At 44.5% G+C, this 57671-nt stretch carries 57 protein-coding genes (1 of these 57 running past the window's edge); 28 read left to right on the forward strand and 29 right to left on the reverse strand.

Annotated elements, in window-relative coordinates:
- Positions 1 to 410 precede the first annotated feature (410 nt).
- From ABIX36_RS07890 to ABIX36_RS07905, 4 genes are all read right to left on the reverse strand, one after another.
- Entirely contained in the window at positions 411 to 1643 is a 1233-nt protein-coding gene (locus ABIX36_RS07890) for an IPT/TIG domain-containing protein (RefSeq protein ID WP_348081621.1), read from the reverse strand.
- 92 nt (positions 1644 to 1735) lie between these two features.
- Positions 1736 to 3631, reverse strand: coding sequence for an ATP-dependent DNA helicase RecQ (locus ABIX36_RS07895; protein ID WP_348081622.1), 1896 nt, complete (start codon positions 3629 to 3631; stop codon positions 1736 to 1738).
- 4 nt (positions 3632 to 3635) lie between these two features.
- Positions 3636 to 4283, reverse strand: coding sequence for a hypothetical protein (locus ABIX36_RS07900; RefSeq protein ID WP_348081623.1), 648 nt, complete (start codon positions 4281 to 4283; stop codon positions 3636 to 3638).
- 64 nt (positions 4284 to 4347) lie between these two features.
- Complete coding sequence (locus ABIX36_RS07905; protein WP_348081624.1) at positions 4348 to 5634, reverse strand: citrate synthase; 1287 nt, start codon at positions 5632 to 5634, stop codon at positions 4348 to 4350.
- Between the two features lie 144 nt (positions 5635 to 5778).
- Between ABIX36_RS07905 and ABIX36_RS07910 the strand changes: the two genes are divergently transcribed.
- On the forward strand, positions 5779 to 9045 hold the full coding sequence (locus tag ABIX36_RS07910; protein WP_348081625.1) for a PAS domain S-box protein: 3267 nt from the start codon (positions 5779 to 5781) through the stop codon (positions 9043 to 9045).
- A gap of 6 nt (positions 9046 to 9051) precedes the next feature.
- Here ABIX36_RS07910 and ABIX36_RS07915 read toward each other — a convergent pair whose 3' ends face one another.
- Positions 9052 to 10299, reverse strand: coding sequence for an ABC transporter permease (locus ABIX36_RS07915; RefSeq protein ID WP_348081626.1), 1248 nt, complete (start codon positions 10297 to 10299; stop codon positions 9052 to 9054).
- Between the two features lie 206 nt (positions 10300 to 10505).
- Between ABIX36_RS07915 and queA the strand changes: the two genes are divergently transcribed.
- Complete coding sequence (gene queA / locus ABIX36_RS07920) at positions 10506 to 11555, forward strand: tRNA preQ1(34) S-adenosylmethionine ribosyltransferase-isomerase QueA (protein ID WP_348081627.1); 1050 nt, start codon at positions 10506 to 10508, stop codon at positions 11553 to 11555.
- Between the two features lie 196 nt (positions 11556 to 11751).
- Positions 11752 to 12474: a 2-C-methyl-D-erythritol 4-phosphate cytidylyltransferase gene (locus ABIX36_RS07925; RefSeq protein WP_348081628.1), complete on the forward strand. Its 723-nt coding sequence runs from the start codon at positions 11752 to 11754 to the stop codon at positions 12472 to 12474.
- Between the two features lie 32 nt (positions 12475 to 12506).
- Here ABIX36_RS07925 and ABIX36_RS07930 read toward each other — a convergent pair whose 3' ends face one another.
- From ABIX36_RS07930 to ABIX36_RS07950, 5 genes are all read right to left on the reverse strand, one after another.
- A complete protein-coding gene (locus ABIX36_RS07930) occupies positions 12507 to 12656 on the reverse strand; it encodes a lmo0937 family membrane protein (protein ID WP_348081629.1) in 150 nt (49 codons plus the stop codon).
- 145 nt (positions 12657 to 12801) lie between these two features.
- A complete protein-coding gene (locus ABIX36_RS07935; RefSeq protein WP_348081630.1) occupies positions 12802 to 12948 on the reverse strand; it encodes a lmo0937 family membrane protein in 147 nt (48 codons plus the stop codon).
- Positions 12949 to 13104: 156 nt separating this feature from the next.
- Positions 13105 to 13251: a lmo0937 family membrane protein gene (locus ABIX36_RS07940; protein WP_348081631.1), complete on the reverse strand. Its 147-nt coding sequence runs from the start codon at positions 13249 to 13251 to the stop codon at positions 13105 to 13107.
- A gap of 211 nt (positions 13252 to 13462) precedes the next feature.
- On the reverse strand, positions 13463 to 13684 hold the full coding sequence (locus ABIX36_RS07945) for a DUF2795 domain-containing protein (RefSeq protein WP_002996718.1): 222 nt from the start codon (positions 13682 to 13684) through the stop codon (positions 13463 to 13465).
- A gap of 83 nt (positions 13685 to 13767) precedes the next feature.
- Positions 13768 to 14316: a cob(I)yrinic acid a,c-diamide adenosyltransferase gene (locus tag ABIX36_RS07950; protein ID WP_348081632.1), complete on the reverse strand. Its 549-nt coding sequence runs from the start codon at positions 14314 to 14316 to the stop codon at positions 13768 to 13770.
- 149 nt (positions 14317 to 14465) lie between these two features.
- Here ABIX36_RS07950 and ABIX36_RS07955 point away from each other — a divergent pair, with 149 nt between their 5' ends.
- The 4 genes from ABIX36_RS07955 to ABIX36_RS07970 all read left to right on the forward strand — a co-directional run bounded on the left by ABIX36_RS07955 (position 14466) and on the right by ABIX36_RS07970 (position 18514).
- A complete protein-coding gene (locus tag ABIX36_RS07955) occupies positions 14466 to 15467 on the forward strand; it encodes a chitinase (protein WP_348081633.1) in 1002 nt (333 codons plus the stop codon).
- A 141-nt stretch (positions 15468 to 15608) separates the two neighbouring features.
- On the forward strand, positions 15609 to 16616 hold the full coding sequence (locus tag ABIX36_RS07960; protein WP_348081634.1) for a hypothetical protein: 1008 nt from the start codon (positions 15609 to 15611) through the stop codon (positions 16614 to 16616).
- Between the two features lie 41 nt (positions 16617 to 16657).
- Positions 16658 to 17698: a cyanophycinase gene (locus ABIX36_RS07965; protein WP_348081635.1), complete on the forward strand. Its 1041-nt coding sequence runs from the start codon at positions 16658 to 16660 to the stop codon at positions 17696 to 17698.
- A 33-nt stretch (positions 17699 to 17731) separates the two neighbouring features.
- Positions 17732 to 18514 (forward strand): hypothetical protein, encoded by a 783-nt coding sequence (locus ABIX36_RS07970; RefSeq protein WP_348081636.1) that lies wholly within the window; start codon positions 17732 to 17734, stop codon positions 18512 to 18514.
- 36 nt (positions 18515 to 18550) lie between these two features.
- Here the strand turns inward: ABIX36_RS07970 and ABIX36_RS07975 are convergent, their stop codons facing one another.
- Complete coding sequence (locus ABIX36_RS07975) at positions 18551 to 19762, reverse strand: ABC transporter substrate-binding protein (protein WP_348081637.1); 1212 nt, start codon at positions 19760 to 19762, stop codon at positions 18551 to 18553.
- An 89-nt stretch (positions 19763 to 19851) separates the two neighbouring features.
- Positions 19852 to 20223 (reverse strand): chorismate mutase, encoded by a 372-nt coding sequence (locus ABIX36_RS07980; RefSeq protein WP_348081638.1) that lies wholly within the window; start codon positions 20221 to 20223, stop codon positions 19852 to 19854.
- An 84-nt stretch (positions 20224 to 20307) separates the two neighbouring features.
- On the opposite strand from ABIX36_RS07980, the gene ABIX36_RS07985 reads away from it, so the two are divergent.
- Positions 20308 to 20925 (forward strand): hypothetical protein, encoded by a 618-nt coding sequence (locus ABIX36_RS07985; protein ID WP_348081639.1) that lies wholly within the window; start codon positions 20308 to 20310, stop codon positions 20923 to 20925.
- A gap of 258 nt (positions 20926 to 21183) precedes the next feature.
- Here the strand turns inward: ABIX36_RS07985 and ABIX36_RS07990 are convergent, their stop codons facing one another.
- The 7 genes from ABIX36_RS07990 to ABIX36_RS08020 all read right to left on the reverse strand — a co-directional run bounded on the left by ABIX36_RS07990 (position 21184) and on the right by ABIX36_RS08020 (position 26329).
- Complete coding sequence (locus tag ABIX36_RS07990) at positions 21184 to 22839, reverse strand: serine hydrolase (protein ID WP_348081640.1); 1656 nt, start codon at positions 22837 to 22839, stop codon at positions 21184 to 21186.
- Positions 22840 to 22903: 64 nt separating this feature from the next.
- Positions 22904 to 23719 (reverse strand): AraC family transcriptional regulator, encoded by an 816-nt coding sequence (locus tag ABIX36_RS07995; protein WP_348081641.1) that lies wholly within the window; start codon positions 23717 to 23719, stop codon positions 22904 to 22906.
- Between the two features lie 20 nt (positions 23720 to 23739).
- A complete protein-coding gene (locus ABIX36_RS08000) occupies positions 23740 to 24528 on the reverse strand; it encodes an ABC transporter ATP-binding protein (protein ID WP_348081642.1) in 789 nt (262 codons plus the stop codon).
- A gap of 157 nt (positions 24529 to 24685) precedes the next feature.
- The gene (locus tag ABIX36_RS08005) at positions 24686 to 25018 is read right to left on the reverse strand and encodes a type II toxin-antitoxin system RelE/ParE family toxin (protein WP_348081643.1); all 333 of its coding nucleotides are present in this window, start codon (positions 25016 to 25018) and stop codon (positions 24686 to 24688) included.
- Entirely contained in the window at positions 25008 to 25241 is a 234-nt protein-coding gene (locus ABIX36_RS08010; RefSeq protein WP_348081644.1) for a hypothetical protein, read from the reverse strand. Before ABIX36_RS08010 ends, ABIX36_RS08005 begins: the two co-directional genes overlap by 11 nt.
- A gap of 70 nt (positions 25242 to 25311) precedes the next feature.
- Complete coding sequence (gene gatC / locus ABIX36_RS08015; protein WP_348081645.1) at positions 25312 to 25599, reverse strand: Asp-tRNA(Asn)/Glu-tRNA(Gln) amidotransferase subunit GatC; 288 nt, start codon at positions 25597 to 25599, stop codon at positions 25312 to 25314.
- On the reverse strand, positions 25586 to 26329 hold the full coding sequence (locus ABIX36_RS08020; RefSeq protein WP_348081646.1) for a lysophospholipid acyltransferase family protein: 744 nt from the start codon (positions 26327 to 26329) through the stop codon (positions 25586 to 25588). Before ABIX36_RS08020 ends, gatC begins: the two co-directional genes overlap by 14 nt.
- A 41-nt stretch (positions 26330 to 26370) precedes the next feature.
- On the opposite strand from ABIX36_RS08020, the gene trpS reads away from it, so the two are divergent.
- The 4 genes from trpS (at position 26371) to ABIX36_RS08040 (ending at position 28938) form a co-directional block, all read left to right on the forward strand.
- On the forward strand, positions 26371 to 27366 hold the full coding sequence (gene trpS / locus ABIX36_RS08025) for a tryptophan--tRNA ligase (RefSeq protein ID WP_348081647.1): 996 nt from the start codon (positions 26371 to 26373) through the stop codon (positions 27364 to 27366).
- 122 nt (positions 27367 to 27488) lie between these two features.
- Positions 27489 to 28103: a deoxynucleoside kinase gene (locus tag ABIX36_RS08030; RefSeq protein WP_348081648.1), complete on the forward strand. Its 615-nt coding sequence runs from the start codon at positions 27489 to 27491 to the stop codon at positions 28101 to 28103.
- A gap of 143 nt (positions 28104 to 28246) precedes the next feature.
- The gene (locus ABIX36_RS08035; RefSeq protein WP_348081649.1) at positions 28247 to 28549 is read left to right on the forward strand and encodes a hypothetical protein; all 303 of its coding nucleotides are present in this window, start codon (positions 28247 to 28249) and stop codon (positions 28547 to 28549) included.
- Positions 28546 to 28938 (forward strand): hypothetical protein, encoded by a 393-nt coding sequence (locus ABIX36_RS08040; protein WP_348081650.1) that lies wholly within the window; start codon positions 28546 to 28548, stop codon positions 28936 to 28938. Before ABIX36_RS08035 ends, ABIX36_RS08040 begins: the two co-directional genes overlap by 4 nt.
- A gap of 38 nt (positions 28939 to 28976) precedes the next feature.
- On the opposite strand, the gene ABIX36_RS08045 is transcribed toward ABIX36_RS08040, so the two are convergent.
- Complete coding sequence (locus tag ABIX36_RS08045) at positions 28977 to 31415, reverse strand: outer membrane beta-barrel protein (RefSeq protein ID WP_348081651.1); 2439 nt, start codon at positions 31413 to 31415, stop codon at positions 28977 to 28979.
- Between the two features lie 481 nt (positions 31416 to 31896).
- On the opposite strand from ABIX36_RS08045, the gene ABIX36_RS08050 reads away from it, so the two are divergent.
- The 7 genes from ABIX36_RS08050 (at position 31897) to ABIX36_RS08080 (ending at position 39931) form a co-directional block, all read left to right on the forward strand.
- Entirely contained in the window at positions 31897 to 33507 is a 1611-nt protein-coding gene (locus ABIX36_RS08050; protein ID WP_348081652.1) for a CTP synthase, read from the forward strand.
- A 75-nt stretch (positions 33508 to 33582) separates the two neighbouring features.
- The gene (gene yidC, locus ABIX36_RS08055; RefSeq protein ID WP_348081653.1) at positions 33583 to 35403 is read left to right on the forward strand and encodes a membrane protein insertase YidC; all 1821 of its coding nucleotides are present in this window, start codon (positions 33583 to 33585) and stop codon (positions 35401 to 35403) included.
- Positions 35404 to 35788: 385 nt separating this feature from the next.
- Positions 35789 to 36304, forward strand: a complete 516-nt coding sequence (locus tag ABIX36_RS08060) for a hypothetical protein (protein ID WP_348081654.1) — start codon at positions 35789 to 35791, stop codon at positions 36302 to 36304.
- A 55-nt stretch (positions 36305 to 36359) separates the two neighbouring features.
- Complete coding sequence (locus tag ABIX36_RS08065) at positions 36360 to 36725, forward strand: helix-turn-helix transcriptional regulator (protein ID WP_348081655.1); 366 nt, start codon at positions 36360 to 36362, stop codon at positions 36723 to 36725.
- Complete coding sequence (locus ABIX36_RS08070) at positions 36712 to 37347, forward strand: hypothetical protein (RefSeq protein ID WP_348081656.1); 636 nt, start codon at positions 36712 to 36714, stop codon at positions 37345 to 37347. The genes ABIX36_RS08065 and ABIX36_RS08070 overlap by 14 nt, the downstream gene beginning before the upstream one ends.
- A 391-nt stretch (positions 37348 to 37738) precedes the next feature.
- Positions 37739 to 39106 (forward strand): exonuclease domain-containing protein, encoded by a 1368-nt coding sequence (locus ABIX36_RS08075; protein WP_348081657.1) that lies wholly within the window; start codon positions 37739 to 37741, stop codon positions 39104 to 39106.
- A 291-nt stretch (positions 39107 to 39397) separates the two neighbouring features.
- Positions 39398 to 39931: a pyridoxamine 5'-phosphate oxidase family protein gene (locus tag ABIX36_RS08080; protein ID WP_348081658.1), complete on the forward strand. Its 534-nt coding sequence runs from the start codon at positions 39398 to 39400 to the stop codon at positions 39929 to 39931.
- A 70-nt stretch (positions 39932 to 40001) separates the two neighbouring features.
- Here the strand turns inward: ABIX36_RS08080 and ABIX36_RS08085 are convergent, their stop codons facing one another.
- The 5 genes from ABIX36_RS08085 to pyrF form a co-directional block, all read right to left on the reverse strand.
- Positions 40002 to 40784 (reverse strand): MBOAT family protein, encoded by a 783-nt coding sequence (locus tag ABIX36_RS08085; protein WP_348081659.1) that lies wholly within the window; start codon positions 40782 to 40784, stop codon positions 40002 to 40004.
- 5 nt (positions 40785 to 40789) lie between these two features.
- Positions 40790 to 41209 carry a hypothetical protein gene (locus tag ABIX36_RS08090; RefSeq protein WP_348081660.1) on the reverse strand — a complete coding sequence of 140 codons (420 nt, stop codon included), beginning with the start codon at positions 41207 to 41209 and terminating at the stop codon, positions 40790 to 40792.
- A gap of 332 nt (positions 41210 to 41541) precedes the next feature.
- Positions 41542 to 43518: a S9 family peptidase gene (locus ABIX36_RS08095; protein ID WP_348081661.1), complete on the reverse strand. Its 1977-nt coding sequence runs from the start codon at positions 43516 to 43518 to the stop codon at positions 41542 to 41544.
- A gap of 180 nt (positions 43519 to 43698) precedes the next feature.
- Positions 43699 to 44139: a hypothetical protein gene (locus tag ABIX36_RS08100; protein WP_348081662.1), complete on the reverse strand. Its 441-nt coding sequence runs from the start codon at positions 44137 to 44139 to the stop codon at positions 43699 to 43701.
- Positions 44140 to 44219: 80 nt separating this feature from the next.
- Positions 44220 to 45050 (reverse strand): orotidine-5'-phosphate decarboxylase, encoded by an 831-nt coding sequence (gene pyrF / locus ABIX36_RS08105; protein ID WP_348081806.1) that lies wholly within the window; start codon positions 45048 to 45050, stop codon positions 44220 to 44222.
- A 251-nt stretch (positions 45051 to 45301) separates the two neighbouring features.
- Between pyrF and rho the strand changes: the two genes are divergently transcribed.
- From rho to purS, 3 genes are all read left to right on the forward strand, one after another.
- Positions 45302 to 46936, forward strand: coding sequence for a transcription termination factor Rho (gene rho, locus ABIX36_RS08110; protein ID WP_348081663.1), 1635 nt, complete (start codon positions 45302 to 45304; stop codon positions 46934 to 46936).
- A gap of 91 nt (positions 46937 to 47027) precedes the next feature.
- Positions 47028 to 47768, forward strand: a complete 741-nt coding sequence (gene pssA / locus ABIX36_RS08115) for a CDP-diacylglycerol--serine O-phosphatidyltransferase (RefSeq protein ID WP_348081664.1) — start codon at positions 47028 to 47030, stop codon at positions 47766 to 47768.
- Between the two features lie 31 nt (positions 47769 to 47799).
- Positions 47800 to 48057, forward strand: coding sequence for a phosphoribosylformylglycinamidine synthase subunit PurS (gene purS / locus ABIX36_RS08120; RefSeq protein WP_348081665.1), 258 nt, complete (start codon positions 47800 to 47802; stop codon positions 48055 to 48057).
- 160 nt (positions 48058 to 48217) lie between these two features.
- Here the strand turns inward: purS and ABIX36_RS08125 are convergent, their stop codons facing one another.
- Together ABIX36_RS08125 and folK are read right to left on the reverse strand one after the other, a co-directional pair.
- Positions 48218 to 48595, reverse strand: coding sequence for an Hpt domain-containing protein (locus ABIX36_RS08125; RefSeq protein ID WP_348081666.1), 378 nt, complete (start codon positions 48593 to 48595; stop codon positions 48218 to 48220).
- Positions 48596 to 48611: 16 nt separating this feature from the next.
- Positions 48612 to 49097 (reverse strand): 2-amino-4-hydroxy-6-hydroxymethyldihydropteridine diphosphokinase, encoded by a 486-nt coding sequence (gene folK, locus ABIX36_RS08130; RefSeq protein WP_348081667.1) that lies wholly within the window; start codon positions 49095 to 49097, stop codon positions 48612 to 48614.
- A gap of 90 nt (positions 49098 to 49187) precedes the next feature.
- On the opposite strand from folK, the gene sppA reads away from it, so the two are divergent.
- Positions 49188 to 50984 (forward strand): signal peptide peptidase SppA, encoded by a 1797-nt coding sequence (gene sppA, locus ABIX36_RS08135; RefSeq protein ID WP_348081668.1) that lies wholly within the window; start codon positions 49188 to 49190, stop codon positions 50982 to 50984.
- Positions 50985 to 51451: 467 nt separating this feature from the next.
- Here sppA and ABIX36_RS08140 read toward each other — a convergent pair whose 3' ends face one another.
- Positions 51452 to 52159 carry a hypothetical protein gene (locus ABIX36_RS08140; protein WP_348081669.1) on the reverse strand — a complete coding sequence of 236 codons (708 nt, stop codon included), beginning with the start codon at positions 52157 to 52159 and terminating at the stop codon, positions 51452 to 51454.
- Between the two features lie 181 nt (positions 52160 to 52340).
- Here ABIX36_RS08140 and ABIX36_RS08145 point away from each other — a divergent pair, with 181 nt between their 5' ends.
- From ABIX36_RS08145 to ABIX36_RS08165, 5 genes are all read left to right on the forward strand, one after another.
- The gene (locus ABIX36_RS08145) at positions 52341 to 54017 is read left to right on the forward strand and encodes a helix-hairpin-helix domain-containing protein (protein WP_348081670.1); all 1677 of its coding nucleotides are present in this window, start codon (positions 52341 to 52343) and stop codon (positions 54015 to 54017) included.
- A 332-nt stretch (positions 54018 to 54349) separates the two neighbouring features.
- Positions 54350 to 54853, forward strand: coding sequence for a D-glycero-beta-D-manno-heptose 1-phosphate adenylyltransferase (rfaE2, locus tag ABIX36_RS08150; RefSeq protein WP_348081671.1), 504 nt, complete (start codon positions 54350 to 54352; stop codon positions 54851 to 54853).
- A 17-nt stretch (positions 54854 to 54870) separates the two neighbouring features.
- Positions 54871 to 55836, forward strand: coding sequence for a glycosyltransferase family 9 protein (locus ABIX36_RS08155; protein WP_348081672.1), 966 nt, complete (start codon positions 54871 to 54873; stop codon positions 55834 to 55836).
- A gap of 66 nt (positions 55837 to 55902) precedes the next feature.
- Positions 55903 to 56520 (forward strand): porin family protein, encoded by a 618-nt coding sequence (locus ABIX36_RS08160; protein WP_348081673.1) that lies wholly within the window; start codon positions 55903 to 55905, stop codon positions 56518 to 56520.
- A 69-nt stretch (positions 56521 to 56589) separates the two neighbouring features.
- Complete coding sequence (locus ABIX36_RS08165; RefSeq protein ID WP_348081674.1) at positions 56590 to 57066, forward strand: histidine phosphatase family protein; 477 nt, start codon at positions 56590 to 56592, stop codon at positions 57064 to 57066.
- On the opposite strand, the gene dprA is transcribed toward ABIX36_RS08165, so the two are convergent.
- Positions 57063 to 57671: the 3' portion of a DNA-processing protein DprA gene (gene dprA / locus ABIX36_RS08170; RefSeq protein WP_348081675.1), read on the reverse strand. Its footprint extends 492 nt past the window's final position; only the last 609 of its 1101 coding nucleotides appear in the window; the start codon falls outside the window, past its right edge; it ends in the stop codon at positions 57063 to 57065. The genes ABIX36_RS08165 and dprA overlap by 4 nt on opposite strands.

Consider the following 57671-nt stretch of genomic DNA (forward strand, 5'->3'; position numbering starts at 1 on the left):
GTTACAGTACCTATGGCTAAAGTGAAGATGGTTGCTATGGTTAAAAATGTTGTTTTCATGATTCCTAATATTTTGATTGTGAGTGCTATTTGTGTTTTTCGTTTTATTAAATACACCCATATGACGCCCCGGTGAGGAAACGTTACAGCAAAATATGGCCAAATAGACGTACGGCGGGATTACATCGGTGAACGGTTGAAATAGGTCGGCGAAAAGGGATAAAGGCAGATATGCAAATAAGATCCGGATTGGGGGAACAACCTTAGTGGCATATTTATAATCAAAATGTACCGGCAATGGCCGGCAGCTACAGAAAGAGCAGGTTTCGGGATTTCCAGGCCAAGGCACATAAGAACGAGCCGTGTATAGCTAAGCTACATGCATTGTCCGCTGCGAACAAAATAAATGCGCTACTCCAGAGAGATCTTCCTGATCCGGCCGTTATTAGGCTCACTAACGTACACAATTCCTGATGGGTCTACAGTAATTCCATGCAGCGAATAAAATGTGGCAATATCTACCGATCCATCAACTGTAGGAAAGCTGCCGGTTAGTTTACCGGCAAGGGTTGTAACAACCCCTGAAGGGTTAATGCTTCGTATCAGACCATTATAATTATCTACTACAAGCAAGTTTCCGGCTCTATCGAATGCCAGTGAGGTAGTGAAACCAAAACTTGCTAAAGTTCCTTGTCCATCATCCACGCCCCGTATCCCGGTACCAGCCAAACGGGTTTTTACTCCTGATGCGGTAATTTTATCGATGGTATAATTTTGGCCGTTGCAGGTGTAAAAATTACCTTCTTTATCTATTGTTAAACCATATGCAAAACCATCGACGGCAAATGGAAAAGTTGTAACTACCCCTCCTGGCGTAATTTTCCTTATTCCGCCATCTAATACATATAAGTTTCCCGAAGCGTCAATGGTTATGCCATTGGGTACATCGAAAGTGGCGGCACTGCCCGTCCCATCATGAGCGGGGCCAACAAAACCACTTCCCGCTAAAGTAGTCACAACACCCGCAGGTGTAACTTTTCTGATCTGCGCGCTGCCATGATCAATAGCAAAGACATTTCCGTCCCCGTCAGCAACTATTCCATAAATGGAATTAAACGAGGCCGCCTCTCCGGTACCATTTGCAGAACCGGCTTTGCCACTTCCCGCCAGGGTTGTAACCACCCCAGCAGATGTAATTTTACGAATTACATTATCTACCCCATCAGCAACATAAACATTTCCATTTTTATCGGCAGTGATATAGGACGGAGAAGAAAATGACGCCGCAGTTCCTGTGCCGTTCACCAACGCGAATGTTCCGTTGCCCGCAAACGTAGATACTGTAGCGGTATATAGGTAATTAAATATGGGGCCGGCTGCCGATTTGCCGTTTACCATTATCGAAACCACCCCTGTTCCGGCACCTTTTGGAACGACAGCCGTTATTTCGGTAGTACTTGCTGCCGAAACAATTGCAGGTTTGCCATTAAACGATACCTGATCTTCGGACGCCGTTTTGCTGAAACCAGTACCTCTTATAATTATTGATGCATTAAAACGGCCGGAAAGAGAACTTAATCCGGCTATGGTTAAAGGTGTGTTAGAACTGTCCCCAGAGCCGCCTTTCTTGCAAGCAACAAGCACTAAACAGCAAATTATAAAGGATAACAGAGATTTGTGACTGAACATAGGTCTTCGGTTAGTTACCAAAAATAGTAATATTTGGATACATATCGCTACAAGTAATACTTCTCCCCATCCGTTTTTATTTTGCCAGCATCCAGCAGCATACGGATGGTTTCTATCTTTTCCTTTTCGGCACCGATTTTAAGGGTGGTTACCAACTCGCCGATATTATAATTATCGATGCTAAGCAGCTGCACTATCTCGTTAGTGATGTTCTCAAAAATTTCGGCAGCGTTCTTTTGCCGTTTTTCGGCAAGGCACACATCGCATACCCCGCATTTGGTGGCGTTTGGCTCGTCGAAATATGCCAGCAGCATTTGGCTGCGGCAGCGTTTATGCTCGGCATAGGCAAAAACGGCTTCCATTTTACGGCGATAGGTGGCTTTCCGGGTCTCTATATCAGCCTTATTGATATAAACGTTATTCGCTTGCTGCCTTGCCTTTATCCAGGTTATCTGGGGCTTATCGGTTTGCGGAAGGTAGCTCAGCACCCCAAAACTTTGTAATTTGGTTAAGCCTTCGGCCACCTGCTGCACGCTCATATTGGTGCGCCGCGCCAGGTCGAACTCCTTTAAACGCACATAGTTTTCAAACGCGCCGCCGTAGGAGCGCAGTAATGTTTTAACGAAAGGGTCCCAACCAGGGTTTTGGATCTGGAAGTTATACAGTTCCTCATTTAAAACCTCAAACCTAAACCGCGATGGCAAAAACACACTCTCGCTGAAGGCGATATATTCGTTCTGCTCTAAAAACTTTAGGGCATTAATAGTTTTAATACTATCCAATTTGTAACGGCTACAAAAATCGCCCAGGTCAAGGTCAAAATTGGCACCTTCGCCAGTATCATAAGCTACCTGGCAATAATTGCCCAAATAGTGATAGATCTGTTTTATCTCCGCTATCGAAGGAAAATTCTGCAAAAACATCTGTTCCTTCCGCAACCGGTCGGCGAGGTTGTATAATAATATGCCATAAGCTTTTTGCTCATCGCGGCCTGCCCTCCCGGCCTCCTGGTAATAGGCCTCCAGGCTGTCCGGCATTTCCAGGTGCACCACAAAGCGCACATCCGCCTTATCTATTCCCATCCCGAAGGCGTTGGTAGCCACAATAATGCGGTTACGATTATTTTTCCAGGCCTCCTGCTTTTCAGCGCGTTCATCGGCGCTTAAGCCAGCGTGGTAATAATCGGCTTTTATCCCGTTATCATTAAAAAATTTGGCCACCTCGGCAGTACCCTTGCGGCTGCGCACATACACAATACCGCTGCCTTTTATGTTATTGGCAATATCCAGCAGGTTACGGCTTTTATTTTCGGTATCGCGCACTACATAGCTGATGTTTTTGCGGGCGAAGCTTTGTTGATAAACAATGCTACCGGGTTTAAAAAGTAGTTTATCCTGGATATCTTCCCGCACATCTGCTGTGGCTGTAGCGGTAAGGGCGAGCACGGGCACATTGGGGTGTAACTCGCGCAAGTCGGCGATGTGGAGGTAAGGCGGGCGGAAATCATAGCCCCATTGCGAGATACAGTGCGCCTCGTCTACCGCAAACAAGTTTACCTTCATGTATTTGATGCGTTCGCGCACCAGGTCGGATAGTAAGCGCTCCGGCGAGAGGTACAGGAATTTGGTATAGCCGTAAATACAATTATCCAAAGCAATATCCACCTCTCGGCGGCTCATACCCGATACGATGGAGACGGCATCAATACCTTTGGCTTTCAGGTTCTCCACCTGGTCCTTCATTAGCGCGATAAGCGGCGAAACTACAATACAAATACCGTCCTTAGCCAATGCCGGGATCTGAAAACATACTGATTTACCGCCACCTGTTGGCAGCAGGGCCAGCGTATCGTGCCCCTGCAATACCGACGCGATGATCTCTTCCTGCATCGGCCGGAAGTTATCGTGCCCCCAATATTGTTTTAGTATTTCGCGTGTGGTCATCGGATCAACGTTGTGATTTTTTTTTAGGAAAGCACTGTGAGCCAATAGCCCCACCGGCATATTCCAATACAAGATTTGGAGTTGCTAAAATATAAGTGCAGCTATCGTTGTACCTGGCTTTTAAGCTGTCTGCAATTGGTGCGTCAAAAACATTAAAGAAATATATACCCATCCCACTTCTCTTAAAACCAATCTTTGCAGGCTTACTGTTAACTATGGAGATACAATTGGCATCCTCCAGGTGTTGTTTAAGGGAATCTAAGGTATACTTAGTCCAACCTAAAACAGCCAGCAATGAATCGGCCCTTTTAGATTTAACCGGGATATTCCAATCCTCAAAATCAAGCGAAGACTCTGTCTTTCTACCTGCCCCAATAGAAATTATTTTGAATCGAGCAATTTCACCGCCATCCAATTCAATCTCAACAAGCTTACCGTTAGGAACAATAGCGTTGTAGTACAACTTTAACTCATATATCTCGGTTTTCTTTTTATTAAATTCTTCTACCAATTGGTTTGTAGTGTATTTCTCATCAAAATCTCCGAAAGCAATAAATAACCTTACAATATAAATGATCACGCATAATATTGCTACCCCTAAACTTACTAAAAACGTAATTTGAAATGCTTTTAACCAGTTAATTTCAGGCATCGCTTTAAGGTTATAAAAAAAGCCCGGCAAATAGCGGGCTTTTCAATAAATTATAGGGTGATTATTATCTCGTTTTAATATCGGTATACTCCCTGTCGGTAGCGCCAACGTAGATCTGGCGAGGGCGGCCGATAGGCTCTTTATTGGCCTTCATTTCTTTCCACTGGGCAATCCATCCCGGCAAACGGCCAAGGGCAAACAATACGGTAAACATATCGGTAGGGAAACCTAAAGCGGTGTAAATAATACCGGAGTAAAAATCTACGTTAGGATAAAGCTTGCGTTCTACAAAGTATGGGTCGCTCAGGGCAACTTCTTCCAGCTTTTTGGCTATTTCCAGCGTTTCGTCCTGTATGTGCAGCTTCTCTAAAATATCGTCGCAGGCTTTTTTGATGATCTTGGCCCTTGGGTCGAAGTTTTTGTAAACGCGGTGGCCAAAACCCATCAATCGGAACGGGTCATTCTTGTCTTTTGCTTTTTTGATCCATTTATCGGTATCGCCGCCATCTTCCTTAATTTTATTCAGCATTTCTATCACGGCCTGGTTTGCACCGCCATGCAGAGGGCCCCAAAGCGCAGAGATCCCTGCGGATATAGATGCGTATAAGTTAGCATCAGACGACCCTACAATACGCACGGTCGACGTAGAGCAGTTTTGTTCGTGGTCGGCGTGTAGTATCAGCAGCTTGTTCATGGCGCTTACTACAACCGGGTCTATCTCCACATCTTCTGTACGCTGCCCAAACGTCATGTGCATAAAATTGGTTACGTAATCCAACTTATTCTGCGGATACATCATCGGGTGACCCAATGATTTTTTGTAGATCCAGGATACGATGGTGCTCATTTTAGCGATCAGCTTAATGATCTCCAGGTTCACTTCCTCAGCAGTTAAGCCTTGTTTAAGCGATGCCGGGTTAAATGCCGCCAAAGCGCCAATTAACGATGACAACTGCCCCATTGGATGCGAACCTGAAGGGAAGCCATCAAAAAACTTCTTCATATCCTCGTGCACCAGGGTATGGCGGCTTATCTCCAGCTCAAAACTTTTCAGTTGTTCTGTAGTAGGCAGTTCTCCATATATCAGCAAATAAGAAACTTCGGTAAAAGTTGAGTTTTCTGCAAGCTGCTCTATCGGATAGCCACGGTATTTCAAGATTCCTACCTCGCCATCTAAAAATGTGATAGCGCTTTTTGTAGCGCCGGTATTTTTATAACCCACATCAAGGGTTACATAACCGGTAAGGTCGCGCAGCTTAGATATATCGATAGCTTTTTCACCTTCAGTACCCTCAATCACCGGCAGATCGTACGTTTTATCACCAATTTTTAGTTGTGCAGTATCAGACATAGAAAATATAGTATTTGCAACAAATGTAAATAAATATGCGTATTAAACAGCTTCAAGTTAAATTTACCGTTTGTAAAATTCTTAACGTAAGTTGGCAGCTTTTTACCGTATATTGTTTCGTGCAAATTAAAAACAACTTAATAGATGTCGTTTAGAGAACGAACCCTCCAGTTAATTGAAAATGACAATACCATTCACAGGCTACTTTTATTAGGGCTGCTTATCGCAGGTCCTTCGCTGCATTACCTGTGTTTCTACAACTCTTACGACCCCATTTGGTTGCGCGCCATCAATTCATTACTGAGTGCCGCAGCGCTCACATTGTCATTCACTCCGTACAAAACGGCCTACAGCTGGCTGGTTTATACCACCATATTAGCTTATCTAATTATTAATAATGGCATTTTGCTTGGCGCAAACGGTTTTGAGCATGTGTACCTTTTCAGTTCTATCACCATATTCATTTCGTTAACGTTTTTTTGCAACCGGCGCTGGGAATTTGTTACCGTTAGCGTGCTCAATCTTATTGCCATCCTTGGGGCCTATTACTATTCGCCAAAACTGTTTATATCGGGCGGTGTGCTTGTTATTTTGCTGGTTGTTTTTACGCTCATCGCCTATGTATCGTTTTTTGTGATGATAAGCTACCAGGCGCAGTTTAAGAAAGCGCTGGGCGAGGTATTACAGCTGAACGAATCGCTGGTAGAGAACGACCATAAGCTGCGTGCCAGCCAGGCACAACTGCACGCGCTTATCAGTTCGGTAAACGATACTATTTTTGAGCTGGATGAGAATATGGTATGCCTTAATGTTTGGTTTGGGCCGCACAGCCCATCCTATTTGGCTAAAGATCACTTTTTAAATAAAAGCCTTTTGGAGGCAATGGGGCCGGAACAGGGTATTTACTTTGAAAATATTTACCAGGAGGTTATTAAAAGTAAAGAGACCGCCACTATAGAGTTCCCGTCGCTTTATGGCAAGCCAAAGTGGTTCATGTCTAAGATCTCGGCAGTATTTGACGTTAATGGCAATTACATGCGTCGCATATCCGTGGCGGTTACTGATATTACCGAACAAAAAAAGCGTGCCGACGCCTTAAAAGAAAGCGAAAGCCTGCTACAACAAGCGCAAAGTATAGCCAAAACAGGCAACTGGTGGTTTGATGCCGTCACCAGGGAAGACTATTGGTCTGATAATTTATTCACCGTTTTAGAGGTAGATACTATACCCGATGACGTTGACAAGTTCAGATACTATATGAGCCTGGTCCACCCCGACGACCTGGAGCGTACCACGGAGTATTTCACAAATATTACCACCATAACAGAAACCAGCCACGAGCATAAATTGATTACCCCAAAGGGTAATTTAAAGTACATTAAAATATTACGGGGAACGCTGCAATATGCTGCCGATGGTAAACTACAGCGCATAGTTGGTATTATACAGGATATTACCGATGCCCGGCTGGCCGAAAAAGCGGTAAAAATAAGCCAGACAGAACTACTGGAAGCCCAAAAGATAGCCAAAATTGGTAACTGGAAATTTGACAATACTACAAAAAACCTTGCCTGGAGCGAAGAAGTAAACGCTATTTATGAGCTGAACCATAGCGAAGCATCATTGTCACTGGCGGGGAGGGCTTTAATAAAATACATTCACCCGGATGATGTTTATGTGATAAGGGACTTGTTTAAAGCCTCCTCGGATGTGGCAGTAGAATACCGCATCATCACACCAAAAGGCAACATAAAACACATCAGCGTAATTACCGGCAAGCTCATGTTGCGCGAAGACGGCACCGTACGCAAAATTGTGGGTACGCTGCAGGATATCACGCAGCGTAAGCAAGCCGAAATTGAGCACAAAAGCACCGAAAACAAATTCAGGCAGGTACTGGAAACCATTAAACTGGCGGCTATTTCCTTGGATGCCAACGGCACGGTGATCTTCTGCAATAAGTATTTGGCCCAACTACTGGGCTATCACCAGGATGAGGTACTGGGTATGAACTGGATGAAAAGTTTTGTGCCGAACGAACTGCAAGACACCATGACCGGCTGGTTTAACACCAATACAGTTAAAGCACATTTTGTAACCCCTGTTATTTGCCGCAACGGCGATATTCGCACCATCAGCTGGCAAAATACCATCAGCTACGATGAAGAGGGAAATTTAAAGGGTACCACCAGCATAGGCGAAGATATTACCCTACAGCAAATTGCAAGGCAGGAGCTCATTATCGCTAAAGAACAGGCGGAACGCTCATCACACTTTAAATCGGAGTTCCTCTCTATCATGAGCCACGAAATTCGTACGCCAATGAATGCGGTGATAGGGACCACCAACCTGCTGCTATCAGAGGACCCGCGCCCCGAGCAATTAGAGTACCTAAACACCCTTAAATTTAGCGGCGAAAACCTGCTGGCCATTATTAATGATATCCTCGATTATAATAAAATAGAGGCCGGGAAGCTGGTGCTAAATCAGTCGGTATTTAATATCCACCACCTGGCGCAAAACATCAGGCAGTCGTTTTATGCTAAAGCAGTAGAAAAAAACCTGGAAATAGCATTAATTGCCGACAGTAGCATCCCCGAGTACATCATGGGCGATCAAACCCGGTTAGCACAGATCCTGATAAACCTGGTAAACAACGCCGTTAAATTCACCAAACAGGGCAAAGTGACCCTTGAACTGGAGAACGAACAGCTAAGCGATAAAGAAATACTGATCAAATTTAAAATTACCGATACCGGTATAGGCATAGCCACTGAGAACTTTGGCATTATCTTCGATCCCTTCATTCAGGAAGAGCAGGTGATCAATAACGACTATGGTGGTACCGGGCTCGGCCTTGCTATCACTAAACGGCTTGTGCAGCTTTATAACAGCAGCATACATGTAACCAGCGAATTAGACAAGGGCACACAGTTCAGTTTCTCGGTATTGTTTAACCTTGCCGCGCAGCACTTGCCACAGCCAGAAACAACGCCCCATACAGCGCTGCCGCCAAACCTGTATGGTATGAATATCCTGGTGGTTGATGATAACAAAATGAATATCATGATAGCCTCCAAATTCCTTAAGAAATGGCAGGCCAATGTAGACGAAGCCCTAAACGGGCAAATAGCGGTGGATATGGCAGCCAATAAGGCCTACGACCTCATCATTATGGACCTGCAGATGCCGGTAATGGATGGCTTCGAAGCTTCGGCTATTATCAAGCAAGCAAACCCCAGCCTGCCCATTATAGCTTTTACGGCAGATGCCATGCCCGAAACGCACGCCAGGGCTTTTGAACACGGCATGTGCGATTACCTCACCAAACCATTTGTGCCCGAGGATCTGTTCGGGAAGGTCTCGAAGCATTGCAAACCTACAGCCATTGCGCCTACCGGTTTAGTGTAATTATAATTAGTTGGTGCGGATAGCCTCTACCGGGTCCATGCGCGATGCGCCATAAGCCGGAATGATACCTGCTATAATACCAATGGTTAGGGAATAGCTTACACCGGTTATGATGTTATCTATATCCAAAATGATTTGAAGATCTGTTGCTGCCTTTACGCCAAAGGTGCCCAAATAAACCAATCCGATACCAATAAGGCCGCCTATGAGGCAGAGGATCATAGATTCGATCAGAAACTGCAGTAAAATAAAGTAATTCTTTGCGCCCAGCGATTTTTGGATACCTATTATGTTGGTACGTTCTCTTACCGATACAAACATAATGTTGGCGACGCCAAACCCACCTACCAACAGGGAGAATAAACCGATAATAAAGCCGCCCTTATTCACTATCCCAAATAAGCTATCCAATTGATTGGTGATAACGCTCGATTTGTTTAGGGCAAAATTATCGTCGGCGCCGGGGCGGATACTTCTTACAGACCGCATGATACCACGGATCTCACTTTCTACTTCGTCTTCCGACAGGTTATCTAATCCACGTACAACAATGGAAGGCTGGTATTTTTCGTTCTCTACATCAATAACGTTCTTGGCAAAATTAAGCGGCACCAACACTTGCTTATCGGTTGATATGCCCAGCATATCGTCGCCTTGCTTGGTAAACACGCCTATAACGGTAACCTTGCGGCCCATAATTTTTATTTGCTTGCCCACGGCATCGCCTGCCGGAAAAAGGTTTTCGGCAATATCATAACCTATCAGGGTAATCGGGGCACCGGTACGCGCTTCAATCTCGGTAAAATACCGTCCGTCCTTAAAATCAAAGTTAATCACCTTATCGTGCTCAAATGATACTGCACCTATCTGGGCACCATCAACCGTGTTGCTGCCATATTTTACAGTGCGGTTATCAATACTTATATCGTAAGATATGGCTTTTGCGGTTTGGCTGCGGCGGCGCACCTGCTCGTAATCGCGCAGTTTGGCCACCGGGCGCTGCATATATTTCCACCAGGGGAAGTTTTCTTCGCCTACCCACGGCCATTTCTCTATGTAAATACTGTTATTACCCAGCTTGTTTACGCTTGCCTGCAGGTTATTACGCAAAGTATCAACCGCCGAATACACCGCTATAATGGTAAATATACCAATGGTTACCCCCAATAACGATAGCATTGTACGCAGCTTATTTTGCCTAAGCGCATCGTACGCAAACAGGAAACTTTCGCGGATAAGTTTTAATATGATCATATCAGTATCTTTCTGTAGAGGCTTTTTAGGGCCGCCCTGTTATTTAACAAAACCGGGGTAACAATTGGTTAGACCGCCATTAAGGCTTTAAGTTACAGCAATTTTAATAAAAGTATTTTTTCTGCAATCAAAACGAAATGCAAAAAAAATCGGTTAATCTAACAAAAAATCCGTACATTTGCGCCCTGAAAATTCATATATAAAGCATGAAATTATCCCAGTTTAAATTCAACTTACCCGAGTCATTGATCGCCCATTCACCATCAGATATACGTGACGAATCGCGTTTAATGGTTTTACACCGCGATTCGGGCAAGATTGAGCATAAGATATTTAAGGATGTACTGGATTATTTTGACGACAAGGATGTAATGATCCTGAACAACACAAAAGTATTTCCCGCGCGCATGTACGGCAATAAAGAAAAAACCGGTGCTACCATCGAGGTTTTTTTGCTGCGCGAACTTAATAAAGAACTGCGCCTTTGGGACGTTTTGGTTGACCCGGCCCGTAAGATACGTGTTGGCAACAAACTATATTTTGGTGATGACGATCTGTTAATTGCTGAGGTTGTGGATAATACCACCTCGCGTGGCCGTACCATCCGCTTTTTGTTTGACGGCACCGACGAAGAATTCCGCCGTAATGTGGAGATCCTTGGCGAAACACCGCTGCCAAAATACATTAAACGCAAAGCCACTGCCGACGATAAAGAGCGTTACCAAACCATATTTGCCAAGCACGAAGGCGCTGTTGCAGCCCCAACCGCAGGCCTCCACTTTAGCCGCGAACTGATGAAACGCCTGGAACTAAAAGGTGTTGAATTTGCCGAGGTTACCCTGCACGTAGGTTTAGGCACTTTCCGCCCGGTTGAGGTGGAGGATCTGACCAAACACAAGATGGATTCGGAACAGTTTATCATCGAAGCAAAACAGGCTGATATTGTAAACAAAGGCATCGAACGTAAGAGCCGCATTTGCGCAGTAGGTACAACCTCTATGCGTGCGGTTGAATCGGCTGTATCTGCAGGTAAATCCCTAAAGGCGGCTAACGACTGGACCAGCAAGTTCATCTTCCCGCCGTACGATTTTAGCATTGCTAACAGCATGATCACCAACTTCCACACACCAGAATCTACCCTATTGATGATGGTAAGCGCATTTGGTGGTTACGAACACGTAATGAACGCCTACGAAGTAGCCGTGAAAGAGAAATACCGCTTCTACAGCTACGGCGACGCGATGCTGATCATCTAATTTCAGATGTGAGATATAAGATTTGAGATATGAGACGGAAGTCCATATCTCATTTTTGTTTTATAGCTTTGGCGTTAACAACCCGTCATCCCGAACTTGTTTCGGGACCCCACAGGACAAGCAAGCGCCATACAGGCTACTCGCAGGTGAGTTGCCGAAACAAGTTCGGCATGACGGGATTTTTTGAATACAAACAATGGATTCCAATCTCACATCTCAACTCTCACATCTCATATCTAAGAAGACCTACGCTGTTATCGTAGCAGGTGGTTCGGGTACCCGTATGCAATCGGTTTTGCCTAAACAATTTTTGGAATTACATGGCAAACCGGTGCTGATGCATACACTGGAAGCATTTGAAAATAGCACTTCATCGCCACAGCTTATTTTGGTGCTGCATGCTCATTATCATGAGGTGTGGAAAGAACTGTGCGCTGTGCATAACTTCGCTATAAAACACACATTAATTTCGGGCGGCGACACACGCTTCCATTCCGTTAAGAATGCCATTGACCAGATTACCGATAAAGATGTGCTAATTGCTGTACACGATGCCGTAAGGCCACTGATAAGCCCGGCAGTAATAGACGAGGCCTACCTATGCGCCGAAAAGCATGGAAGCGCCGTGGTTGCCGTTAAAAGCCGCGATTCGGTAAGGCAGTTAACCGGCAAGGTATCACAAAGCTTAAACCGCGATGGAATTTACCTGGTGCAAACCCCGCAAACCTTTCAGTCGGCATTGCTAAAGCAAGCTTATGAGCAACCTTACGACCCAAAATTCACCGATGATGCTTCGGTAGCAGAGCAATCCGGGGTTCAAATACAGCTTATTGAAGGTAATTACACCAATATTAAGATCACATTCCCCGAGGATATTACTATTGCCGAGGCCCTTATAAACAAAAAAGCCACCGTTTAAGCGGTGGCTGATGTTCGATAAAATATCGTGGGTTAAGCTCTCCTGATCACGCCTAATAATAAAGCGATAATGGCGATTACCAGTAAAACGTGGATGATGTTGCCGCCAAAGGGGCTTACGAATGCGCCGAATACCCAAATAACAACCAGGATAACGGCAATGATGTACAATAAGCTTCTCATGTTGTAAGTTTTTTGTTAAAGTTTAGTTAAACGTATATAAATGCTAAAACCAAAATCATTCCAAAATTGAAAGATAAAGGACGCTTTGGGGTTGTTTTGCACATAAAAATGCTGTGCCGGGGAATTCGCCCCGGCACAGCATTGCTCAAGCCCTTCTTATCACACCCAGAATTAAAGCTATAATAGCTATTACCAATAATACGTGGATGATGTTACCCGCATGATTAAAGAAAAACCCGAATATCCATCCGATAACCAGGATAACTGCGATTATGTACAATAAGCCTCTCATGTTGTTGTGTATTTATATGTTAATATTTAAGTTGATTGTATAGTGTCAATGCCAAAATCATTCCAAAAAAATTATAATAAAAAAAAGAACGCTGCGTTGCAGCGTTCTTTGTATGCTAAAATATTACAGCGGGCAATACGCGGGCTGCAACATTGCTCAAGCCCTTCTTATCACTCCCAAAAGTAACGCGATAATAGCGATTACCAATAAAATGTGGATGATGTTGCCGGAACCGGCGTAGAAAAATCCGAATACCCATCCTATTATCAGGATGACGGCGATGATGTACAATAAGCCTCTCATAGTGTTGTGTTTTGTAGATGTTTAGTATGTATGTACACACACTTATACCAAAATCATTCCAAAAACGTTTGAGGGCGCAAAAAACTGTATGGTAAATAGCAGGGGCCAAAAGAAGTGTAGCCCGAAACACATGGGAATAACGGATTTACCCCCTTGCGCTAAACAAAAAAAGCCCCCGAAATTCGGAGGCTTTCAATATTATCAGGCAACGTTAATACTCGTCTTCGTTAAAAAAGAAGTCGTCTTTGGTAGGATAATCCGGCCAAATCTCCTCTATATTCTCGTAAGGCTCTCCATCGTCTTCCAGTGCCTGCAGGTTCTCAATAACCTCTACCGGCGCTCCGGAACGGATAGCGTAATCAATTAATTCATCTTTAGTTGCCGGCCAGGGCGCATCTTCTAAGTGTGATGCTAATTCAAGTGTCCAATACATGCTTTTATATTAATTGGTAAATTTCCGTTTTCGCAAAAGTATAATATTTTTAAATTGATTTTTACTATTTTTTTGTAATTTTTTTATACCCTTGGTATCCAGTTATTTTCGGGCACCCCGGCATCGTTTCCCACCTTCCGCGCCAGGGTAAATAAATAATCACTTAAGCGGTTAAGATATACATTTACTTGTTCATCTACCGTGCTCTCTTCTGCGAGGTGAACGGTTAAGCGTTCGGCCCGGCGGCATACACAGCGCGCTATATGGCAGTAAGATATAACATTATTACCGCCCGGCAAAATAAAATGCCGCAACTCGGGCAAAGTTTCGTTCATCTTGTCCATTTCCTGCTCCAGCAGCTCAATATCTTCGGGTTTCAGGTCGGGGATCACCATGCGAGATTTCTCCGGGTCGGCCGCCAGCGAGGAGCCGATAGTGAACAGCCTGTCCTGTATTTCCTTCAAAACATCCTTATCGTGGGCGGTAATAGGCTGGTCGCGGATGAGGCCTACGTAACTGTTCAGTTCATCTACGGTACCATAACTTTCTATGCGCAGGTGATGCTTGGGCACCCGGGTACCACCTATAAGTGAGGTGTAGCCCTTATCACCTGTTTTGGTATATATTTTCATAATTAAAGCGAATTTCACGAATTAAAACAACACTAATCTCACGAATTGTTCAAATTACACGAATTAAACGCTCAATTTTTACGTTAGAGATATGATATGCGGCATAGCATTTGTGTAAATTCGCTGCATTCGTGAAATTCGTGCCTATTATGAAACCCATCCTTCCCGCTGCTAAACTCACCGCATTAAGTTTATGCCTCATATCACTTTTAAGTTTTAGCTGTGGCGATAGTGCAGGCAAACAAACTGCTATCGCAACTGCTCCTCCTACCCCATCCTTCAGTAAGTTTTTAAGTGAGCAGCAATACAACGATCTTTTCCCGCAGCGCGATAAATTTTATACTTACCAGGCTTTTATTAAGGCTGTCGACGAGATGGCAAAAGTAAAGGTGCAGGTAACCCGGCGGGCGGTATCGGTATACCAATTCATCCGCACAGATAAGCGCACGGGTAAAGACAGCATAGTGCGCCAGGATGGCGACTGGAACGAACCCTGGGCAAAAGAAAAGCCCGACAGTGTTTACCTGGTAAACTACGGCGGTTTTTGTACCGATAAGGATGCCATCACCAACAAGCGCGAACTGGCGGCGTTCTTCGCGCAGATATCGCACGAGACCCGCCACGGTATGAACGGCAGTTACACCGATGGGTTGATGCTTACCCACGAAGATAACACCAGCCTGCAGTACATCAGTGATAGCGACGAATACCCACCTGTGAAAGGACAAAAATACTACGGTCGCGGGCCAATGCAGATCAGCTATAACGGTAACTACGGTTACGCGTCGGATTGCATCTTCGGGAACAAACATATTTTACTGGATAATCCGGCATTGGTAGAAACCGACCCGGTGGTAGCTTTTAAAACCGCCATCTATTTTTGGATGACGCCCGAAACCCACAAACCATCTGCCCATGATGTAATGATTGGCAAATGGCAGCCAAACGCTAAAGATAAGGCTGCAGGCCGCACCCCGGGCTTCGGTATGACGATAGTGATAGTAAACGGCGCACTGGAATGCAACAAAGGTGAAGACAATTACAGCATGAACGACCGCATTGGCTTCTACCAATTTTTTTTAAAGAAACTGGGCGCGAGTGATGCCAATTGCGCTTGCAGTTGCGGGAAGATGGCACCGTATAGTTATTGATAGTTTGATTTCGGAAGTCGGATTTACCGCCTCTTCAGGCATCCACGCTTACCTTCAACCCCAAGGGGGGAAATTTTAACAAGCCTTTTGTGATCAATTAAAATATATAAATTACTACTTTACGTGCCTTAACCTTGCAAAATGAAATACCTGAAGCTGGCTTTATTGCTCCTGACCTACCAAAGTACTTTTGCGCAATTGCCAATTAAAAGCCTTTACGGTACCTGGGTGGTGAGTAGCGTCGGTTTTAAAGATGGCTCTGAATTGCCGAAGGACAATTTACTTAAATTCGCCTATTTTAAATACACATTTATGGAGCCGGACAAAGTTGCTTTTACAACAGCATACTACGAGACCGGTACAGAAAATAATTTTGAGCTTGACAAAAATATTCTGCTTATCAAAAACCAGCAAGGGTATGTGATGAATAGTTTTAAGATAAATATTGCCGGCGATACCCTATCGTTGTTACAAAAAGGTGCTAACGGCTTTGAGGACCCCAATTGCTTAAATTATAAACTGATAAGTGAGAATAATTATCAAAAGGGATTGCCTTTAACGCCTAATGATATATACGCTATCAGAAATGGTGATACAATTTATAAAGAGAGCAGAAAGATTTACGCTAAATATATCGGGCCAAGTTTCCAACAATATATCTATGCAGGTATTAGCGGTAAAATGGATGGAAAATCAGGGCATTTTACAGCACGCTTTACGGTATCAAAAGAAGGCGTTGCTGATAGCTTGAAAATAATAAACGGGATAAGCAAAAAATTCGATACCCGCTTTTTAAAAGTATTTACGCAGGCAAAAAACAACTGGCTCCCTGGTTATATCAATAACAAACCTGTTCCTGTGCGTATGATGGTCGAATTAAGATATTCAACTTCAGAAGAAGTTATACCGGCTCATTTTGCCGGCCAACAAGCTAATGACGCATACAACAATAAAGATTACGAGACTGCTATATTTTTTTATGACCAGGCATTAGAAACCGACCCTGACGATAAAGATCATTTATTTCGCAGGGGCATGAGTAAAATGCTTTTGGGCAACTTTAAAGGTGCCTGCGAGGACTGGAACAACGTGCAGAAACTTGGAGGCAATACAAACGCGGAGGATGCAATCAAAAGATATTGTAAGTAGTAACAAGCATCTCGCCCAAGAAAAGGATTTAGATAATTACCATGCATAAACATCTACATAAAGCCCTTTTTCTTATCCTCTTATCGGCAAGTGGCCTTTTCGCTCATGCTGCCCTAAAACCCGATACCACCAAAGTATACCCCAACCGCCCGGCATCCCTCGGCATAATTGGCCATTCAGCAGATGTGCATACCTCCACCAAACTGGGTGTGGTAATGATGGGTGGCGGCAAGGCTGTAGATGCAGCCTTTAAATGGATGATTGGCCGGAGCGGCGGCGGAGATGTGGTGATCATCCGCGCATCGGGCACAGCGGCTTATAACCCCTATATTTATGAACTGGGCAAAGTAAATTCGGTGGAAACACTGAAGATAGATTCGCGCGAGCTGGCTGATAACGACACCGTGGTGAACATCATCCGCAACGCCGAGATGCTTTTCATTGCCGGCGGCGACCAAAGCAATTACATGAAGTACTGGAAAGGCACCAAAACCATGGATGCCATCAACTACCTGCTCAATAAGAAACACGTGCCTGTTGGCGGCACCAGTGCGGGCTGCGCTATCTTAGGCGGCTTCTATTACAGCGGCGAAATTGCCAGCCTTACGGCAGATACCGCGCTGGCCAACCCCTACCACAATTTGGTAAAGCTATATAACAACGACTTTCTGCACGCCCCCTACCTGCAAAACGTAATTACCGACCAGCATTACGTAACCCGCTGCCGCCAGGGCCGCCATGTGGTTTTCCTCGCCCGGATAGCGCAGGACTGGCGCACCAACATCAAAGGCATAGCCGCCGATGAACGCACCGCAGTTTGCATGGACGAGAACGGACAGGCCGCAGTATTCGGCAGCAACAGGGCCTACTTTTTATTACCCGACGCAAAGAAACCCGCCGAAACCCTCGCCCCCGGCAAACCACTTACCTGGAAACAAAATCAGCAGGCCATCAAAGTTTATGAGATACAAGCCTCAAATGCAGGTGCCGGGCATTTCGATCTGGCGACATTCGATACCAGCAAAGCCAATGGTGGTAATTGGCAATGGTGGTGGGTGCAGGGTGGGGTTTTGCATCGATAATATTTACTGCTACCTTAGTATAAACCTTAACCAATGAAAACCATAATTGCCACTTTTATACTATCGCTCTTTTTACTAATAGATTTTGCCCAAATAAATGGTCAATTATCAAAGCCGAAAAAGTTAAGCAGTCCGGGCATGGCCGTTAAAGGGCAAAACCTCAAACTGCTTAAATACGATTTTTCCAAACTGTTCACGTTTACAGATAATGCGTATGTATATGGGTTTATAGGGAACGATTTTCAGCGGATAAGAATCAAAATTATCTCCATAAAAAAGGATGCGGTGCGTGCGGATGTTTATCGCGTTTACGGCAAATCGATGGTGAAAAACAACATCGATGAGTTTAGGGGGTTTATCATGATAACAACTATCAGCGAGGTGAAACCAATGCACTATGGTGTAGACGACGAACTGAAAAACAAAGGTATCAAAGGCGAATATGTAATTTCAGGCAAATACAAATTTGAGGAGGACTCAAACCAACTACACAGTGGTGTATTTAAAGGCAGTTTTCACAGTAAGTTCTACCTGGATAAAAACAGCGATGTGCATTACTACGATATAGATTCCTACTCGGATGGCTACGCTAACAACCAATTTGTTGGCACATGGGCAAACCACGACAAAAAACTAAGCAAACCCTGCAACTGGGGCGATTATCGTATACCTAATTCCGGCTCCTTTGATGGCGGGGCGGGGGAGTTTTCGCCCATAGGAGGCAGTGGTTGGGAAACCGTGCGACTGCAATCGTCTTATGATATAAAAATAGCCGATGCAGCTAAAAAAGCAGAAAGCGCCCAATGGTGGTTATAACCATTAAGCGCTTTCGATATATCTATAGTAATTTCCTTACTCACTCTTCCCTACTAAAGTCCATTTGTAACTCGCGCCATCTTTCACAATACCAAAGTAATCAAACGTTCCGCTGGCACGATCGCCGGCGGCATCTAAGGCATCGGCACCGGTTACGCCGGTATCTTTGTTAGCTTCGGCCACAAAAAGGGTTTTTATCTTGGCAAAGTCGGTGGTGCTGCCGTCGGTAGCTTCCAGCGTGTAAGCTATCGTCCAAAGTGCATCGTAAGCGGCTAAGGCGTAAGCATCCGGGTCGATACCGGTTTTTGCTTTTATGCGTGCGGCCAATGGCTCCCATTTGGTTTTAAACGCATCGGGCAAGCCAAACGATGGCGCGAAAAAGCCTGTTTTAATGGCAAACTCCGCAACAACTGGGTCGGTTAGTAGCGCGGTGCTCAGCACTACGCCGTCGCCGCCGTACCATTTAATACTATTAAGAGTTGGTTCTGTGCTGGCCAGTTTAAACAGCTCGATACCTTCATCAAACGACGCTAAATATACAGCAACTTTGCCGACACCCTTAGCCGTGGTTAAACGCGCAACTTCTGTTTTGATGCTGGCTATAACCGATGCATAATTGGCCGAAGTAATTGGGTACGGTGCAATGGCACTAACCTCGCCGCCTTTAGCGGTAAACGCGGCACCGGTTGAGGTTTGCAGGCCTTTGTTGCCGGCATCATCGCGGGCAACGGTAACTAAACCTGTACTGCCTTGCTTAAAAATAGTAGCGCCACTTGCTGCACCTTCAATTTTATCTGATGGACAAAAGCGGAAAATATTATCACCCGCGATAGCTAAACTACCCGCCGTACTGCTCTGGCTTACTACCAATACATCGTGAGCATCAGCCTCGGGCTTTATGGCAGCAAGCTCGGCGCTCGACTGCGGGCCGATAACGAATTTTACGCCGACGTCTTTAGCAGCAACAAAAAGTAATCTTGCGGTTTCGGTTTCCAGTTTAGTATCTGATATCGCTACCTCAATGTGGAACTTGGCATCTTTTTGCGCCAGGTATTTATTGATATCCTCCTGCGCCAGTTCCAAAGCAGCCCTTGAAGTTATGCCCAGCGACGACCAGTTGCCGGTAATGGAAAACAAACCCTGCACCTTTACAGGCTGCGATACCACAACTTTTTTTGATTTGGCACAACTTTGTACAAGCAGCGTAACAGCCAGTAATGCAATAACGGGGAGTAATAGTTTTCTCATTTACAGCAGATTATTTTAATCCGCAAAATACATAAAATTATCTTTTGGCAAACGGCATTAACCCTCACAACCCCAGTTTTAATTAAGTCTTAATTTTTAGTTGTGCTGTCGCTTTCCATCCGCAGGCTTTCTTCATGTATAGCGTTCATCAATTCGGTAATAAAAACGGGCGAGAGCCCTTCCTTACCACCGGCAATTATGGCTTTATCTACCACCTCTTTAAATCGCGCGGGCTGCAACGGCGGGATGTTGTTCTTCTTTTTATACACACCTATTTCCTGCACAATGTGCTGCCTGCTGCCCAAAACGCTTATCAACAATTTATCCAGCGAATCTATCTTTTTACGGCTGGCGCTTAACTCCTGGTTTATTACTTCGGCACTTTTCTGCTGGGCCGATGCGGTAAAACCAAGCGCTACACAGCAAACGGTGCAAACCAGCATACTCTTAATGTATTTCATGGGTGGCGGGGTTAATTATTAGTGAAAAATACACAAAATTATTAATCTGCCGCTTAGTATATTTAGCCTGTTTAATTTATATAAATGGGCGAATTTTTATTTGATACAAAAGGTCTTTCACAAGACACTATCGACAACTTCCAGGCAACTTATGATGAGTTGCGGGCGCATTTTAATATGCAGCTTACCGGCCACATCAATTTCCATCTGGAAGATTTCGATGCCTTTAACCATTACCACGATTATAACCTGCTGGGCTCCTATGTTATTAAAAATGGGCGCAGCGATTGTTATATCCTATTTTTAGATACGCATACCAAAAAAGCGCACGAAGGCTTAATAACCGATCATTTTGAATACCAAACCTGGGCATTGGCTTATCTTAAACGCGATTTTGGACGCGTAAAGATCCGCCCGGAAACGCTGAGGGATAAACTTGCCGAACTGATACATCCGCTGGAACTCGACTTTAAAGAAGACAAAGCCTTTAGCGACACTTTTTATGTAATGGTGAACGACCACGCCAAAGCCATCAACTGCATGGACCGCCACTTCCGCAACGCGGTGATGGATATCCGTGAGGATGATTTTGTGATAGAGATAGTGAACCATACGCTCGTTATCGGCAATAAAAAACCCATTACGCCTGAGCGCGCCGTTTACATGGCGGAATTTGTTTGCAAGCTGGCGGAGGTGTGTTAAAACCCTCAAGTTCCCCTCTTGAGGGTAATAGCCTATCATTAGACAGATTTCATAAAACGTTCCGCTGGAACGTGAAAATTGCCGTTATTTTTTCTACCCATGAGACGTTCCTCCGGAACGATTTTGTTTCTTCATCCCTTCGGGATGTTTTATGGGTAGAAAATGCAAAAGAACCCTCTAACGTTCCAGCGGAACGTCTTATGAATTACCCGCCTGTCTAATGATAGGCTATTACTCTTGAGAGGGGAACTTTTCATCCTACTTCAGCACCGCCGGTAAAATATATTGCTGCATTATTTTATCTGCCTGTGGATGCGCGTAACCTTCGTTGTAAGCTTTTGCGGTGATGATAACCACCAGCGGTTGATCTTTAAAAATAAAGATCTTATTACCGCCGTTGCCGGTGCAGTACCAGGTTTCGTAAGCTTTATCGCCAATGGTGTAGGTTTTGTTCCAGAACAGGTAGCCATAATTACCGGGACCAACCACATTGGCAGGCAGGGCAATTTGTTTGGTGAATGATTTTTCAACCCACGCCTTCGGGATAATCTGTTTGCCGTTCCAAACGCCGTTGTTTTTATAAAGCTGCCCAAATTTGGCAAAATCCAACGCTCTTAGCCTGATACCGCCTGCGGTACTCGGTACATGCTGCGGCGTGTACGGCCATTGATAACTCGTGATGCCTAATGGCCTAAGTAATTTATTATCGGCATATTTCTCCAACCCGCCGGGTACTTTTTGGTTGAGGATATCCCCCAATACCACTACGCCGGCGGTAAAATAATTCCAGCTTTTGTAGGCTTGCTTGCTGCTATCCACCTTTAGGTCCAGCGCAAATTTTACCCAGTTATCCATCGGGTACATAATGTTTTCGTTGCCCGGGGAGTTATCATCGCTATCATTCGCATCAAAAACAGAACTCATGGTAAGCAGACTTTTTATGGTGATGCTGTCCTTTTTGGGCGAGTAATTCTGGTAATTCTTCAGGTTGTAAAACTCGCTCAGCGTTTGCTGTTCTGATTTAATGTATCCTTCTTTAATGGCAATGCCCATTACTGCCGATGCGAATGTTTTACCTACCGAGCGTGGGTCGTGCAGGCTGTCCCGCCCTTCGCCATTAAAATATTCCTCTATTAAAAGCTTACCGTTTTTGATAACTACGATACCGCTGATGTTCTTAAACTTGTTTTGGGCTATCCTCTCGTTCATGCCCATGATCAGTTTTTTATCGTAAGCTTCTGTAGATACCGGCCAGCCGCTGTTGGGTTTAATGGCCTGGATCTGTATATCCTTCACCTCCGCAGGAGGTACAATTATCTTTAAATCGCCTTTGGCAATAATATCACCCACCTTAAGCGTAGGGATGGCAACGTAAGGGCGTAATTCCACCCGTAAAGTATGCGAGCCTGTGGTTAAGGCATCTTCGCCTCCGCGCATCATCAGGCGGCCAAAGAGGTAGCGGCTCCACATATCCTCGTGCTTAGTGCTGATGAGTTTAATCCGCAAGGCGGTACGGCTGTTTTTTATCCACGCGTAGCCCGCACCTTTGTGCAGGTTTTCCTGGTAAATGAGCTTATCATCAATGTAAAAAGAGAAATGATAATTACCCTCGTTTAGTTGCGCCACCGTAAGATCGGGTGCCATTTGGTGCTGGTAATTGGTAAGCGAGTTACCCATAAACGCGCACATGCTGAGGTTGTTGTTGGGGTCGAGGATCAGCTCACTTACTATGTCGGCATCTTTTATCTGCGCTGCAAGGATGGTGTCGTTCAAAAAAATAATGCGACCGATATTGGCTTGATGCCTGGGGGCAGTAATAGGTTCCGGCGTTACAATATCGGTGGTTTGCGCGGTTGCCCGAAGCACGATGACGCAGAGAGCGGCAAATAATAAATGTTTTATGTTGGTATGCATGTTTTCAGTTTTGATGTTGTTCCTGCAAATCTCCGCTAAATTACACCTGCAAAATAGAACAGGATTAACATGCCCGCATTAAAAGTTTGCGATAAACGGTGGGGTTTGCCTGGTTAAAGCTTTTAAAGCTACGCAGAAAATGGCTCTGGTCGGCAAAGCCGCAGGTAAGGGCAATATCGGTAAGCGAGAGATGCCTGCTCGGCAGTAAGGCAAAGGCTTTTTCTATCCGAAGCTTGCGGATATACTCGCCCAGATTGCACTGGAAATATTTAGAAAAGTCGCGGGATAGATGCACGGGGTGGATCTGCAGCGTAGCGGATAATTCGCTCAGCGTAAATTTGCAGGCAATACTATCGTTCAAAATATCCCTCAACCTGCCAACCCAAATTGGCGTTTGCTTAGCAGCGGCCACACTATCGCCCTGCATCTGCGCTAAAGCCTGCAACAATAATATTTCGGTAGAAAGCGCGGTAATGCCGTCCTGGATGTTAGTTTCGCGGAAGATCTTGTAGAAAAGGAATTTCACATCGGGGTTTGCTACCGCGAAACTGCCCTGTAAATTATCCCGGTAAAATTTGAAACTATTGAACCAGCTTTCGTTCAGTTCGATATGGAAACCTCTTGTAAACCCTTTGGGTTTGATGTTATAATGAGCATCCTGCCAGTTGTGGAACAGCAGGCTGCCGGCGGTGCAGTTGTAAACTTCCTTTTTGTTGCCCTCTATAACTTTGCCATCCAGTATGAAAGTAAAGTAGGCGTTATCGTGGTAGTGCCAGTCTACCCGGTCGTGCGTGTATTCGGTATCCGTAATGGTGGCAAAATCCAGGTGAATGGTGCTGTTGGTTTGCCCATAAAAGCGACCAGTTTTTAAATTCTCCACAATTCCGCCCCACAATTTTACTATTCCTTCCCCAAATCAATCCCCGCAGCAACGCTATGCTGGCGCACGGTTTGGATGTTGGTGTTCATGTAATCCTTCTCTACCAAACCATCGCGCATACGTACAATGCGGTGGGCGTGCTGGGCTATATCCTCCTCGTGCGTTACCAGGATAATGGTATTGCCTTTGGCGTGGATGTCTTCTATCAGCCCCATAATTTCTATCGAAGTTTTAGTATCAAGGTTACCGGTTGGCTCATCCGCAAGGATGATGGATGGATTGTTGATCAGCGCACGGGCCACGGCTACACGCTGGCGCTGACCACCCGAAAGCTCGTTAGGGCGGTGATCTGTACGGTTACCCAGGCCTACGTTTTCTAACGCAGCTTTGGCACGGTCGCGCCTTTTTTCTTTGCTGATGCCGGCATAAACCAACGGCAGGGCAACATTATCTAAAGCACTGTTACGTGGTAAAAGGTTAAATGTTTGAAAAACGAAACCGATCTCAGTATTACGCACTTCGGCTAATTCGTTATCCGTCATGTGGCTTACGTTGATACCGTTGAGGATATACTCGCCTTTGGTTGGTGTATCCAAGCAACCCAAAATATTCATCAGGGTAGATTTTCCCGAACCCGACGGCCCCATTAGCGCCACAAACTCGCCTTTGTTAATAGTTAGCGTTACCGATTTTATAGCGTGTATGATCTCGGCACCAATAACGTACTTACGGCCAATGTCTTTGATAATAATAAGTGGCTCTTCCTTGGTTTTTAATGGCGCGTCCTTGGATTTGTTCAGTGGTATCATCCGTTTTTCTTTCTTTGACAGTAAGGAGGGTGAAAATGTTACAGGGAGAAAGATAAAAGATAGTAGAATCAAGAGACAGGAATCAAGAGACAAGATTAAAAGCTTCAACTTAGCCGATTTTCTTGTTTCTTATCTATATACAATGACGATTGAAAAGTTAAATTATTCCTTCTCCTTTTAGTCGCTTAGAAATAATAGCCGGGTCAACACTGTCATGTTCACTTTTCAGATAAACCTCTGATAAGTATACCGTTTCCTCTACAAAAACAACAAAAGTAATAACTCTTGCCCCGCCAGATTTTCCCTTGTTACTGCCTGAGATAGACAAGCGTATTTTGTAATAACCACCACCAATATCCGTGCCTTTGGTTGGGTTCTCCTTCAAGTCGTTAATAAGTGCCGCTAAATCGGTTCTTACGCCTTTGTGCTTTTTGGCAATGCGTTTAATTTCTTTGTCAAAGTGAGCAGTGATTTTAACTTTATAGCTCATCAAGCAGTTCAGTTGCGTCCCTTAACTGAATTTCCCCACGTTGGTGTGCTCTAATCTCCCCCATCGATTTCTTTAAATTCTTATAGATCTTTTGCTCCGACTTATTCAAAGGCCTTTCTTCGGATTGCGCCGCGACGCTATAATCCAACCCCAAAGCGTCCAAAACAGCTTTAATAGCTTTTTCAGATTTCTTATTATCGATATTTACGGTTAAAGTCGTCATCTTAACAAATTTACAATTGTTATTCCAATTATTAAAGTCCGTCGGTAGCGTTTATATTTAATGCATCCAACTACTTTATCACCTTAGCTACCAAAAAGTGGCTGCCATCATGGTCAGGAGCGTTCTTAAGGGCCTCTTCAGTAGTGATCACCTGTTTCACGACATCTTCACGCAGGATGTTGGGCTCGTCGGTCATGTATACCAATGGTTCTACGCCGGTGGTATCTACCTCGTTCAGCTTATCCATAAAGCCCAGTATCTTGTTCATATCGGCAATCATCTCCGCCTTTTCATCGGGGGCAAGTTCAAGCCTGGCAAGGTGGGCTATTTTATCAACTGTTTGTTCATCTATGGTCATGCTCTGCTAATTTTTGGCTGATGATGGCGTGCACCTCGTCGCGCAAGGCGTCGGCATCATCAATAGTTAAATGCGCCGTTTCTATCGGCTTATGTACAAATATATTACATACACCCGGTTTCGAGCCATATTTCAGGCCGTCGTCCCATAAAATTTCCCAGGTATTTAATGATGTAACCGGGATGATGGGCAATTTAAGTTCGATAGCCATGCGGAAAGGGCCGTTCTTGAATTCTTTTAGTTCGGGAGGGTAATGATCGGGGATTGTAGCTTCGGGGAAGATGATGGTGGTAACGCCACTTTCTAAACGTTCCATTACTTTTTTAAAGGCACGGAAGGATGCGATTTTGCTTTGCCTGTCAACTGGTACGTCCACCGTTCGGAAGAACAAACTCGTCACAAAAAAATCGGCCAGTTCCTGTTTACCCATAAAACAGCAATCGTTGGTTTTCACAAAAATGCTCATGGCAGTAATATCCAGGTTGCTGGTGTGGTTGGGGCAAATGATATACGTGCGGCTCCAGTCTATCGGTTGCTCTATCTCAAAAACATACAATATGCCTACGCAAAACGAACTCACTATGCCCCATACCCGCCGCAGGGCGTTCATGTACTTGTATCGGGAAGGTTTACGCGAAAAGAAGTAAAAGAAAGGGAATAATAATAAGTATGAAAATGCCACGCTAAAGGCGTAAAGGTAAACGTGAACTTTCTTCAATATCATTTTCATCAGCCTCAAAAATATAAAAAATACTTACTTTCGCCCCCTATATGGAAACTGTTGTTAGTGGTATACGATCTACCGGGAACCTGCACTTAGGTAATTATTACGGAGCTGTTCAAAACTTCGTGAAAATGCAGCATGAATACAACTGCTATTTTTTTATTGCCGACTTGCATTCTTTAACCACGCACCCCACCCCCGCCAACCTGCATGGCGCTGTGAAACAAGTTTTGGTGGAGTACCTGGCCTCTGGGATCGATCCTGAAAAATCTACCATTTACGTACAAAGCGACGTGCCCGAGGTATCTGAATTGTACCTGTACCTCAACATGAACGCCTACACCGGCGAACTGGAACGCTCCACATCTTTTAAAGATAAAGTGCGCGCCAACCCCGATAACGTAAACGCCGGGCTGCTCACCTATCCTGTGCTGATGGCTGCTGATATATTAATACACAAAGCCACCAAAGTACCTGTGGGTAAAGATCAGGAGCAACACCTGGAAATGAGCCGCACCTTTGGCAACCGCTTTAACCGATTATATAATAACGAATATTTCCCCGAGCCTTATGCTTTCAGCCTTGGCGAGAGCCTGGTAAAAATACCGGGGCTTGATGGCAAGGGCAAAATGGGCAAAAGCGAAAGCGAAGGCAACGCGATATTTTTATCAGACACGCCGGAAGCCATCCGCAAAAAAGTAATGCGCGCCGTTACCGATGCCGGCCCTACTACCGAGAACCAGGCAAAACCTCAGGAGATCCAAAACCTGTTCGACCTGATGAAAGTGGTATCTACACCAGATACTTACACCCATTTTGATAACCTATACAATAGCATGGGCATCCGTTATGGCGACCTGAAAAAACAGCTTGCCGAGGATATGATCATCGCTACCCAACCCATCCGCGAAAAAATAAACGATATAGCCAACGATGCCCCATACCTGCGCCAGGTTGCGATTTACGGAGCCGCCAAAGCCCGCGAAAGCGCCCAGAAAACAATCAGGGAGGTGAGGGAAATTATTGGTTTCAGGAAGTTTTAATTCGGTTCATAGTTGATGGTTCATAGTTCATAGTGTATATTAGCCATGTAGCTAATGTAGTTTGTGGGCTATACTTCTCGCCACGAACTATGATCTATTAACCAAGAACAAATAACAAACACATGCACATAGCTATTGTAGGAAATATTGGCGCGGGTAAAACTACACTTACCGAAATGCTGGCAAAAAATTATGGTTGGGAACCCCTTTACGAGGCGGTAGACAATAACCCCTACCTGGAAGATTTTTACAGCGAAATGAAACGCTGGAGCTTTAACCTGCAGATCTATTTCCTCAACAGCCGCTACCGCCAGATAGTGGAGATACAGCGCAGTGGACGCAACATTATACAGGACCGTACCATTTACGAGGATGCCTACATCTTTGCCGAGAACCTGCACGATATGGGCCTGATGACCACCCGCGATTATGAGAACTACGAAAGCATGTTTGATAACATTACCGAGTTCATTAAACCGCCCGATCTGCTGGTGTACCTAAAAGCATCTGTTCCAACGCTGGTAAATAACATCCAGCGCCGCGGCCGCGAATACGAAATAGGCATCCGGATAGATTACCTCTCTAAACTGAACGAGAAGTACGATAAATGGATAAAAAACTATAAGCTGGGCAAATTGCTGGTGCTGGATAAGGATAACCTGGATTTTGCCAACAAAACCGAAGATATGGCCACGATTGTAGAGAAGATAGAGCGCGAGATAAACGGGTTGTTTTAAATGCATCTCCTGAAAAGGAGACAATGACATAACGAGGCGTTTTTATTGTCCGAAAACGATAATACACTTTAATTCGAAACATTTTTGAGCGAATGAGTCATATAAGTTCTAAAGGAATCCGGTTGTTGTTCTGCTTGCCATTTATGCTTTCCTGCAGTTGGTTCAACGATGATTGGAAATTGCTCGATCTTCATTCCTTTAGCATCTCAGTACCTCAAAACTGGAAATATAAAAAACTCCAGGGCGAAGATTCATTTATAGGCCAAATAAATGGCCCCGGCGTTTCTCTTGCTTTCGATTTCAGCGACATGGGCTACGCAGGAGATCTCCCACCGACCGAACAACAGTACATAAACGGCAGAGACTGGGATAAAGGTTTCTTTTATAAGCCTGGCATCACCTACACTGCAAATTTTAATGTAAAAAAAGAGAAGCCGCCCAAATGAAAAAGCTTGGGACCACAGATTCTACCCTGGTTAAAGTGGAAGCAGACCCCAGCTATGAAACTAAAAAAAATGTGCTTTTGCCTACATCGGCAGAAAAAATAAAATTCCCTAAAGCCGACTATGTAGCTCACCTTTCTTACAGGGAAGAAAAATTACATATGCCGATAGAAATACCGGCATATGTAAAAATTCATAACTTCCGGATTGATACCACAGATAAATATTTCATTAAAACCGTTTGGCCAAAGGTACCCGGGCAAGGGCTAACCGGCGTTTATTATAAAGGCCGAAACAATCGGCTTACTTTTAATTTAGCTGGCGCACGTTTGTCTGCCGCACAACAAGATCTGGCCCTAAAAGCATTTAAAACCATTAAAATAAACGATTAGTAGAAAATTGGCGGAGGCCATGCCCCCGCCGACTTACGTTAATTTGATGAGGACGCGCCCTGCACATCATCATTACTAATGCCTCTCTTATTCTTCTTTACAGCCTCTTTCAGTTTACCAAAGCGGTAGTTAAGGCTGGTGGTAAACCCTCTGAAGTACGACCGGTTAATATTTGTTTGCGTAAAATCGGGCCCGAACGAATCCCTTATGTTATTGCGGTATTTGCTAAAAGGGTTGTTTGCCGTTGCAGAAAACGAAAGCTTATCCTTCACTATATCTTTATTAACACTGAATGAGATACTGGCATAAGCATTTGAAGTTCCCTGTATAGATAGGTTTGGTCCGTTTAAAAACACGTTGGTACTGGCGCGCCAGCCTTTTTCAAAATTATAGCCGCTATTGAAAGATGCGCCGTACATCAACCCCTGATTTTTTACCAGCACTCCGTTCACTATCCCCTGCACCCGGCCATGCGCTATTCTGCCGTTAAGAGATGAGCTCCATTTTTTGGTGATGGGATAATTTATACTGGCGTTAAAGGTGAACAGCCGGGCCCTGCCGGTATTATCAAAACTACTGCGGGTTATATTAGTAGCGGGGTTAAAAACCACAACGGGCATGATCAGGTCATTAAAATAATTATAGCCAAGCATCAGATTCAACGATGCCTTTTTGGTTCTGCTATAGCTTAATTGGATACTGTTTGATACCGCGGGTTTAAGATCGGGATTTCCGGATGATTCAAAATTCGGGTTCGACCTGTCCACAAAGGGGTTCAGCTGATAAATACCCGGCCGCTGGATCCTCTGAGAAAACCCTAAGTTAAGGGTACTGGAATTTTTAAACCGCCTGTTAATACTTACCGATGGAACTATATTGAAGAAGTTTTTGCGCAGCTGTGTCGTTGTCGAAATAAAATCAGCATCAATAAAGGTCTCCTCTATCCTCGCCCCCGCCTTAAACGCCCAGTTTTTAAAACTGTAGCTATAGCTGTTGTAGGCACCAAATACATTTTGATTATTATTGAATTTATTGCTTCGTGCCGGGTCGGTTTCAAAATCACCGGTAACCGGGTTAAACCCCTGGTATTGAAAATCGCTGTTATTATCTCTAATAATTGCTTTCAGGCCCGCTTCTATATTTAATTTCTTTACCGGGTGCACGTAATCTACCTGGAAAGTTTGTTCTGATGACTCGCCCACATTATGCTGCAAATAGTCGGGCGTGGCGTAATTCACACGATTTGATGCCGTTAAGGCCGCGTTTTGCCTGTTATTGAATGTATAATACTGGTACGAGAACGTAAGCAGCCTTTGCTTACTGCTTTTAAAACCCAGCTGATAATTTAACCCTACATTTATTCCCCGGCCTCCAGCCTCATTGTTATTATATAAATCATACTGCTGCACAACGTTGGCCCCTTCATTCAATACAGAACGCTGCATATTTATACCATCCTGGTTATTTCCGTTGATGTTAAACTGCCCCGAGACCAGGTTAAGGCTATCTATCTCATAGCTCAGGCCTAATTCTGCATAACCGTTTTTGCCATCAAATTCGGCCGAGTTATTTTGGTTAAGCTTAGTGGGATTGCTTCCGGTGGTTAACCTTTGGATGGAATTGATTACTTCCGGCGAATTTGAAACATTAGCGCCAAAAAAACTCGACACCTCCAATTTGCCCTGTTTGGAAGAAAACGACCCGCCCAACCTGGGGCCACCTACCGGGAACACCTCGCTTACATTTATGGTACCATTGTAACCATTAGTCACTTTTTTGTTGGTTACAATGTTAATGAGGCCCGCTATACCCTCGGCATCGTACTTAGAGGAAGGATTTGTGATCACCTCAATGCTTTGAATAGTTGATGCAGGCATACTTTTGAGGATATTCTTAGCATCGCGCTCCATCATACTGGATGGTTTGCCATTAATCAATATTTTGTAACCGCTGTTCCCTTTCAACAGGATATTATCATCGCCATCAACAGTTAATAAAGGCACTTTGCGCATCATCTCCAGCACACTATTACTTTTGCTATCCGGGTCTGCCTTTAAATCATAGGTAAGCTTGTCTATCTCCTGTTTTATAATGGCTCTATCGGCTGTAACGGCCACTGTTTTAAGTTGAGTGGTCTGTTCTCTGATGGCTATACTTCCCAGGTCCAATGTAAGTTTGGAATCATCTGTAAGGTTGGCAGGTATGGTTTTTGAATTATAGCCAACATTTACCATCACAATAAGGTACTTACCCGATGGTAGCTTGTCAAATTTGAAAGTACCGTCGGCCTTTGTAACTACCGTGCGCACAAGTTGCTTTGTTGCATTTCGCAAATTAACGGTTACATAGCTTACAGGTTTTTTTGATACAGAATCAGTTGTGATTCCATTTACCGCGAATAATACCGGGGCTGTTTGCCCGAACACCGGGATCACAGCGATTAAAAGGAGGAGGATGAGTATGAGTTTGAGTTTCATAGTTTGTTAGTTAAATTTTTGAGAGAAAAAATATTGCCCATTCCGCAGCCTTCGTCAAGGCCCCCATTTAACATAATACCATGTAATGCATAGTACTATAGGTATAGGACGTTATCCTAAATGGATTTGTTACACTTTATTTAAGTAAATTTTTATTTATTATTTTAAGTTGAAAATCAGGTAGTTAAATTAATTTTATAGGCAGTGAATATTTAAAATCGCTACCGAACACGGTTAATTTAACTACTATTTTGCCTCATCACTCCCTGCTTTTATGCATGTAGTGATGAGTTGCGCCTAATAAACCGTTCAAGTTTCTTCAACCGTTTAACATTATAACCTTTCAGCTTTCCAACATTGCTACGTTTTCCACAATTGCATTTTTGATACCCCATAACCCGCAAATTTTCTTACTTTTGTACCCCGTACACAAACATTCGGCAACGGCCATATTCCGCTGCCGGGATTTCAAAAAAATCTCATGACTAAATACATTTTTGTTACGGGTGGCGTTACTTCGTCATTAGGCAAAGGCATTATTTCTGCCTCGTTAGCTAAACTCCTCCAGGCCCGCGGTTACCGCGTTACCATCCAAAAGTTCGACCCGTATATTAATATCGACCCGGGAACCCTTAACCCTTACGAGCATGGCGAATGCTACGTTACCGAGGACGGTGCAGAGACCGATCTTGACCTTGGTCACTACGAGCGTTTTTTGAACACCCCAACGTCAAAGGCTAATAATATCACCACCGGCCGTATTTACCAGAACGTGATCAACCGCGAACGCGAGGGTGCTTTTCTTGGTAAAACCGTGCAGGTTGTTCCGCACATTACCGATGAGATCAAACGCAACATGCGCATCCTGGGCGAAACCGGCGACTACGATATCGTAATAACTGAAATTGGTGGCACCGTTGGCGATATCGAATCGCTGCCCTTTGTGGAAGCCGTACGCCAGTTTAAATGGGAAGTTGGCAGCGGCAACGCGCTGGTTATCCACCTTACCTTAATACCTTATTTGGCTGCCGCAGGCGAGTTGAAAACTAAGCCTACCCAGCACTCGGTAAAAATGCTTTTGGAGTACGGTATCCAGCCGGATATACTGGTTTGCCGTACCGAGCACCATATTAATATGGATATCCGTAAAAAGATAGCCCTGTTTTGTAACGTAAACATCAACGCGGTTATCGAGTCGATGGATGCATCAACTATTTATGATGTACCCTTGCTGATGCTGAAAGAGCAGTTAGATAAAACCGTATTAACCAAACTAAAGCTCCCTCACAAGAATGAGCCAAACCTGGATAGCTGGAAAGAGTTTTTGGGTCGCCTTAAAAACCCTACCTCCGAAGTGCGCATTGGCCTGGTAGGTAAATATGTGGAGCTGCCGGATGCCTACAAATCTATCATCGAATCGTTCATCCACGCGGGTGCCAAAAACGAATGCAAGGTAAAGGTACAGTACATCCCATCGGAACAATTAACTGTAGAGAACGCTATAGACAAGCTGAAAGGCTTACATGGCGTATTGGTTGCCCCTGGCTTCGGCGAGCGTGGTTTTGAAGGTAAAATAGAGGCGATCCGTTACGTGCGCCAAAATAACATTCCGTTCTTTGGTATCTGTTTGGGTATGCAGTGCGCCGTGGTTGAATTTGGCCGCAATGTATTGGGCCTTGCCAACGCCAGCAGCACAGAGATGAACCAGGACACCCCGCACCCGGTTATCGCCATGATGGAAGATCAGAAAAACATCACCAATAAAGGTGGTACCATGCGTTTAGGCTCCTACCCGTGCGACCTTAAAAAAGGAAGCAAGGCAGCTGCTATTTACGGCAAAACCTCCATCACCGAACGCCACCGCCACCGTTACGAGTTTAACAACGAGTACCTTAAACAGTACGAAACCGCCGGTTTACTGCCATCGGGCATTAACCCCGAAAACGGCTTGGTAGAGGTAGTTGAACTTAAAAACCACCCGTTTTTTGTGGGCGCGCAGTTCCACCCGGAATTAAAATCAACAGTTGCAAATCCGCACCCACTTTTTATTAACTTTGTCGCCGCTTCGCTGGCCTACGCACGCAAGAATTAACAATTAAAACAGTAGGTTGATGGACACCCGGTTGTAACAAAACCAGCCGATGTTAATCATACGATATATTAGATAATGGATAGAAATACGTTTACAGGATTATTCCTGATCATGATCATCATGGGGGCCTCGATCTATTTTATGAAGCCCAGTGATGAGGCCATAAAAAAGGAAAAAGAAGTTGCCCACCAGGATTCGCTTAAAAGAGCCGGCGTAAAAGAGCCCGCTGCAGTCGCCAAGTTTGATACCGTTAAAAAATCTACCGTGGTAGATTCTGCCGTATTAAAAACCGCTTTTGGTGCAGCAACCGTGGGCCAGGAACAATTTGTTACCGTTGAGAATGATGAGCTTGTGCTTAAACTTTCTACAAAAGGCGGTCGCATTTATTCTGCCGAGTTAAAAAAGTTTAAAACCGCTTACAAAAAACCGCTAATTCTTTTCAGCGGCGATAAAAACACCTTCGGTTTAAACTTTAGCGCGCAGGGCAAAACCATCAATACCAACGATCTGTACTTTACCCCAAGTGCAAAAGCGTTAACCGTTGCGGCCAAAGATTCTGCTTCGCTAACCATGCGTTTAAGCTACAGCCCTACCCAGTATATAGATTACGTCTACAGTTTAAAAGGCACCGGCTACAAATTGGGCCTTACCATTAAACCTGTTGGCCTGGATCAGGTTATCGCCAATAGCGGCACGCTTAACATCAGCTGGGCAGCCAGCCTGCTTAAGCAAGAAAAAGATATTGCGCAGGAACGCCAATATACAACCGTTTACTACAAAAACACCGACAACGAGGTTGATTACTTAGCCGAAACTAAAGACGATACAAAATCCATTACTGATAAAAAAATGCAATGGGTTGCGTTTAAACAGCACTTTTTCTCAAATGCGTTGATCGCTACAGGCGGCATCAGTAAATCTAACTTAACGGTTAGCCATGATATTGCCGATACTACCGATGTGAAGCAAATGAAGGCAGATCTCACGCTTGGTCGCAATGCTTTGGGCGAGGCGCCGTTGCTATTTTATTTTGGTCCAAACCGTTACTCTACCTTAAAAGACCAGGGTTACGATCTGCAAAAACTGGTTAACCTGGGCTGGGGACCATTAAAATACATCAACCAGTTTGCTACCCTGCCTATATTTAACTTCCTGAATAAATTTAACTGGAACTACGGGATTATTATATTAGCGCTTACCGTTATTTTGAAGTTGGTATTATCGCCGCTTACCTACAAGTCGTACTTAAGTATGGCCAAGATGCGCGTGCTGAAGCCGGAAATGGACGAGATAAAAGGCAAAGTTGGTGAAGATAATCCTACCCTTTTACAGCAGGAATACTTAAAGCTTTACAAAAAAGCAGGCGTGAACCCGCTGGGTGGTTGTTTGCCGTTGGTGATACAAATGCCGATAGTGATCGCGTTCTTCCGCTTTTTCCCAAGCTTATTTGAGCTTCGCGGCCAAAGCTTCCTGTGGATGCACGATCTTTCTACCTACGATTCGGTGATCACCTTCGCGCCAATATTTGGGGTAAGCCACATCAGTTTGATGTGTTTGCTGATGACCATCTCTACGCTGATCTACACGTATTTCAACAACCAGATCTCGGGCGCAACCGGGCAGATGAAATACATCGGCTACATTACGCCGCTTATCTTCCTGATCACGCTGAATAGCTATCCATCAGGTTTGAACTACTACTACTTTCTGGCCAACATGCTCACCTTCTTACAGCAATACCTGATCAAATTCATGGTTGATGATAAGAAGATCCATGCCCAGATCCAGGAGAATAAAAAGAAACCCGATGACCCTAAAAAGAAAAAAACAGGTTTCGGCGCCAAACTCGACGAAATGATGCGCCAGCAAGCACAAGTGCAGACGAAGAAGAAGTAGAGTTTAGCGATTGGTGATTAGAGATTAGTCAACCACAATCATATAGAAGCCCCGTTAGTGATACTATCGGGGCTTTGCTTTTAAAGATTCTTCCGTTTATCTTCACCACATGAGGCTTTTAAAAAACGCACTGTTATTACTTTCAACTGCATGCTTGACAGGTTGTGCAGGCCCGCCAAATAAAACGGATAAGAAAAGCCTCCAAACTGTTAAAACAGATGCGCACCCCAAAAAAACATCTGAGAAAGAACTTATCCTTAACAGTACGAGTTATACCAAAAACCCAGCGCCAATTACGCGCTTACCGTTCGGAGTTAAATTTTCCCGGAACCATGTGCCTTCTTCATCCTACTATACAAAGCTAATTTACCACGATATTAGCCGATTGATAGGTATAGGAGGCTTCGATAAAAAGGCACTAAGCGAAATTAAGCTCTATAAACTCCCGCCAATCAAAAAACTCGACTGGATAAATATAGCAGCCCAAGACTCTATAACCTGCAAAGACGGAACACCATTCAATACTGTATTTAAAATAAACAAGTATAGGTACCGATTGCCAGATAAAGACGGGCTCGAATATTATTACATGTGCGACTATGATGTGCGGCATGCAGAATTCCCGGCAACGGTTGTAATGAATTGCAAAACCTTCTTGTATGATTTTTATGGAATATTAATAGTGTATAACAGGAATGAGGAATCTGCTAAGGTACTGCCGATATACTTCGACACATTTGGAGGTGATTATTTGACTTACTCCCGCCATTTTTATATCGATAGCAAGTTTACCATTCATGTAATAGATTCGGCCGTAGGGGAAGAAAGTATAGTGCTTGGCAATAGGTATGATATATCAATTTTACCGGACGGCAACGTCGCTAATCACATAAAAAAATAAAATCTTGTATTTTTTTATTTTTTTTATGCATAGATTTAAGATGTATTAAAATACGATGCAACACATAGCTATGAATAGTACCGAATTATTAAAAGGAACGCTGAGCACCATCATTCTTAAGTTGCTGGAAGAAAACGGCAGAATGTACGGTTACGAAATTGTGCAATTGGTTAAACAGATGTCGGGCGAAAAAATACTGATAAAAGAGGGCTCGCTTTACCCGGCGCTGCATAAACTGGAGGCAGACAAATTGTTGGTGGCCGAAGAAGTGTTTATCGGTAAAAGGGTGCGCAAATACTATAGCCTTACAACATCCGGGAAAACGTCGGCTCAAGAATCGGTAGACGAGCTACTGGAGTTTTTACAAACCATACATAACCTTATAACAGCCCAACCGCCAAAAACGTATGGAGCAGCTTAACGACAAGCAGGTATCATTTATTCTCGACCGTATTATGGCCGATGGGGTTACCGATGAGAACCTCCAAAATGATTTGCTTGACCATTATTGCTGTTTTATTGAGGAAAGATTGTTGCCTGGGGCTGATTTTGAGGCGGTTTACGACATTGCTTTTCAAAATATAACGCCCAACGGCATGCACGAAATTCAACAGGAACTGTATTTTATCTTAAACTTTAAAAAACAAACAACTATGAAACGTATCATTTATTTCAGCAGTTTTATAACCTTATTTCTCACTTCTACAGGTATAATGTTCAAAATCTTACATTGGCCGGGCGGTCCTGTTTTAATTTTGATCTCCCCTTTTTTGGTGATGTTAACATCAGTTATTTTGTTTTCAAACTCGATGACGCATTGGAAGTCGCATTCCCGCATGTACAATATAAGGGTAGTTACGGGTTTCGCTTCCGCATTACTGATAGCAGGCGGCATGATTTTTAAATTACTTCACTACGCCGGGGGTGCCTTCCAGGTAGTAACGGGTGTTTTTTTGCTTAACCTAATATTTTTACCGATTTTCTTTTATGGCTTATACAAACAGGCAATAGAAAACACCTCAAAAACATTGATCAATCCGTGATCACGGTACACATCCACCGATTTTAAAACCAACGAGCGTCCCGATAAAATATCGATAGGTTTGTTGATTAGAGATTTGTTATCTGCAATAATAAAAGTTCCGGTAGTTAGGCTTCGGGACTTTTAATCACCACATCCTTGCGAAGCACGAAGCAATTTCCAGATCAGCAGGGCGGTTATGCAAATCCACTAAACGCGCGGGGGAATTGTGCGATTCCCCTCTTGAGAGGGGGCGGAGGGGTGTGTTCGCGCGTTGCAAAGTTGGCAAACACGCCCCTGCCACCGCTCATTCCCGCCCGCCCCCTCTCGAGAAGGGAATCGAAAATTCTACGCTCAACTTTTTTCACCCCTCTCAACTAAATATATTAGCAAAATTGTATTACATTTGAAATATGTACGCAATTGTGGATATTGAGACTACGGGGGGGCATGCCAGCGCGAATGGCATTACGGAGATTGCGATATGCATCCACGACGGTAAAAAAGTTACCCGCCGTTTCGAGAGCCTGGTGAACCCGCAACGCGATATCCCGGTGTATATCCGGGCCTTAACCGGTATCACCAACGAGATGGTGAGCACCGCACCGCTGTTTGAAGATGTGGCACACGAGATCTACCATCTGCTAAAAGGCCAGATCTTCGTAGCCCACAACGTTAATTTCGATTATTCTTTTTTACGCTACCACCTCCATACTGCCGGCTACGAATTGAATGCTAATAAGCTTTGCACGGTGAGGCTTGGGCGCAAGATCATGCCGGGGTTGCTATCGTACAGTTTGGGTAAGCTTTGCTCGCACCTGGGCATTGGCAACACCAGCCGCCACCGTGCCATGGGCGACGCGGAAGCAACCGCGCAGCTATTTTCATTATATCTTAAAAGCGACACCGCCAACCATATAGGGCAAGCCCTGAAACTAAACTCGAAAGAGCAGCGTTTGCCGGCCAATTTGCCAAAAGCAGATGTGGATGCCCTGCCCTACTGCCCCGGTGTGTATTACTTTCACGACGAAAAAGGCAAAGTGGTTTACGTAGGTAAGGCCAAGAATCTTAAAAAACGGGTATGCAGCCATTTCACCGGCAACAATGCCGGCCAGCAGCGGCAGGAATTTTTAAAAAGCATTCACCGCATTAGTCACCAGGTTTGCGGTACCGAACTAATTGCCTTTGTACTGGAAGCCGTGGAAATAAAACGCCTGTGGCCAAAATATAACCGTTCGCTTAAACGGTTCGAGAACACTTATGGGCTTTATGCCTACGAGGATCAGCGCGGTTTCCTGCGTCTGGCGGTGGATAAGCACCGCAAGCACATGCCATCGGTATATGCCTGTAACTCGCTGTTGGAAGGTTATAACCTGCTTAATAAGCTGATAGAAACCTTTAGCCTGTGCCCAAAAATGTGCTTCGTTCAAAAGAACGACCAGCCATGCACGGGCAATAACGTAAACGCCTGCGCCTGCGAAGGCCACGAAACACCCGACGAATACAACATCAAGGTAATCGCAGCTATAGATGAACTGAAGAAAGCCCTGCCCACCTTTGCCATCCGCGATGAGGGTCGCAACGGAGAAGAGCATAGCTGTATCCTGATTGAAGAAGGCCGTTTTTACGGCATGGGCTACATCTCCCATTACTTTGACGCCAACAACATCCAGCAACTTAAAAACTACCTCACCCCCTACCCGGGTAACGATTATATTAAAAACATTGTAACGGGTCACGCCAGCAGATTTCCCGAGCGCAAGGTGAGTTTTGCGGTGTAATTAAAACACGCGTCATCGCGACGCACGAAGCAATCTCTACGCTGTGCATCACCGCCTTGTAATTGCTATTTGCTTATCGGCAATTACATAAACGCCATGCATATTGCCTACCTGTCCTACCGGGAGATTGCTTCGTTCCTCAAGGACGGGGTGGCGAATTTCTCTAACTCTTCCAACCTCTCTTAACTTTTATAACTCTTCCAACCTTTCTTAACTTTTTCCAGCCTCCACCCAAACAATTAAATTTCTCGTAGGTTAATATATTATCATTTAAAAATACATTAACCTGTTATGGATAGCATTAATCAACAACAACCCGAAGATAATTTTGAGAACCTGGAAGGCAACAAGGCCTGGAAAAAACTAAAGGAAATGGCCGAAGGTACCAGTTGCTTTTTTTGCAGCGATATTAAAACCGGGCTGCCTTTTTCTACCCGCCCTATGTCGCCCCAAAAGATAGACGACAATGGCGACCTATGGTTCCTGAGCGCTAACGACAGCCACAAAAACGCGGAGATCTTGACAGACCCAATGGTGCAGTTGCTGTTCCAGGGTTCTAAATATTCAGACTTCCTGAACGTTTACGGTATAGCCGAAGTAAGCGAAGACAAAGAAAAAATAAAAGAATTATGGGAACCCATCCTAAAAACCTGGTTCACAGAAGGCGTAGACGACCCGCGCATCTCGGTTATCAAAGTAAGCCCAACGCAAGGTTACTACTGGGATAACAAGCACGGCAACGCTGTCGCTTTTGTAAAACAACTGGTAGGCGCTGCCATTGGCAAAACGCTTGATGATTCTATAGAAGGGAAACTTCAACCCTAACCTTTGTTGATAAGGCTGGCCCGGGTACTCCTATTTAGGTATGCGCTAATAACCCGGCCGGCGTATTCAACTATATATGCAACCCCACCATAGGCCATACGATCAGGCTAAGCGCCAGTTCATGCAACAGGCCAGAAAATATAAAAGATACCATCAACGCGATAGCAACGCCCGTCTTGTTTTTCAACGGGCGAAATATTGCCACAGACGTCATTTCGCTGAAAGCGATGTTCCAGCGTTTGCTCCAAAGTTCGGTAAGGCTTAAAGCTTTTGCCGGCTGCCGGAATAGATAATAGGTATTTACGCCCGAGAAACGCCACATCCCCGCGCTGATACTTAGAAAACCAAAATGCAGAATAAGGCTTAACCCAACCAGCAGCAACGCGGTTACCACCATATAAGTTAGCATGGCATTTAAGTGTAATGCAACCACACCGTGTGCTATAGCGATGAGCAAACCGCCGGCAATTATCCTACTCGCACCAAATTTCACCATCGCGCCGCCGCCGGGTAAAGCTTGTTGGCCAAGTGTCTCAAACGGCTGTGCACGCATCCCCACCCATCCTATGGCATAGGTAAGCCATTGTTTAAAGCTAAGCGTAAGAGGTCGGTTTTTGTAACCCTCTGTTACGGCTATAACCTTCATCCCGCTAAAAGTAGTCGCGATGACAGCCAGCATTTTGAGGATAGGATGATCGGGAAGGAATATAAAGTAAACAAGCGCTATACTGATTACAAGCATTACCCAACCGGCAAATAGCCATTGCTTCTTCAGAAAAACATAGCCAACCAATATGATCGCCAGGTTTATAAGGGCAAAATATAAGAGATGGATGAGTAAATGAATATTCATACCTGTTAAAAATTTAGGTAAAAGACCCAACTGTAAATGATACTGAGGGATATGAAGAGCGTTACCAAAACTATTTCGGCAAGTTTACTGAGCTTATCAGCCGGGAAATTACTCCTGTCGAAATAAAAGAATTGGGTAAGTACTCTTGATACCCAATAAACTGCAATAAAACCGGTAAGAAGCAATGCCAGTTGGGAGCCGTTGAGCAACTCATGTGCGGCAAACAACGAAACCAGCCCCAGGCACAGGTTTATCACCAAAATATAAGCACCATGAACCCAAACCATTTGTTTGATAAGGGTTTGTACTTTCGCCAGTTCAGGGTTCCAGCCCAATACCTTCGGTATGGCTACACTGCCGGCGGCCAACACTATTTGTGCCAGCCCGGCTAATTGGAGGATCTGAGATGCTAATGCTTTATCCATTGCGTTGGTTATTTAGTGCGACAAATGTAATTATAATTCTGAACTTTCAAAATATATTGAAAATTAAATTATCGACAGCCGGATAAAAACCCCTAAATCAATTGATGCCACGGTTAGTAGTCTCAAAACCGCTCCATTAAGGCAATGACATAAACATTATCATAATAAAATTACAGATAAAAAAGTACAAAATATGTTAACCCTGCTAAAATACAATAGCTTGATTACGAGATTATTGTAAAATCACTTTTGAAATTATGTTAAGTTATGTTAACCCTGATCAAATGCTTACTTGGAGCAAAAACGCCAGCAATGAGGCAATCGCGCGCCTATTATTTCAAATACTTATCATACCATTTTATATACCGTTCCACCCTATCTACCTGGTAACTGGGAATGCTGATGCCGTGGTTTTGGTTGGGATAAAGTATCAATTCAGCTTCTACGCCAAGCGATTTTAGCGCCTGGTACATCTGCTCGCTACCGGCGGTAGGCACGTTAAAATCCTTCAGGCCCGACATAAACAGCACCGGCGTTTTTATCCTGTCGGCATGTAAAAACGGGTACGAGATCTTGTTGTACACCTCCATGCTTTTCCAGGGCTGGCCCAATTCGTTATCATACTGCAGAATGTATTGGTCTATACCGTAATTGGCAATTTGCAGGGCGCTGCCGGCGCCGCTTGCCGCTGCTTTAAAACGGGTATCGCTGGCTATCAGGAAGTCGGTAGTGATACCGCCGTAACTCCAGCCGCCCACGCCCAGTTTATCAGGGTCGGCAATACCGCGTTTTACCAGTTCATCAACCGCGCCGTGCAGGTCAATCACTTCTTTGTTACCCCAATCGGCAGCTATTGCCTTAGTATAATCTATACCCCGGCCCGAGCTGCCACGGTAGTTAACCGCCGCTACAGCATAGCCTGCGCTGGCCAATACCTGGCAGGTACCATCAAAGCTATAATCATCCTGCGCTACGGGGCCACCGTGTACAAACAGGATGAAAGGCATCTTTTTGGTGCTGGTGCTATCGGGGCGATACAGCACGCCCGACACTTTCGTACCATCTTTACTTGTAGATTGAAAGCCGGTAACCTGCGCCAGTTGTACTTTGCTCAGCCATTCCTGTTGCTGAAAGGTAAGCCGACGCAGTTTGCCTGCTTCCAGTGCATAGATCTCCTGGGGCACATATGGGTCGCTTAAAGTTGCCACCCAGTTGCCTGCGCTATGGGCTGTAATATCGCCCATGCTTACTTTGCCACGGGTAGCAGGTATAATGCTTATCTTTTTGTTTGCGAGGGTGTACGTAGCGGCATAACGCTCGCGGTCGTCATCTACTAAAAATGCAATGCTTTTGCCGTCTTTGCTCCATTCGGGGCTGTCTACCGGGCGGTCGAGCTGCTTGGTAAGCACTTGGTTACCGCTACCGTCGGCATTTATTATACACAGGATGTTTTGGTCGTACATATTGTACCCTTCGCTATCCTGGCGGAGGTAGGCAATGGTTTTACCATCGGGACTAATTTTTGGACTAATATCGTGCCCTTTCCAAGTAGTTAGTTGCTTAACATTTCCGTTTGTTTTGGCCTCCACCACAAAAATATCGGTATTCTCGCTCCTGTCAGGGTCGGCATCGTGGTTGCTCACAAAAACAATGCTTTTGCCATCCGGGCTCCACGTTGGCGAGCGTTCGTCAAACTTACCTTTGGTTATGGTATCCAGTTTTTTGGTGTTGATATCAAAAACATATAGATGGTTTCGCGCATCTTCCAGGTAGCCCTGGTAATCCTGTTTAAAGTGGTAGCGGTCTACCACTATCGGCTTTGGCGTTTTTGGCGCTTCCTTGCCTTTGTTGTCGGGGTCGCCTATCACAATAACTACTTTGCTGCCATCCGGGCTCCATTCATAATCGCCCAGGTTGCCTTTTATATCGGTTACTTTTTTAGCCTCACCACCGCGGCGGTCCATCAGCCACAGCTGCGATCCGTTCTTCGATTCGCGCGATGATAAAAACGACAAATAAGCGCCATCCGGGCTCCACCGCGCCTTCGAGGCAGGCTCGGCACCATGTGTAAGCTGGATAGAAGTTTTACCGTCCCAGCTTTGCATCCAGAGGTGCGATACGCGTTTATCCTTAGCGGTATCCACGGTAGAAACGCCATAAGCCACCCACTTGCCATCGGGCGAAACCTGCGGGTCGCTTACAGATGGGATCTTATAAAAATCTGTCGGCTTAAATGGTTTTTTATCGGTTTGAGCGAATGCGGAGGATGCCAGCGATGCGGCTAAAAGCAGCGTAAGGTATTGTTTCATATCAAAGCATTAGATTGGGAGGTAATTTAAGGAAAAGAGGCTGGAGATTAGAGGCTGGAGGTTAGTTTTGAAGCATTTTTAAACAAACTCACAAAAATATTACATATGCCTCCTATCAAAATCTCCCAAAACAAGAAGGGTTGAAATGCCGAGGGTTATGAAGATTTTAAATTGAGGGGATTATAAATCAAAGTCGCTAATATTGATTCTATCGCCAACAGGGCCATAGAAGCTTGTTTTCATTATCATCTGTGCGATGTCCGGCTCCAAATCGGATAAACTCAACGGAATAACCGGTGATGCAACCAAATGATAATTGAGTTCGGAAAAATTGCTTAAAACGGTTTTATCGAAAGCGAAAAATCCCTTTTTAGCCATCTCTTTAAAATCGGCCAAATATCTTTCGTCAAAATCAGGAACGATTTTATTTAGGTTTGGATTGATAACAACGGTTGATACGGAGTATAACATCTTGCAATGAGCCGCAATAATGGATGTGTCAAAACTCGAGGAAATAGATAAGGGTAGCTTACCACCTCCGGATGCTACAAAAGCAATATGCCGACCATTGGTAAAAAACCAATCAATATCCGACGTTTGCTGCTCAATTTCTGAAATCATATAAGTTTATCCAAAGAGTTATCAACGGCGCAAGGAGTTTCGATACCCTACCCAACCCCTAATCAACAAACCTCTAAACCCTATATCACCCCCGCCTTCTCCAACTCCACCTGCATCTGCTGTTGCAAACTCAAGGCTTCTGCCCGTGCCGCTTCGGCAAAGTCTTCGCCATTACTGGCGTAGATGATAGAGCGGGAGGCGTTTACGATCAGTCCGCAATCTTTGGTGATTCCGTATTTACACACCTCTTCAAGGCTACCGCCTTGTGCGCCTATGCCGGGTACCAGTAAAAAATTATCGGGTGCGTATTGGCGTATATTGGTAAACTCGGTGCTTTTGGTGGCCCCTACAACAAACATTAGCCTGTCGGCACCGGCCCAGGTATTGGCCTTTTGTATCACGGTTTCGTACAGGTAACCTTCACCGGTATTGAGGTATTGGAAATCTTTACTCCCTATCGATGAGGTAAGCGCCAGGATGATCACCCACTTGCCATCGTACTTTAAATAGGGTGTAACGCTGTCGTTACCCATATATGGCGTCACAGTAATGGCATCAAAGCCCATCCCGGTAACGTCTTCGTTAAAAAATGCCTTGGCATAGTTATCAGAGGTGTTGCCGATATCGCCGCGTTTGGCATCTATAATAGATAAACAATCTTTCGGCAGGTATTCGTAGGTGGATATCAGGGTTTGCAATCCTTTCATCCCGCGGCTCTCATAAAAGGCGGCGTTTGGCTTGTACGCGATGCACAGATCCTTAGTAGCATCAATAATACGTTTGTTGAATTCAAAGGCCGGATCGGGATATTCTTTCAGGAAATCGGGAATTTTATCTACATCGGTATCTAATCCCACACATAAAAATGTTTTCTTTTGTTTTATCTGTTGTATAAGTTGCTGGCGGGATATCATGGAGGGTTATTTTATCAAATGCCAAAAGTCTAAAAAAATATGCGAATGCTGTTATTTTTTTATTAAATTTGCATTTTAAGAATATTTCATTAAAATTGCACTGTTATCCCCTGCATCTTCTTGCACACAAGAAACAATTTTTATCACCACGTCGTTATTTCTGATACTTACCTGGCTTAAATTTTGCATATACAGGGTTGCGAAACAATCTTTCAACTAAAAAATCCTTTTGAACTATAATTCATATCATGTCTGATACAATCGAATTGAACGACAAACTCGTTTCTGAGTTGCGCGACATTGCTAAAAGTTTAGGTATTGCCACAGCAGATGAGCTAAGAAAAGCCCAGCTGATAGTTGCAATAGTAGAACAACAGCAACTAATAGAAGCCGCCCGCAACCAGCAGAGCACCGTCGAAAATAATTACGCTCCCAAAACTGCTCCCGCAGAAACTGAAGCGCCAGAAGCCGAAGAAAAAACACGCAAAAGAACCCGCGTGGTAAAAGCTAAGAACGAACCAAGGGTAGAAGTACCTTTAAACGATACCAACTTATTTGAGCAGGAAGAAGACGAGGCGGAGAACAACAACCGTGGCAATAACACCCCTGCAGTTTCGGCTACAAGTACCGAAACCGAAGAGGAACAAGCCATACGTGCTGATCAATTGCCTGCTGCCGATACCCGCCCTCAAAAATTTGAGCGCCGCGTTAATAATACCGGTAACGGCCCTGCGCAAAAAAACCAGGAACCCGCCATTAACATGGATTTTGACAACGTAATTGTAAACGAAGGTGTGCTGGAAATTATGCCCGATGGCTATGGCTTCCTGCGCTCATCAGATTATAACTACCTCACATCTCCGGATGATATATATGTATCGCAGTCGCAAATAAAATTGTTCGGCCTTAAAACCGGCGATACGGTGCGCGGCAGCATCCGCCCTCCAAAAGAAGGCGAAAAATATTTCCCATTGGTACGTGTTGAGGCCATTAACGGCCGGATACCCGCCGAAGTGCGCGACCGTGTACCTTTCGACCACTTAACCCCGCTTTTCCCGTCCGAAAAACTGAGCCTTTTCACTGATGCTGGTAACTATTCTACCCGTATTATGGACCTGTTCTCTCCTATCGGTAAAGGCCAGCGTGGTTTGATCGTAGCGCAGCCAAAAACGGGTAAGACCATGTTGCTGAAGGACGTTGCTAATGCGATTGCCAAAAACCACCCCGAAGTTTACCTGATCATTTTACTGATTGACGAACGCCCTGAGGAGGTTACGGATATGGCACGCAGCGTACGTGCCGAAGTGGTATCATCAACCTTTGATGAGCCTGCAGAGCGCCACGTAAAAATTGCCAATATTGTATTAGAGAAAGCAAAACGCATGGTAGAGTGCGGACATGATGTTGTTATCCTGCTGGATTCTATCACCCGTTTGGCTCGTGCTTATAACACTGTTGCACCAGCATCCGGTAAAATATTATCGGGTGGTGTGGACGCTAACGCGCTGCATAAACCAAAACGCTTTTTTGGTGCGGCCCGTAACATCGAGGATGGCGGTTCGTTAACCATCATCGCTACGGCACTTACCGAAACCGGTTCTAAAATGGATGAGGTTATCTTTGAAGAATTTAAAGGTACCGGTAACATGGAGCTGCAGTTGGATCGTAAATTATCAAACAAACGCATCTTCCCGGCTATCGATATTACCGCATCGAGCACCCGCCGCGACGACCTCTTACTTGACCGCGACACATTACAACGTATCTGGATACTGCGCAATCACCTTGCCGATATGAATTCACAGGAGAGCATGGAGTTTTTACAGGCCCAGATAAGGGGTACTAAAACCAACGAGGAGTTCCTGATTTCGATGAATTCATAATATATTTATATGTATGGAGTTATAATTTAGCACAATGTTAATTTATAACTCCATGTTTTTTATAAAAATAATGATACCTTCATAACCAATTATGAGGAGGCGAGTAAAAAAACATCTTCCGAATGCCATAACATGCGCAAATCTGTTTAGCGGCTGTGTGGGCATCGTGTTTGCTTTCCAGGATAACCTGGTAATTGCATCCTATGCCATTTTTTTGGCGGCCATATTTGACTTTTTCGACGGTTTTGCCTCCAGGGTGTTAAATTCGACCTCCTGCATTGGTAAAGACCTTGATTCGTTGGCAGATATGGTAAGCTTTGGTTTTTTACCCTCGGCCATTATGTACGAGCTGCTTTTACAGGCGCCGCAAACCGGCATAAGCACCTGGCTTAATTTTATCGCCTTCCTGATCCCGGTATTCTCGGCACTAAGGCTGGCCAAGTTCAATACTGATACCCGCCAGGCCGAAAGCTTTATTGGCCTCCCTACCCCGGCAAACGCCATCCTCATTGCATCGTTCCCGCTGATATTAGAGCAATATGATGGTTTGGATCGTTATATTTTAAACCCTTATGGTTTAATGAGCTTTATTATAGTGATGTGCATCCTGCTGGTGGCCGAAATACCGCTTATGTCGCTAAAATTCAAGAACCGCGATTTCAACAAAAACTTTTACCGTTATTTATTGCTGCTGTTTTCGGCAATACTCATACTATTTTTTAAATTTGCGGCAGTTCCGGTGGTTATTGTAATGTATATCACCTTATCGTTAATCCAACTAAAATTTGCCGACGATACCATCATGAGCGGTTCGCACAGAAAATCCGTTTAAGGTAGTATCCTCCTAACACACAATCAAACAGATGAAAAAGTTCCTGGCCGAAATTGATGTAATGCCGAAAAAAGAAATTCTTGACCCGCAAGGCAAAGCCGTAACCGGCAGTATGAAGAATTTAGGTTTATCCGAAATTCAGAACGTGCGCATAGGCAAGCACATTTCCCTCGAAATTGAGGCCGATAGCACCGAAATCGCCAACGCAAAAGTTGACGAGGCCTGCAAAAACCTACTGGCTAACCTAATAATGGAAAGCTATAGCTTTAAGCTGGAAGAAGTAGCTTAAGGGAAGAGGAAAGAATCAACAGACAAGAATCAAGACAAAAAAGAATTCTCATAAAATAGAAGAGGCAACCACTTATGTGATTGCCTCTTTTTATTTAGGCGACAATTATTTGCAGATAAATTGCCTTTTTATCTTGATTCTTGTCTCTTGATTCTAAATCTTAAAGATTCGCTTCCTTCTCTATTTTAATTTTATTCAGCTCAATCAGGTTTTTGTTTACCATGGTTTTTACCTGGTTAAACGTCGCGATGATCTCGGTTGGATTTGCGGCACCTGTTTTGCAGGCTATCTCTACCTCTTGTATGGTAGCCTGGCACCAAGGCATACCAAAAAAACCTAAATTTGGTTTCAGCTTGTGCGATGCCTGTGCGGCAACTACCCAGTCCTGTGCGTTAATGGCATCGGTAATGGCGGCCAGCAGCTGTGGGGTTTGGTCTAAAAACATGGCTATCGAATCAACAATAAAGTCGTCGGCACCATCGGCTATTTCGTATAAAAAAGCAAGATCAAGGTCTTGTGCTGGTATGTTATCGGCCATCGTACAGGTTTATATATCAAAAGTATACTTTTTTTACAATCAAGTTATCTTTTAGCTCACTTTTGATTGTTAAAATGTTTTTAGTAAACAACGGGTGCATAAACTCCGGCGCTATCTCGGCCAATGGCTCCAGTGTAAAACGGCGGTTATGCAGCTCGGGATGTGGTACTATCAGGCCCGGCTCGTTGATAACCGCGTCGCCATAAAATAAAATATCGATATCAATAATCCGCGAACCCCATTTTTCCTCGCGCTTACGTCCCATCAGTAACTCTATAGCCAGTATTTTTTCTAACACGTGCCGTGCGGTAAGATTGGTTTGCAGCGTAATAACCCGGTTAAGATAATCGGGCTGGTCGGTTTTACCCCACGATTGCGTTTCGTAAACAGAAGAGGCTTTGGTTACAGGCGCAACAAGCTGCTCGATATGCATAATTGCCTCTTGCAAAAACAATTCCCGGTTGCCAAGGTTAGTCCCCAATAGTAAAAAAACAGTAACCATGTTGTAACAAATAGTATATATCGGGCTCTTAATAACATTAAACAGGCCCTATTTTGTAAGTTTGCATATATAAATGATTTATAACAGTTAATGAAACAATTCTTCAAATTTGTATTGGCCTCGTTTGTAGGTGTTATTCTCTCAGTCTTCGTTCTATTTGTTTTGTTTGCTATTTTAATAGGTGGAATAATAGCCTCTTCGAGCTCCAGCAAAACATCCGATGTTGATTCGAATTCTATTCTGCATATTAAGATAGATTACCCTGTAAACGAACGTACTCCACACAATCCGCTCGCCGAAATTCCCTTTCTGGGGCTCGATTCGAAAAAAGAGCCAGGGCTGAACGATATTTTGGCCAGCATTAAAAAAGGCAAGAACGACGAAAACATTAAAGGTATTTTCCTGGACGAAAGCTATATGATGCAGGGCCAGGCCACTACCGAAGAAATTCGTAACGCGCTTATCGACTTTAAAAAATCGGGCAAGTTTGTGGTGGCTTACTCCGAAATTTACACCCAGGGCTTTTACTACCTGGCTTCTGTTGCTGATAAAGTTTACATGAACCCAAAAGGTATCATCGAATTTAAAGGTTTCAGTTCGGAAGTTACTTTCCTGAAAGGTGCGATGGATAAACTGGGCATCGAAGCACAGATCATTAAGGTAGGTACTTACAAAAGCGCTGTAGAGCCCTTCTTTTTAACAAAAATGAGCGATGCCAACCGCGAGCAGGTTACCTCCTACCTCGGGTCGATGTATAACCATTTTTTGACCGGGATAAGCGCCAGCCGCCATATTAACAAAGATTCGCTTTTCAATTACGCTAACAACGGCACCATACAGGAGCCGGAAGACGCGTTGAAATACAAACTGGTTGACGGATTGAAATACAAGGACGAGATCTTAAGCGACCTGAAAAAGCGAACCAGTATCTCTGAAAAAGACGACCTGCACAGCGTTGAACTTGGCGACTACGTAAAAAGCGAAGCGAAGGAAGACGATGATAAAAACGACGAGAAAAAAACCTCATCAAAAAACCGCATCGCGGTGATATATGCATCGGGCGAAATTAACGGCGGCGATGGCGACGATAATAGCATTGGTTCCGAAAAGATCTCAAAAGCTATCCGCAAGGCACGTACCGACGATAAAGTAAAAGCTATTGTGCTGAGGGTGAACTCACCGGGTGGCAGCTCGCTGGCATCTGATGTGATCTGGCGCGAGGTTATGCTCACCAAAAAGGTAAAACCTATCATTGTTTCCATGGGTGATGTGGCTGCTTCTGGTGGTTATTATATTGCCTGCGCTGCCGATTCTATTTACGCGGAACCAAACACCATTACCGGTTCTATCGGCATCTTCGCGGTGCTGCCCAACATGCAAAAATTCTTTAACGATAAGCTGGGGATCACCTTCGATGGTGTAAAAACCGGTAAATATGCTGATTTGGGGGATGTAAGTCGCCCGTTAACACCGGAAGAAAAGGCTATCCTGCAAAAAAGCGTGAACCGCGGTTACGATACTTTCACAAAAGCCGTTGCTGCGGGTCGTAAAAAATCGCAGGCATACATCAACTCCATTGGCCAGGGCCGTGTGTGGACGGGCGAACAAGCCTTGAAAAATGGCTTGGTTGACAAACTTGGTAACATCAACGATGCTGTAGCCTCTGCCGCCAAAAAAGCAAACCTGAAAGAATACCAATTAGTAAACTATCCCGAACAAAAAAGCGTTTTCAGCAAATTAGGGCAAGGTTTCTCTGCACAAATAAAGGCTCATTTTGTAAAAGCCGAGCTTGGCGAAAACTATAAATACTACGAACAAATAAAAGGCGTAACCCAAATGATGCGCACCCCGCAAGCACGTATGCCTTACGATGTGGTTATAAAATAATTTTGTGTTAAATATTTTGATTGAAAAGCTGCCCAGAAGGGTGGCTTTTTTTATTTATTTCTAATTTCAGGCATGGGCCGAATCTTCAAAATTTCGACACTACTATTTATCGCAATAAATATTGGCGTAATCGCCTATGCATTGCTTTTAAAACCGATTGAAGACAGGTTGGATCCTTTTGTAAATGAGATATATGTTAAAGTAGAACTCCTTGTCATTCCTTCGGTTATAACAGCTTATGTACTCATTATACGCATAAAAAATGCCTCCTTTAGGAACTGCGTTATAACTATTAGTTTATGCTTTTACATATTCTATACGATCATAATGGTAGGGAACATTTTGTCTCCCAGATTCAATCTGGGGATTAACTTCTAATCTGTTTAATGTATGCCTTACGATGTGGTTAGAAAATAAATTGTTTTTTAATATTTTGATTGAAAGTTGCCCGAGAGGGCGGCTTTTTTTTATTTCCCGAGTAAAAACCAAAGAATAACCGAAAGTAAGATAATGATAGGTATTACCGTATCTAAAGGGATATACATTTTAGGCTGTTGCCGTGGAAAGGCGTGTTCGTAGGCACCTGCCTGAAGTTTTGCTGGGGGGTTTACGGGTGGTTTTTCCCGCCAATCCTCATACCATTCAAGGCAGTCAATACAATTTACGTCGATTGCTCCTTGGGCCAGTTGTAAAAATGGTTCGGGTATCCAGGCGAACAGGACTTTCCATCCATTTACATGGACAATATAAAACCATGTGTCAATCGGCGGACAATCGTTACCGTCCACCAGCCCATCCGATGCGCTTTCGGATGCACCATCCAAGAGAGTTTCATCTATATTTGCTACCAATATCCTCCCTGCGTAAACCGACTCTTTAGCAAACGTACCAAATGTATTGCTTTTATGGTTCAGCTGCTCATCAAACAAACGTTGATACCAATCTATGCAACTACTAAGCACATCAATATTCCAGTTAATTTCGTTCCAGCTAAATTGTTTATGACGTCCAATCCCAAACGAAAACATAGGCTTTCCGTCATACTCCGGGTTAAAACTCCGCAATATTTCCGACGGGTATTTCTCCGTATTCGCTAACTGCAACTCGCAATAAGCTTGCGTAAGCAGGAGGTTTTGATTGAATATTTCCTGGTCGATGATTGGCGTTGTATTCATTAAAGCAAATATACAATTTAGTTAGCATAACAACTAATAGTAAGCTAACTAAATTTATTCTACGAGATCAGCCTTTGCATTTCTGATTAAGCCCAAAAAACAGTTCCCCCATCCTGTTGTTCAATTATAAATAAAGCCGCAAATTAACTCCACCTTTTGTATTTTTACCGCAAACCAATTTATGGAAAACAAGCCCATAGCCCGTACGCTTCGCCTGCTCTCGCAATTGATGGAATTGCATGAGGTTAACCCCTTCAAAATTAAATCCATAGCCAACGCTGCTTTCAAAGTAGATAAACTCCCCTTCCCTATCGCCGGCAAAAGTATTGCCGAACTGGAGAAGATAGACGGTATTGGCAAAAGCCTTGCCGCCAAAATCGCCGAACTACTGGAAACCGGCAGCATGGCCGAACTACAGGAAATGCTGGAGAAAACCCCCGAAGGCGTTGTGGAAATGATGGGGATTAAAGGGATCGGCGCTAAAAAGGTAGCTACCATATGGCACGAGCTGGGCATCGAAAACGTGGGCGAACTATACTACGCATGCAACGAGAACCGCCTGGTGGAGGCCAAAGGGTTCGGGTTGAAAACACAGGACGAGATCCGCAGGCTGATCGAATTCAGGATGGCGGGCAATGGCAAATTCCTATACGCGCAGGTAGAGGAAGAGGCCAAACTGCTGATGGACGAGATAAAGAGCATCTTCCCGGAAGCTTTAAAACATTTTGCGGGTGAATTTCGCCGCTTAAATGAGGTTATTACCGAACTGGTAATTGTGATAGGCAGCCTTAACCAGCATATCGCGTTCAATGCGCTGGCCAATTCGCAAATACTTTGTAATGTTAGTTTGAATGGCGACCACATTAGCGGCGAACTTAAAAACGGACTATTGGTGGACATTATATGCGTAGATAAATCGCAATACTATAAAGAGCTGTTCCTAAACACCGGCAGCGACGAGCACGTAGAAGCCGTATTAGCCCTAATAACCGAAGAACTGGAAGAACCATCGAGCGAGGAGTTTATTTATAAGAAAGCCGGGCTCGCATGGATGCAGCCGGAACTACGCGAAGGGGACACTTTTATAGAACGGGCCGGTAACAACACGCTGCCCACTCTCATCACCTACCACGACCTGAAAGGCACCCTGCACAACCACAGCAACTGGAGCGATGGCGTAAACACCATTGAAGAAATGGTCCTCTACTGCCGCGACGAACTGAAGCTGGAGTATTTAGGTATGTGCGATCACAGCAAAAGCGCCTTCTACGCCAAGGGTTTAAGCATCGAGCGGGTATTGCAACAGCACGAGGAAATAGATCATCTAAATAAGAAGTTTACAGACTTCCATATATTTAAAGGGATAGAATCGGATATTCTGAACGATGGTTCGCTGGATTATCCGGATGAGATATTGCAGCGCTTTGATTTCGTCGTAGCATCGGTACACTCCAACCTAAAAATGGCGGAAGATAAAGCTACCGCAAGGTTAATAAAAGCCATAGAAAACCCTTACACCACCATATTGGGCCACCCTACCGGCAGGCTATTGCTGAGCCGAAAGGGATATGATATCGACTATAAAAAAGTGATAGATGCCTGCGCCGCCAACAAGGTGATCATCGAAATAAATGCCAACCCGGTTCGTTTAGACCTCGACTGGCGCTGGCACCAATACGCCCTGGATAAAAGCGTGATGCTATCCATAAACCCGGACGCGCACCGCAACAGTGGTTTCCTGGATATGGAATACGGCGTAAATGTTGCCCGCAAAGGCGGCCTTACCAAAGAAATGTGCCTGAATGTCTTATCTTTGGACGAGATAAAAAAGGTTTTTGAAGCAAAGAAGCCGAAATAAGGTGAGCTAAATTACCGATAAAACGCCACCCTGAACTTATTTCAGGACCCCACGCGGCAGGTAGTGCGCATGCATTGCCGCCCTGCAACTCGCGGGACTTTGCAAGTGAGGTGCCGAAATAAATTCGGCATGACGGGTTGGGTTAATCGACCCTGCTCACGCGTTAGGGATTGCAGCGGATACCGGCCCGTGGCTAAGGCCTGTGCAGTATGAGCGGAAAGCCCGGCCGCAGGCAACGCCCGGAAAATAAAAATTGATTGCATTACAAATATTAAATCTGTTATTTCCCAAATTATAAATAAATTAAATTCGGCTTTTCCAAAAACAGCATCATGCGTCACAACCTCGAACAAACCCTTTTAGATAAAATAACCGATACCCCCTCCCTTGCTGCCCGCATACAACGGTGGAAGGCCGAGGGTAAAAAGATAGTGTTCACCAACGGGGTGTTCGATCTGCTGCATTTGGGGCATATTACCTATATGGCCAAGGCTGCCGAACTGGGTGATAAACTGGTAATCGGCTTAAACGCCGATGCATCGGTTAAAAGGCTCAAGGGCGAAAGCCGCCCGGTGAACGACCAAAGCAACCGCGCCGCGCTGCTGGCCGCCTTATTTTTTGTAGATGGTATTGTGCTATTCGAAGAAGACACGCCGAGGGACCTGATCGTTACCCTGATGCCGGATATTTTGGTAAAGGGCGCAGATTATACCGTTGAAAACATTGCGGGTGCTAAAGAGGTGCTGGCCAACGGCGGCGAGGTGAAAACCATTAGTCTGGTGGAAGGCTACTCGTCAACCTCCATCATCAACAAAATACGGGGACAAATAGCTTAACCCGGCAATTTATAAAGATGAAAATACTGGTTATCCGTTTCAGCTCCATGGGCGATGTAATTTACACCACACCCGTTGTGCGCTGTTTAAAAAAGCAGATACCCAATGCCGAAGTTCATTTCCTTACCAAGCCGGCCTTTCAATACATCTACAACAACAACCCCAACCTGGATAAGCTGCTATTGCTGAAACCAATACTGGCAGAAACCATTGCCGATATTAAAGCGGAAAAATATGATTGTATTATAGATCTGCACAACAACCTGCGCACGGCTATTATTAAATTGCGCACAGGCGTCAAATCATCCGCTTATAAAAAATACACCATCCGTAAATGGCTTAGTTTAAAGTTTAACCTAAAATTAGTACCTAATACCCATTTGGTAGACCGGTATTTAAAAACGGTCGAGTTTTTAGGCGTTGTCAATGATGGTAAACCGATAGATTATTATGTGGGGCAATACCGGTTGGATACGCTGCTGCCCCCATCTCACCAAAACGGGTTTGTGGCTTTTATTATAGGCGCCACCCATTTTACCAAAAGGCTGCCAAATTATAAGATCATTAACATTTGTGAAGACCTGAAGCTGCCCATAGTACTTTTAGGCGGCAAAGATGTGAAGGCAAATGCCGACGAAATTGCTACCGCTTTGGGCGAAAAGGCGTACAATGCCTGCAGCGTAACTTCACTGGATGAGTCGGTTTTTCTGGTCTCTAAAGCTCAAAGCGTCATTGGTTTTGATACCGGGCTTACCCATATTGCGGAAGCGTTTAACAGGCCCATCGTATCTGTTTGGGGTGGCACCGTGCCCGATCTGCTGGGCGTGCAGCCCTATATGGTAAAGGATGTTTTAGTGGCGGGAATTGATCTCGGCTGCCGGCCCTGCTCTAAATTTGGGCTGGAGAAATGCCCGCTGGGCCATTTTAAGTGCATGAATGATATGCCCGAAGCCCCCATTACTTCCTTTGTGAACAGCCGGTAAATTAAATATCTGCACAAAATTCCTTTTTTATTATTTACTTTTAGGCAAAATTTAACCCTTATACACATGAAAAAATTATTACTCGCAATCGTTTTTGCTGCAGCATCTATGGGTGCATTTGCACAGATCCCTAAATTTGGTATTAAAGGTGGCGTAAACTTTGCCAACGTTACAGCATCAAGCGGAAGTGTTTCTGCATCATTCGGACAGTTAACAACATTCTCAGTAGGTGCTTTTGCCGACTTAAAAGCAGGTTCCATTTCTATACAACCAGGCTTGTTTTATACAGGTAAAGGTTTTAAGATCGATGACCAGGCTAGCAACGAATCTGCAGAGCTGAACTTAAAGTATCTACAGGTACCGGTAAACTTTGTTTACCATGCTCCTATTGTTGTAGGCAACATTTACCTGGGTGCCGGCCCGTTTGTAGCCTATGGCATATCCGGTAAAAGCAAAGCTAAAAGCGGAGGCTCGACTATTGAAGAAGATGTAGTTTTCGGCGATGATGGCGATGTTAAAAGAACTGAATTTGGTTTGCAAGGTATTGCCGGGCTGCAACTTAAAGGCGGCTTTTTAGTTGGCATCAGCTATGATCTTGGTTTATCAAACATCGCAAACAATATCGACGGGGAAGGAAGCTTAAAAAATAAAGTATTCGGCGTTTCTGTTGGTTTTACTTTCTAATAGAGAATTATTTAATACTACAGAAAAGAGGAGCAATTTTTGCTCCTCTTTTTTTATACTTTTAAACCGATGAAGAAACTGCTGCTGATACGCCATGCCAAAGCCACCCACGAAAGCGGCTACACCGATTTTGAACGCCCGCTTACCGAAAAAGGCATAAAAGGCGCCGAAACAATGGCGCAGCACCTGCTGGAGCAGGGCATTATACCGCAATTATTCGTCACCAGTCCTGCATTGCGTACCCATACCACTGCAAATATTTTTACCGATACCTTAAAGCTTGCCCCATCAACCATCATCAAAGCTATTTATGATGCCGGCGAACCCACGCTGATGCGTATTATCAACGAACTACCTGCCGACCAGGATTTTATCGCCCTTGTTGGGCATAACCCCGCTGTGGAGCAAATACTTTACACTTTGAGCGGTGCCATAAAAGAGGTGCCGCCAGGCACGGTGGCCCTGATCGAGTTTAACCTGGATACCTGGGAAGAAATCTATGAAGATTCGGGTAAGCTCACTTATTACGACAACCCCAAAATTTAGTTGATGCTATAGGTTTTACCCGGTAACGACCGGATGAAGCCCTGCAACTCCATATCCAGCAAGGCCATGGCCAGTTTGCTAACCGGCATATTTGCTTTGATGCTCAGATCATCTATAGCCAGCGGCGACCTGTTCTCCCGGATGATATCATAGATGGCACGTTCGCCCGTGGATAGATCGATAGGTAATATCAATTGTTCGGGCGTATTTTTCAATTCAGTGTTCTTTTCCCAGCCGAGGCTGTAAGCAAGGTCGGCTACGCAGGTAAGCAGCTGCGCTTTATTATTGCGGATGAGGAAGTTACATCCTTCAGAATACTCATCCCCCAGCCTGCCTGGGAAAGCAAACACATCGCGGTTGTAGCTGTTCGCAATTTCGGCGGTGATAAGCGCACCGCCTTTTAGCCCGGCCTCTACCACCACCGTAGCATCGGCCATGCCAGCCACAATACGGTTGCGCTGCGGAAAATTCTCCCTGTCGGGCTTAGTGCCCGAGGGATATTCGGACAGTAAGCCCCCGTTTTCCAGCATCTTCTCAGCTGTACCGCGGTTTTGTGACGGGTACATCCTATCGTAGCCATGCCCCAATACGCCAACGGTTGGCAC

Source organism: Mucilaginibacter sp. (assembly GCF_039925265.1).
In the GTDB taxonomy this organism is placed as follows: Bacteria; Bacteroidota; Bacteroidia; order Sphingobacteriales; family Sphingobacteriaceae; genus Mucilaginibacter.

Bases quoted from the DNA above. Each gene is read 5' to 3' on its own strand.
- ABIX36_RS08095 (WP_348081661.1), bottom strand. From the start codon at position 43,518: ATGAAACAATACCTTACGCTGCTTTTAGCCGCATCGCTGGCATCCTCC.
- ABIX36_RS08155 (WP_348081672.1), top strand. From the start codon at position 54,871: ATGAAAATACTGGTTATCCGTTTCAGCTCCATGGGCGATGTAATTTAC.
- ABIX36_RS08125 (WP_348081666.1), bottom strand. From the start codon at position 48,595: ATGGCCGATAACATACCAGCACAAGACCTTGATCTTGCTTTTTTATAC.
- ABIX36_RS07935 (WP_348081630.1), bottom strand. From the start codon at position 12,948: ATGAGAGGCTTATTGTACATAATCGCAGTTATCCTGGTTATCGGATGG.
- ABIX36_RS07910 (WP_348081625.1), top strand. From the start codon at position 5,779: ATGTCGTTTAGAGAACGAACCCTCCAGTTAATTGAAAATGACAATACC.
- trpS (WP_348081647.1), top strand. From the start codon at position 26,371: ATGGAAACTGTTGTTAGTGGTATACGATCTACCGGGAACCTGCACTTA.
- ABIX36_RS08080 (WP_348081658.1), top strand. From the start codon at position 39,398: ATGGATAGCATTAATCAACAACAACCCGAAGATAATTTTGAGAACCTG.
- ABIX36_RS08020 (WP_348081646.1), bottom strand. From the start codon at position 26,329: ATGAAAATGATATTGAAGAAAGTTCACGTTTACCTTTACGCCTTTAGC.
- ABIX36_RS08000 (WP_348081642.1), bottom strand. From the start codon at position 24,528: ATGATACCACTGAACAAATCCAAGGACGCGCCATTAAAAACCAAGGAA.
- ABIX36_RS07985 (WP_348081639.1), top strand. From the start codon at position 20,308: ATGGGCGAATTTTTATTTGATACAAAAGGTCTTTCACAAGACACTATC.
- ABIX36_RS08100 (WP_348081662.1), bottom strand. From the start codon at position 44,139: ATGATTTCAGAAATTGAGCAGCAAACGTCGGATATTGATTGGTTTTTT.
- ABIX36_RS08090 (WP_348081660.1), bottom strand. From the start codon at position 41,209: ATGGATAAAGCATTAGCATCTCAGATCCTCCAATTAGCCGGGCTGGCA.
- ABIX36_RS08070 (WP_348081656.1), top strand. From the start codon at position 36,712: ATGGAGCAGCTTAACGACAAGCAGGTATCATTTATTCTCGACCGTATT.
- ABIX36_RS08140 (WP_348081669.1), bottom strand. From the start codon at position 52,159: ATGAATACAACGCCAATCATCGACCAGGAAATATTCAATCAAAACCTC.
- ABIX36_RS07895 (WP_348081622.1), bottom strand. From the start codon at position 3,631: ATGACCACACGCGAAATACTAAAACAATATTGGGGGCACGATAACTTC.
- ABIX36_RS07930 (WP_348081629.1), bottom strand. From the start codon at position 12,656: ATGAGAAGCTTATTGTACATCATTGCCGTTATCCTGGTTGTTATTTGG.
- ABIX36_RS07955 (WP_348081633.1), top strand. From the start codon at position 14,466: ATGAAACCCATCCTTCCCGCTGCTAAACTCACCGCATTAAGTTTATGC.
- ABIX36_RS07960 (WP_348081634.1), top strand. From the start codon at position 15,609: ATGAAATACCTGAAGCTGGCTTTATTGCTCCTGACCTACCAAAGTACT.
- ABIX36_RS08030 (WP_348081648.1), top strand. From the start codon at position 27,489: ATGCACATAGCTATTGTAGGAAATATTGGCGCGGGTAAAACTACACTT.
- yidC (WP_348081653.1), top strand. From the start codon at position 33,583: ATGGATAGAAATACGTTTACAGGATTATTCCTGATCATGATCATCATG.
- ABIX36_RS08085 (WP_348081659.1), bottom strand. From the start codon at position 40,784: ATGAATATTCATTTACTCATCCATCTCTTATATTTTGCCCTTATAAAC.
- ABIX36_RS07915 (WP_348081626.1), bottom strand. From the start codon at position 10,299: ATGATCATATTAAAACTTATCCGCGAAAGTTTCCTGTTTGCGTACGAT.
- rfaE2 (WP_348081671.1), top strand. From the start codon at position 54,350: ATGCGTCACAACCTCGAACAAACCCTTTTAGATAAAATAACCGATACC.
- ABIX36_RS07990 (WP_348081640.1), bottom strand. From the start codon at position 22,839: ATGCATACCAACATAAAACATTTATTATTTGCCGCTCTCTGCGTCATC.
- rho (WP_348081663.1), top strand. From the start codon at position 45,302: ATGTCTGATACAATCGAATTGAACGACAAACTCGTTTCTGAGTTGCGC.
- ABIX36_RS08065 (WP_348081655.1), top strand. From the start codon at position 36,360: ATGCAACACATAGCTATGAATAGTACCGAATTATTAAAAGGAACGCTG.
- purS (WP_348081665.1), top strand. From the start codon at position 47,800: ATGAAAAAGTTCCTGGCCGAAATTGATGTAATGCCGAAAAAAGAAATT.
- ABIX36_RS08145 (WP_348081670.1), top strand. From the start codon at position 52,341: ATGGAAAACAAGCCCATAGCCCGTACGCTTCGCCTGCTCTCGCAATTG.
- folK (WP_348081667.1), bottom strand. From the start codon at position 49,097: ATGGTTACTGTTTTTTTACTATTGGGGACTAACCTTGGCAACCGGGAA.
- queA (WP_348081627.1), top strand. From the start codon at position 10,506: ATGAAATTATCCCAGTTTAAATTCAACTTACCCGAGTCATTGATCGCC.
- ABIX36_RS08010 (WP_348081644.1), bottom strand. From the start codon at position 25,241: ATGACGACTTTAACCGTAAATATCGATAATAAGAAATCTGAAAAAGCT.
- ABIX36_RS07950 (WP_348081632.1), bottom strand. From the start codon at position 14,316: ATGAAAATATATACCAAAACAGGTGATAAGGGCTACACCTCACTTATA.
- ABIX36_RS07945 (WP_002996718.1), bottom strand. From the start codon at position 13,684: ATGTATTGGACACTTGAATTAGCATCACACTTAGAAGATGCGCCCTGG.
- sppA (WP_348081668.1), top strand. From the start codon at position 49,188: ATGAAACAATTCTTCAAATTTGTATTGGCCTCGTTTGTAGGTGTTATT.
- ABIX36_RS08165 (WP_348081674.1), top strand. From the start codon at position 56,590: ATGAAGAAACTGCTGCTGATACGCCATGCCAAAGCCACCCACGAAAGC.
- ABIX36_RS07905 (WP_348081624.1), bottom strand. From the start codon at position 5,634: ATGTCTGATACTGCACAACTAAAAATTGGTGATAAAACGTACGATCTG.
- ABIX36_RS07965 (WP_348081635.1), top strand. From the start codon at position 16,658: ATGCATAAACATCTACATAAAGCCCTTTTTCTTATCCTCTTATCGGCA.
- ABIX36_RS08035 (WP_348081649.1), top strand. From the start codon at position 28,247: ATGCTTTCCTGCAGTTGGTTCAACGATGATTGGAAATTGCTCGATCTT.
- ABIX36_RS07900 (WP_348081623.1), bottom strand. From the start codon at position 4,283: ATGCCTGAAATTAACTGGTTAAAAGCATTTCAAATTACGTTTTTAGTA.
- ABIX36_RS08045 (WP_348081651.1), bottom strand. From the start codon at position 31,415: ATGAAACTCAAACTCATACTCATCCTCCTCCTTTTAATCGCTGTGATC.
- ABIX36_RS07975 (WP_348081637.1), bottom strand. From the start codon at position 19,762: ATGAGAAAACTATTACTCCCCGTTATTGCATTACTGGCTGTTACGCTG.
- ABIX36_RS07980 (WP_348081638.1), bottom strand. From the start codon at position 20,223: ATGAAATACATTAAGAGTATGCTGGTTTGCACCGTTTGCTGTGTAGCG.
- ABIX36_RS08050 (WP_348081652.1), top strand. From the start codon at position 31,897: ATGACTAAATACATTTTTGTTACGGGTGGCGTTACTTCGTCATTAGGC.
- ABIX36_RS08160 (WP_348081673.1), top strand. From the start codon at position 55,903: ATGAAAAAATTATTACTCGCAATCGTTTTTGCTGCAGCATCTATGGGT.
- ABIX36_RS08005 (WP_348081643.1), bottom strand. From the start codon at position 25,018: ATGAGCTATAAAGTTAAAATCACTGCTCACTTTGACAAAGAAATTAAA.
- gatC (WP_348081645.1), bottom strand. From the start codon at position 25,599: ATGACCATAGATGAACAAACAGTTGATAAAATAGCCCACCTTGCCAGG.
- ABIX36_RS07940 (WP_348081631.1), bottom strand. From the start codon at position 13,251: ATGAGAGGCTTATTGTACATCATCGCCGTCATCCTGATAATAGGATGG.
- ABIX36_RS08040 (WP_348081650.1), top strand. From the start codon at position 28,546: ATGAAAAAGCTTGGGACCACAGATTCTACCCTGGTTAAAGTGGAAGCA.
- ABIX36_RS07925 (WP_348081628.1), top strand. From the start codon at position 11,752: ATGGATTCCAATCTCACATCTCAACTCTCACATCTCATATCTAAGAAG.
- pssA (WP_348081664.1), top strand. From the start codon at position 47,028: ATGAGGAGGCGAGTAAAAAAACATCTTCCGAATGCCATAACATGCGCA.
- ABIX36_RS07970 (WP_348081636.1), top strand. From the start codon at position 17,732: ATGAAAACCATAATTGCCACTTTTATACTATCGCTCTTTTTACTAATA.
- ABIX36_RS08075 (WP_348081657.1), top strand. From the start codon at position 37,739: ATGTACGCAATTGTGGATATTGAGACTACGGGGGGGCATGCCAGCGCG.